Raw genomic sequence first — 57671 nt, forward strand, 5'->3', positions numbered from 1 at the left:
TTATTCCTCATCTCAAACTGACCGGCTTAGCGCTTAATGCAGCTGAAAATGCGGAGTTAGTTGCAAAAAATGGACGAGAAATCACTTTACGTGTAGCCAAAGGGCACCAATCTCTCTTTACCCCGACGATACTCTCTCGTATTGAAGTGGCACTAGGTCAATATTACCAAAATCAAGTGAAAATTATTCTTAACAGTGATGAGTCAGTTCAATCCTCTCCTGCACAGCAAAAAGAGCAAGCAATGCAACAAAAACAACTTAAAGCAGAAGCTGCATTAAACAATGACCCCATGTTTCAGCAACTTCAACAAGAATTTTCAGCGGAATTGGTCAAAAATTCTATTGTCCCGCTGAAAGATGACTTATAATATATCGAATTTAAATCTAAACATATGAGGCCTTAATAATGGATATGAATCAAAATCTTGGCAACCTGATGAAAGAAGCGCAAAAAATGCAACAACGTATGCAAGAAGCGCAACAACAACTAAGCCAATTAGTTGTTACTGGTGAAGCAGGTGGTGGTATGGTAGTTATTAAAATGAATGGCCGACATGATGCCACTGAAGTGAAAATCAAACCTACAATGATGGAAGAAGATGTAGAAATGTTGGAAGATTTAGTTGCTGCAGCAATTAATGATGCAGTACGAAAAATTGAAAAAGCATCTAAAGAAAAAATCAGTCAATTAACAGCTGGCCTAAATATTCCAACTGATTTAATGGGCGGCGATAAGGGTGATAAGGAATAGTCCTAAAGATGGATATGTTAAATCGTTTGGTAGAAGCGCTCCGCTGTCTACCAGGCGTAGGTCCAAAATCAGCACAGCGTATGGTGTTCCATTTACTCCAGCATCAAAGGCAGAGAGGGTTACACCTTGCATCATGCCTGGAGCAAGCGATGAACAACATTCATCATTGTGAGCGTTGTGCTAACTATACAGAACAAAAAGTTTGTAGTCTCTGCCAAAATCCAAATCGGGATTCATCCTTGCTTTGCGTTGTAGAAAGCCCAGCTGATGTATCTGCCATAGAACAAAGCAATGCGTTTCAAGGGAAGTATTTTGTTCTCATGGGTAAAATATCTCCATTAGATGGCTTAGGACCAGAAGACATAGGATTACCGCGACTTAAAAATCTCATCATTCAAGAAGAAATTAAAGAAGTGATATTAGCATTAAGCCCTAGTGTAGAGGGACAAACAACCATTCATTTTATTCACCAGCTTTTGCGTGATTTGTCACTAAACATCACCCAATTAGCACATGGCATTCCTTCTGGAGGAGAGTTAGAATTTTTGGATGGCAATACTATAGGAAATGCCCTTCGCAATAGAGCAATAATTCATGTTTAAAACAGTATTCCGCAATAAATACATTTTCATAGTCATGCTTCTCGTTTCTGGACTAGCCAATGCATCTTTTTACAAAAATTTATGGCCCAAATGGGAAGTAAATAGCCCTTTATCAAAAGAAGTTATATCTCATAAACTTTGGCAAGATTTTCTAAATCGCCGCATTGTCACGAATGAAGAAAACATCAATCTGGTTGATTACACTCACATGACACAAACAGACCTGAATTTGCTTAAAGATTATTTAAAAAGCATGTCAGAAGTCAATATTAATAACTACAACCGCGATGAACAATTAGCTTACTGGATTAATGTATACAATGCTCTGACCGTACAAATTATAGCCAATTATTATCCGGTTACTTCAGTTCAAGAAATTAATATTTCACCAGGACTATTCAGTATAGGACCCTGGGGAGCGAACCTCATCACCATTAAAAATACTACTTTAACTTTAGATGACATCAATAATCGCATTATTCGAGCGATTTGGAATGATCCTCGCACCCATTATGCCGTAAACAATGGTACTATTGGCGCCCCAAATCTTAGTAGAAAAATCTATCAGGGTAAACTCATTGAAGAACAATTAAACCAGGCTGCCTCCACCTATATTAATTCGCTTAGAGGTGTAAATGTCATTGAAGGAAAGCTCATTATCTCTAAATTATACGACTGGTATGAAGAAGATTTTGGTGGAACCAAACACGATGTAATTTTTCATTTATTGCAATTTGCAAAAGAGCCTTTATTAAGCCAACTGAAACACATCAATAGCATCGACAGTTATATTTATAATTGGCATATAAATAGTCCTTCACACGAACAAGAATAAAAGAATAATTAAATCAGGGGCTGTTTACATTTCGCTAGCTTGAGTCAAAATGGTCTGATTAATGATGAAGGAGTTGAATATGAATCTGGGCGGTTTTTCTTGGAAAAGACTGATCGGCATCTCTGCCCTGAAAGCTAAAATTTCGCGAAAGATTGGCATTCCCCTAACTAAATCAGGTAGACAAAGAAAACTTGGTGCACTAATTATTAAATATTTGCATTTATTGTTCTTAGGAGGAAAGAAAAAAAAAGGCTAATCATGCAAAAACAAACACACTAATACTTATTTCCTAGAATCCTTACTAAATCGATTATTTTTACCTAAATTTGAGCATTTTTAGAAAACACTGATAAAATTATAACAAGAGGGTTCGTATTTACGAGAAATCTATGTTTGCTAAAGTTACTAGTCTATTTTCTACTCCAAAACCCAAATTACCGCCCAAAAAAGAGATGGGGCTGCTTAGGGATTTTGATCCAGGTGTATTACCCTCTAAGGATATGAAACGCTTTACCAAGGAAGTAAATGAGCTGATAAACCGATATAATAAAACAGATGATCCTCAAAAAATAGCGGTTTTAAAGGAAATAGAGGCAAAAATAAAGGAAGTTGAGTGCAGGTATCGACAACAGCACTATGCAAAGTCTCCAGGTTATCAACAAGCTCAGGCTTTTCTATTTAAAGAAATACAATATCAATATGCCAGTTTAGGGGTTACATCTTTAGCCCCTAAAAACTCATCTCCCCTTTCAGAGATAATTGCAAACATGTCCCCTGAAAAGGCGGATCAATTGCTTGGAATTTTAATAAATGCTACCGAAGGCACAAAAAAATCAGGAAAAAAATTAAACAATGAACTAAGTGATTTATATGAAAAAACAGATACAAGTCCAGAAGCAAATGCTTTTCGCAAATTTCTTAGCACACACGAAGTTTCCATTTTAAGTACTGGAAACTCTAAAAATTTTAAAGTAGTTAGAACAAAAGACGGGCATGAGGAAGTACTCAAGGTCGATTTCCGTTTAAGCATGCCTAAAAATGTTGAAGTTCATTTACGTGAGGAAATATCTGATTTATTTATGCCCGTATATGCCGAACGATCGGCAACATGCGTTGACTCCGAGGGAAATAAAATTTGCAGGGGTCTTGTTGTTACGGATTTTTGTAAGGGGGGTAGTGTAGTAGAGTATCGCTCAACAAATTTAGTAGAAATAGCGATACAAACAGGCTCAATTTTTCAACAAATGGCAGGTGCAATGTTAGACATTCAGGATGCTCATTGTTTGTTTCCTGATGCCAAAATTTCCAATTGGTTAGTCGATGAAGATGGTAACCTTCAGATTGGTGATACCAAAAGTTTTCTTTTTACAGATACGCAGGGTAAGTATAAGTCTGATGTTCCTGGAAATAAGTATTGTAGTTTTCTAAATACTAATGATTTTATCCCTCCAGAGTTTTATGATTCATCATTTAATGCAGATGCCGCACACGCATATATTCTTGGTAAGAATCTGTACTATTTTACTTCCGGTAAACTTGGGACGGTAGATGATGGTGCTAAATTTGATTTTGATAGAAACTTTTTTAAAATTCCAACAGTCGGACCGGCCTATAAGGAGTTAATTGAAGCTTTAGTTAAACCTGATCCTGCGAAACGTATGCCAGTGCGGGAGGCTTTAGATCAACTATTTATGATTAATAACCCTTCTTTCAGAGATGTTTTCACTGAACTTAAGGCCTTGAAATTTGGTGAAAATGATAAAATAATGAACCAATTCATTCGCGAGAAACAGCAATTAATTAATGCCACTACTAATAAAAAAGAGCTGGCGGAAATATTATATGATTTACGACAAACTGTAACTGCATTGAAATCCGATGAAGCGGCAAAAGAAGTAAAAAACATTATTAATGATTATAAATCCACTGCTGGCCTGTTTACAGTAGGAAAAAATGCTAAAGCAAGTAGAATTGAACAATCAATGAGTCAATTATCTATTGAAGAACGATGTCATTTTATGGATTCTCCAAAATCAAAAGAGGTAATGAAAGCAATTGCTTCTCATCGTCATTGGGGAAAAAGTGGTAAAGTATATCTTACTGAAACAGGTGAAATTGATACAGAAAAAGCTGCGAAACATTTTAAAGATTTTAAAGCGAAATTTAACGAACAATTTAAAAAAGAACCGAAAACAGAACAAATTGAAGAACAACCAACAAAGTCATTGGAACTCTAATGTGGGGGCACTAAAAAATGAATTTTGATGTATTATGCTTGGAGTTAGGAATCAGGGACGATCAACCTGTATCAAGAAGATTAGAATTGTTAAAAGATTGGTTTCAAAAAAATATATCTTCTGATTTGCAGTCTTCTGAAAATGAAGAAGAGCAATTCGAACAATACAAACAAATAACGGAAATGTATTTAGATGTTGTTCTTCCAGAAACTACTCAGGATATAACAAAAGCAAATCCAAAATTTAATGGGGACAATTTGGTTTCTTTTTTATCATTTATAGGATTCGATCGCGTTCTTGCTTCATTGAAGCCAGAAAAAACTTTATTAAATACTAAAGATTTGAATGGATTAACTCCATTACATCAGGCTGCCCTGGAAGGAAATATTAATACTGTATCTGTGCTGCTTTCCCTTGGTGCAGACCCAGGTGTTCTGAATAAACGGAAACAGTATCCTATATTTAGTGCATTAATTTTACCAGTACTGCATGAAGATGAATTAGAACAAAATAAAATAAAAATTTTTAATTTATTAAAAGAGAAAGCAAATCAATTTTCAAATCAAGATGATAATGGTGATACAATCCTACATCAAATGGCACTACATGGCTTTGATACATTAATTAGAGAAACTTTAGCAACACATCCTGAACTTGCTTCTATAAAAAATAAACATACTCATTATCCAATACATACGGCGATTCTAAACGATCAAATAAAGAGTGTTATTTCATTACTTCAAGTTAAGGATAGTAGTTCAGTAAAAGATTCCAAGGGCCGGATGGCCATACATTATGCAGCTCGTTCTGGCAGCAAAGAAATACTCGAAGAGTGTTGTAAGTTCAGTGCAAATAAAGATACCAAAGATATAATGGGAAAAACGCCTTTAATGCTTGCTGCTGAATTAGGGAGACTTTCTGCTGTAAGAACACTCATTGACTATGGAGCAAAAATAGATCTTACTGATTCTGCTGGTCTTAGTGTTCTTCACCATGCAGTAAAATCAGGGAATCTAAATCTAGTGCGTTGGCTAATAGAAAATACAAATTTAGATATAAATGCTAGGGATAATCAGAATAATACACCTCTGCACCTGAGCGAAACAAATGTAAGTGGAACTGATAATAAAGAAAAAATAACTGCTTTTTTATTAGAGCATGGTGCACATTCAACACCACCAGTTCCCTACTGATAAGTATTTTCTAAAGGAGGGGCAGCATCTCTATTAAAACTCAATCGGTCTGCTCCATATGTTGAAATAACTGCTCAATAACATCTCCAGGAATTACGTGCGTACGTTTATAAATTTTAATGACTCTAAATACTGCATTACGATTTCGCTGATCTATTTCCAAGTCAGGTCTTATTAAATCATACTGATAAGGTTCAGTAAGCAGATGTCTCTTCCTTAATTCGATACGTAACGCTTCAATAACACAGCACATAGCATTAAATACCTCAATTACCGCTGTTTTTTCATCATTATTCAATAAAGACAACCATTCAAAAGTACCCCCTCTAGCGATATTAAAAAACGCATAGAGCAAATTGTGTGTATCATTATTGGCAAAGTACCCATATAAATCCAGACAATCCGTAGTAGTCAGTTGACTGTATAAACCCACCAATTTTTCTTGGAGAATAATGGAGCTTCGCTCTTGTTCCAAGACCTCGGATAATAAATTTTGTTGCAACAGCATCGCTGCATCAATGAAACGATTTGGATTAAACCAAAATTTATAAGCCCGCCTAAGGTCATGTAAACCATCAATTGCTCGTTTTGTGTGAGTTAAATTCGAGTTTAGTTTTAATCCCTTAACAGCTGTTTGGATCATTTGTCTAAACTCTTCATTTTCTTCGATCATAATACCAGGGGGTAACTCTTCATCATGCAAAAAATAATCGACCCCTGGAGTTAATTCGTTTTGTAAAGCAACTTCATACAGTTGGCGCTGCAATAATTCGATATAGTAATGTAATAGTTCCAAACGTACCTGAATTGAAATTAACTTTTCAGGATGAATTACATCAGCAAATAATTGATCCGGATGCATCTTATAGAAGAATATTGCATTAACCAAACCAACGAATTTTGAATTAGAAAAATAATCTAATGCAGCATACAACTGTTCCATATTCCAGTTATGCACTACAGCTACCGATTCGGTGGGGGTCATATTACTTTTATTCAAAAAATTAACGAATCCCTCCAACCATACATTAAATTGTAACTTGGAAAATAATTGGTGTAATTGTTTTGAAGGTAGATGATCTTGATTCGTGGAAATTGAAAACTTTGCCCTGTTTTGCATCATCCTTTCTCCTAAACATCATCCTGAAAATATTTTATGATAGAACCTATATCCAGCAAGGATAGAAAATGGAGCCAATAACTCTTAGAATAATAGCGAAAATAATTGCAAGTCGATACTAATCTTGCCAAAATTACAACGAATACCGAGAAGCAAACTGGAATTAAATTAATGCCACTACCTAGTTATCTTTTATTTATTGATAACGATCCTGTGAGTGAGGATCTCAAGAAATATTTTGCACAATTTAACATAAACATCATACAACAAAATCAATTAATTCCCATTCGAAATGGTTTAGGGAAACCTATTGCTATTCTGATTAATTGGTCTATTTTAAAAAAAGACCCCCAAGCACTTCATCAATTCTATACAAACTATCCTGTACCTATATTAATTATAAATGATACTCCAAATGAAGAAGCCTGCATTAAAGTACTTGAAGCTGGAGCAGATGACTTCATTATAAAACCGTTATTGCCAAGAGAACTTCATGCACGAGTCAGCGCAATTAACCGACGTGTCTTACGGGCACAACAACAGTCTGAACATGAAAAAGAAATTCTTCTTTTTGCCAATTGGCGGCTTTATCCTGCATCGAGGCAAGTGTTTCGTGATAATACCAATGAAGAATTATCGCTAAGTGCTGGTGAGTATGACTTGCTCCTTACTTTTGTACAACAACCTCAACGAGTCCTGGATCGGGAGCTTCTATTGCACATTACTAAAAACAGTGATCTCAATCCTTTCGATCGAAGAATTGATGTACAAATAAGTCGGCTTCGCCAGAAAATAGAGGTTGATGCAAAAAAACCGGCATTAATTAAAACCATTCGCAATGGTGGTTATATGTTTACCGCGCAAGTAGTCACTTTGAAAGAAAGTGATACATAATCCTAGGAAAAGCAGTTTGAAGCCTGCTGTGCAAAACAAGTCTCAACTGCTAAGTTAATTGCATTATTTTTATTTACGCTTCTTACTTGTTTTAAACACTTTAATGCTTTTAATCGTATTGTCTCCGACTTTTAATATTTCCATGCGATAGTTTTCTATAGTTAAACATGACTCGGCAGGGGGGATGTATCCAAGATGTTCAACAATTAAACCACTTAACGTTTTGGGCCCTATCATAGGTAAGTTCCATCCCATTAATCGATTTAAATGGCGTAATGTTAAACCTGCATCAACAATAACTGAGCCATCACTTTGTGGGAGGATATCACGACTAAGCGCAGCGACATCCGTAGTGAACTCCCCTACAATTTCTTCAAGTATATCTTCCATGGTCACTAAACCCTGAATATTTCCATATTCATCTACCACAAAAGAACTGCGTCTTTTCATTTTTCTAAAATTTAAAATCTGAATGTTGAGGGAAGTAGCCTCGGGAATATAATAAGGTTCATCTGCAGCTTTTAATAAACTATTAAGATCCAACTCATTTTCTATAGCCAGATTTAACACATCGCGTACGTGGATCATTCCTACCAAGTCATCAATTGAATCGCGGTATAAAGGCAGACGAGTATGTTTTGCTGTTTCCAATTGATATAAGATTTCTGACCAGGGTTCTTCTATATCGATACCCACAATATCTGACTTAGGAATCATAATATCTTCTACAGTAGCTTGCTCCAAATCCAATAAGCTAATCAGCATACTTTTATGCTCAACTGGCAATAACCCTCCTGCCTCATGTACCACGGAGCGTAATTCTTCACCAGTCAATGATTCCTTTTGTATTTTATCAATTGAGACTCGAAATATACGTAATACCCCATTAGACATGGAAACACAGAGATACACTAAAGGTGCAAAAATCAATTGGAGTATTTGCAGGGGCAGGGACGTAGTAAATGCAACTTGCTGCGGATAAATCGCCGCAAATGTTTTGGGTATCATTTCAGCAAATACCAAAATGACCAACGTTAAAAGCGCTGTAGCTATAGCAATGCCAGCATCTCCATAAATATGCTGGCCGATCAGCGTTGCGATTGTTGAGGCAAGAATATTTGCCAAAGTATTGCCGATTAATACAACACTCAACAATCGATCGGGTCGAGAGAGTATCTGATTCACTCGTGTCGCTTGTTTATTCTCTTTCTTGACCAGATGTTTTAACTTATAACGATTAATCGACATCATACCGATTTCAGTGGCTGCAAAAAAAGCAGCTAAGAGAATTAAAAAAAGCAGTATGATAAACAATGTAGAAAGATGGTATGCCACCTAATTTCCTCAAGCTTTTATAACACAAAATAAAGTATCATATGGTTTCAAAGAAAGCGAGATGAAGCCCACTTTACAACCTTTTCAAAATGTAATTTGTTAAAGGCACGAGATACGCGGTTCATTCAAGTTGGGTTAAAGGCCGAATGCTTTTAACCCCAGGACATTAATTTTCTTCGTAATAGGCAAAAAATTACCTTTTCCTATTTTTGCTCGTTACTATTAAAACGAGCTACGCTGGACATAATCTCTTCAAACGCCGCATCAGGACCAACCCAACCATTTAGTTTAACCCATTTACCTTCTTCTAAGTCTTTATAATGACTGAAAAAGTGCTCTAAAGAGTTGAGAAGATGTTGTGGCATGTCTTCATGTGTCTTAATTGACTCATAAATTTTAGTTAACTTATTCGTAGGAACAGCTAGGATTTTAGCATCGACACCTGACTCATCAGTCATTTTTAACATACCCACTGGGCGGCATGGAATTACTGATCCGCCTACAAGCGGAACTGGAGTCACCACAAGAACATCAACAGGGTCTCCATCTTCTGACAAAGTGTGAGGGACATAACCGTAATTGACAGGGTAAAACATGGGAGTAGTTAAAAAACGATCAACAAATAATACACCAGATTCTTTATTGACTTCATATTTTACGGGTTCACTATGCATAGGGATTTCAATAATTACATTAATTTCTTTCGGCAAATCACGACCACTGCTAATTCTCATTAAACTCATTTATTCTTCTCCCCTCTAATCGAAATAAAAATATATAACGACATTTTAATTGTGCTAAAACTAAAGAGCAGGAAATCTGCCTTTTAGATTACTCAAATACGTGTTAGCACTATAAAAGTGCCAGGAATGATTCAAAAATAAAACAATTCTTCCCCTAATGAATTTACCTATTTATAAAAATCATTGCGCCGCCAATGTGAAATTGCAATGCAAAGCGGCTATTATGCGAAAAAACACATCAAAAGGCAAAGAGAAGCTGTCGCATTATAAGTAATGCAATGTATAATATCTCTTTTAATTAAAATGAGATTACTTATGAATTGCTTGTTTTGCAAAATTGCACAAAGTGCGATCCCTGCATCAGTAGTTTTTGAGGACGATGAGATAATGGCTTTTCGTGATCTCAACCCGCAAGCTCCTATGCATCTGCTGATTATTCCGAAGCAACATATTGCTACGCTGAATGATGCCAGCGATGAAAACCAGGCCCTGTTGGGAAAAATGATTTTAAGGGCAAAAAAAATTGCTCAAACTGAAGGAATAAGTGACGCAGGATATCGATTAGTTTTTAACATTAATCCCGATGGTGGCCAAACAGTATTTCACATTCATTTACATTTACTGGGCGGACGTCACATGACTTGGCCCCCGGGGTAGGAAGAAACTATGGAAAAACTCTATAAAGAACTGCTAACACAATTAGGCGAAGATGTAACTCGAGAAGGGTTAATGGACACTCCCGAACGCGCTGCCAATGCGATGCGTTATTTGACTAAAGGCTATAATGAGAGTCTAGAAGAGATTATCAATAATGCGCTATTTGATTCTGACATGAGCGAAATGGTCATCGTGAAGGACATTGAAATGTACTCCATGTGCGAACACCATTTGCTTCCTTTTCTTGGAAAATGTCATGTTGGATATATACCTAATGGAAAAGTAATAGGCTTATCAAAAATAGCACGTATCGTTGATTACTTCGCTCGACGCTTGCAAATTCAAGAGCGGTTAACAACGGAAATAGCGAGCTGCTTGGAATCTATTACTGGCGCACGTGGTGTGGCAGTAGTTATTGAAGCAAAACATCTGTGCATGATGATGCGTGGCGTTGAAAAGCAAAACTCGATAATGACCACTTCAGTTATGCTAGGAGAGATGCGCAATAATCCTACAAGCCGAGCTGAATTCTTAACCTTGACTCATAATAAGTAATCTTATGATGGGCAAATCATATTACAGGCAATAGCTTTCACAGTTTATGCGCCAACAGCGTCGAACTTTCGCTGCAGGCGCTCTCTTAACTACTGGGCTACACTGCGCGTTTCACCCAAGCTAAAATTATGCCCTTCTTCTATACCCTAAGGTACAGAAGAATGAGCGATCATCACTCTTCCTCTCCATCACGATTGCCCATATCTGCTGCTTCATGATGCTCTTCTTCATGATGTTTTTCTTCAGCAGGAGCAGCTGTTGTTTCTTCTGCTTGCGGTTTATCTTTCCACTCAAGTTTCACCCGACCTTGCTTATCGATACCAGCAACAAACACTTCAATCTCTTGACCTTCTTGCAATACAGATTCAACTTTTTGTGATCGATCACTGCAGATTTGAGAAATATGGAGTAACCCGTCTTTTCCAGGTAAAAGATTAATAAAAGCACCAAAATCAACAATCTTACTTACTTTGCCTTGATAAGTTTGGCCCACTTCAATTTCTGCAATTAATGCTTTAATTTGTTTTTGTGCTTCTTCCAATGCTTGCATATCTGGAGAAAATAATTGAATTACACCGGTATCATCTATATCTATAGACACACCTGTACTTTCAATTAACCCCTTAATCGTTGCTCCACCTTTACCGATAATAGTTCGTATTTTGTCTTCAGCAACCTTCATTGTAGTAATGCGTGGCGCATGCTGGGATAATTCTTCTCTATGCTCAGCTAAGGCATTATTCATAACACTAAGAATGTGTAAGCGTCCGGCCAAAGCTTGATCTAAAGCTTGCTCCATAATTTCATTGGTTATTCCGTGGATTTTGATATCCATTTGTAATGCGGTGATTCCATGTTCGGTACCAGCTACTTTGAAATCCATATCACCTAAATGATCCTCATCGCCTAATATATCAGTTAACACAGCATAACGATCACCTTCTTTAATCAAACCCATTGCGACTCCGGCAACAGGTGCTTTTAATGGAACACCTGCATCCATCAACGCAAGACTGGTTCCGCATACTGTAGCCATTGAGCTTGACCCATTCGATTCAGTGATTTCGGAAACAACTCGCAACACATAGGGGAATTCATTTGCTTCAGGTAACACAGCCATGATTGCTCGTTTTGCTAAACGGCCATGCCCAATTTCTCTACGTTTAGGGCTACCAACCATGCCAGTTTCTCCTACTGAATAAGGAGGGAAATTATAATGCAACATAAAGCGGTCTTTCGTTTCACCGGCTATATTGTCTAAAGTTTGCGCATCACGTTCATTACCTAAGGTAGCTACGACAATAGCCTGTGTTTCACCACGGGTAAACAAAACAGAACCATGTGTTCTTTCCAAAAGCTTTGTACGGATAGCAATAGGACGAACTGTTTTATGATCGCGTCCATCAATGCGTGGCTCGCCATCAAGAATTCGATTACGTACTGTAGCACGCTCTATTTCGACAAACATGTTACCAATAACATCCGCTTTTAACTCATCATTCTCAGCTTGTAATGCAGCGATTGCTTGTTCTTTTAATTCATCAAGGCGCTGATAACGCTCTTGCTTGTCTTTAATCAGATACGCAGATTCAACTTCTTGTTTCACCATGTCTGAAACTCGTTCTTGCAAATAAGAATCCACTTCAGGGGCAGCCCATTCCCAGCGTGCTTTACCTGCTTGTGCAGCGAGTTCTTCGATTGCTTTGATCACGCTTTTCATCATTTCATGGCCAAACATGATCGCACCACGCATAATATCTTCACTTAATTCTTTTGCTTCTGATTCAACCATCAAAATAGCATCTTTAGTACCTGCGACAACTAAGTCCAGCCTTGATTGCTCTAATTCTTTACGACTTGGATTTAATAAGTAAATACCCTCTTTATAGCCAACACGAGCAGCACCTATTGGTCCGTTAAAAGGAACACCAGAAAGTGCTAAAGCCGCAGAGGAGGCTACCATTGCCACAATATCAGGAGAAACTTCAGGGTTTAAAGACAAAACAGTGACAATGACTTGCACTTCATTACAAAAACCATCTGGAAACAAAGGACGAATAGGGCGATCAATAAGTCGTGAAGTTAATGTTTCATTATCTGATGGTCTACCTTCGCGTTTGTTAAATCCACCAGGTATTTTACCTACCGCATAAAACTTTTCCTGGTAATTTACTGTTAGTGGAAAAAATCCATTTTCTTCGCCACCTTCTTTTTTGCCAACTACAGTAGCTAATACTTGAGTACCATTCATACTGGCTAATACTGCTCCATCAGCTTGTCGTGCAATTTCGCCAGCCTCCAATATAAGAGTATGGTCACCAAATGCTATTTCTTTTGTAAACTTAGCCACGTAATCTTCCTCATCAAGTAATTATAACGAAAAAAAGGCGCAGAAAATTGCGCCTTTATTTAAAGTATTTTTTATAAAAAGTACATTTCTATTTCTAAAGAAATGTATTAGCTTATCAATCAATAGGAATCTCTAAGTTCCAGAGATTGGATCAACTGTTGATAACGAGCTTCATCGTTACGCTTTAAATATTTTAACAACTTACGACGCTTATTAACGAGTTCTTGCAGTCCACGTCGAGAATGAAAATCTTTTTTGTGTTCTTTAAAGTGCTCAGTTAAATATTTGATACGGCTTGTAATAATCGAAACCTGAACTTCAGGCGAACCTGTATCCGTATCAGAACGCTTATATTCTTTAACAATTGCTGCTTTATCCGCGCTGCTTAGCGACATCATACACTCCCGGAACTACTAAGTATTCATTTAAAGGCGAACATTCTACCAAGGCATGTCCAACGAAACAAGTACTGAAAATTACTTTTGTGCAAAAAATTTCATATTTAGTTAAAATCTCTCTTTTGCACTTCTAAAAAATTAAAAAGAAAGTAAACGTTTTGCTTTAATAGTACCTTGTGTGGTTTGCTCACCTAACCCAATAAATTGTGCTTTTTTATCATAAAGACGAACACAATCTGTTATTTCAACATCTACCTTATTTGTTACTACTCTGCCTTGGCGAATTGCGACTACTTCATCATCCGAAAGAGTCACTGACTCCAAATGGTCAACTGCTCTATCCATAGGAATTAAGCAAGCAATTCTCTCAGGCATTGACATGATCTCTAATTCGTCTAGTGAATACATAGGCATATTTTCTAAACCAGATGTATAAACTCGATGCAACTGAGTCACATGAGCCCCCACACCTAACGCATCGCCAATGTCTTCAACCAAATTGCGAATATAGGTTCCTTTGCTGCACGTTACAGTTAATGAAAACTGAATTCCATCAAATGCGTTAAGTTGTAAATTACTAATCTGGATCTCACGTGCTGTTCTTTCAATGTTGATTCCTTTTCTGGCCAAACGATAAAGAGGGACTCCATTGTGTTTTAACGCAGAAAACATTGAAGGAGTCTGCTTTATGTGACCTGTATGCTGCATCAATATGTGAAGCAAATTTTCCTCGGAAATAGTAAATGCTTCCGCACGAGCAATTACCTCACCTGTTGCATCCGCTGTATTGGTTTTGATGCCTAATAAGCCAGTAGTCTGATAGCATTTATCTGCATCAAGTAAAAACTGACATACTTTAGTCGCTTCACCAAAACAAAGAGGCAACATTCCAGTAGCGAGAGGATCTAGACTTCCGGTATGTCCTGCTTTTTGCGCTCCTAATAGTTTTTTTGCTTTCTGGAGTGCCGTATTTGAGGTCATTCCTTCCGACTTATTCAGCAAGAAAACTCCATCTATTGTTAAAGGGTTAATCGCTTTCATTGTCATCGGAGGTTGGCGGATTCACTTCATCGATGAGACGACTTAAGCGTTGTCCATATTCTATTGATTCATCATATACAAAATGAAGCTGAGGAACGGTCCGCAATGTAATACTTCGCGCCAAAGCACTACGTAAATAGCTCGCAGCAGCATTTAAAATAGCTACCGCTGTTTTTTTATCATCGTTAAGGACAGTAAAATATACTTTGGCATGTCCCAAATCAGCAGCAACTTTTACTGCTGATATGGTCACAAAACCTGTTAAGCGCGGATCTTTTACTTCTTTAGGTATTATTTGAGCTAGTTTTCGCTGAATCATCTCAGCGATACGATCTGTACGTTTAAAATTATGACCCATCTTTATAAATCACGCTTAATTTCTACTGTTTCATACACTTCAATGAGATCACCTGGTTTCACGTCATTGTAATTTTTGACTCCAATACCGCATTCGAACCCTTGGCGAACCTCTACCACATCATCCTTAAATCTTCGTAATGACTCCAAAGTTCCCTCATAAATAACCACGTTGGCACGTAGTACACGAATAGGATTATTTCGCTTAATAACACCTTCAACGACCATACAACCCGCAATTGCACCAATTTTAGGTGATTTGAACACATCACGGACTTCGGCAATACCAATAATTTCTTCTTTAAATTGCGGAGCAAGCATTCCAGTTAATGCCCCTTTAATCTGATCCACAATATCGTAAATGACACTGTAATAATGCAGTTGCACTGATTCATGCTCTGCTAGTTTCTTAGCACTGCTATCTGCTCTAACGTTAAAACCAACTAAAATTGCACTCGATGCTATAGCCAAATGAACATCAGATTCAGTGATACCACCAACACCACTTGAAATAACTTCAACCTTAACTTCATCTGTAGATAACTTCACTAAGGCATCTGAAATGGCTTCTAGAGAGCCCTGAACATCTGCCTTAAGCACAACGTTAAGCACTTTGGACTCACCAGCAGCCATATTTTCCATAATACCTTCAATAGTTGATTTCTGACGTCTGGCAAGTTTTACATCACGGAATTTACCTTGGCGGAACAAGGCAACTTCTCTTGCTTTTTTCTCATCAGGAACAACAACTGCTTCATCTCCAGCATGAGGAATTGCTGATAAACCAAGCACCTCGACTGGAATTGATGGACCAGCATAGTCAACCATATCCCCATTATCACCAACAAGAGCACGTACGCGACCATATTGGAAACCAGCAAGCAAAATGTCCCCTTTGTGTAACGTTCCACTCTGTACTAATACCGTTGCAACAGGGCCTCTACCTTTATCCAGACGTGATTCTATAACTACGCCTTTGGCAGCACCATCAGTAACCGCGGTCAGTTCTAAAACTTCAGATTGTAATAATATTGCATCGAGCAGATCATCAATACCCATACCTGACTTGGCAGAGATATTGATAAACATAGTATCACCACCCCATGCTTCTGGAATTACTTCATGTCCAGATAATTCATTCATGACACGGTCAGGATCTGCATCTGGCTTATCCATTTTGTTAATTGCAACGATAATCGGCACTTTTGCTGCTTTCGCATGTTGAATAGCTTCTATAGTTTGCGGCTTAACTCCATCATCTGCAGCAACAATCAAAATGACAATATCCGTGACCTGTGCACCTCGAGCTCTCATCGCTGTAAATGCAGCGTGACCTGGCGTATCTAAGAAAGTAATATTACCTTTTGGTGTACTCACGTGGTATGCACCAATATGTTGCGTAATACCACCTGCTTCACCAATAGCAACTTTGGTTCGACGAATGTAGTCAAGTAAAGAAGTCTTACCGTGATCCACGTGCCCCATAATTGTAACTACTGGTGCTCTCGATTCAGAATGACTACCCTTAGTAATTGATTCTCCTAGACCTAGTTCAATTGCATCTTCTTTAATGACTCGTGCCTTATGGCCCATCTCTTCTACTACGATAACCGCTGTTTCCTGATCAATAACCTGGTTTATGGTTGCCATTGCTCCGAGTGACATCATCACCTTGATGACTTCAGCAGCTTTTACGGACATTCTTTTTGCTAACTCGGCAACAGTAATGGTTTCAGGTACTAAAACTTCTCTTACTACAGGTGCGGTGGGTAATGCAAAACCATGTTTTAATGATTCTTCGGCTTCTCTTAATTTATCTGACTTCTCAACGCCCTTACGCTTTTTAAATTTACTACGTCCACCACGTCTATGTATTTCTTGATCTTCTTCATCCCGATCATAAGCGGATTGATATTTAGGTTTTTTCTTAACTTTTCTAAAGTCTGACGTATCAGATTCAACTGCTTGATCCACATGTCTCTTTTTAGATTGCTTTTCAAGTTTGTGATCCTCTTTTCTAGGAGGTTCTTCGTTGTTTTCAAGCGTGCTTTTATTTTCTAAAACTTCTTCACTATAGGATTCCAAGGGCTCTTCAGCCTCCTCGTTCCCTGGCTTATCTTCCGATTCGAGTTGTTCTTTTGTTGCAACGTGTTCAGTCACTTCAGCAGCATGTTCTTCTGTCTCAGAAAATGTTTCAGATACAGATGTAGTTTCAAGAACAACTTCAGCAGGATGCTGCTCAGGTACATTCTGATTTTCTTCAGGCACAATAAGAGGTTCTTCAACTTCAGGCTGCTCTACTACTGGAGCACGTTTTACAAATACCTTTTTCTTACGTACTTCAACACTCACAGTTTTACCACCATGGGAATCATGGCCAACAGTAACTTGTGATAAGCTTTTTCTTCTCAAAGTAATTCGTTCAGGCGAAACATTTACATCACGCAGAGAAGTTCTCTTCAAATGATTAAGTAGGATCCGTTTTTGCTCTTCATTCACAGTCTGTTGGTCATCAGAAAAAGACAAACCTGCTTCCTGTAACTGGTTCAATAAGCGTTCAACCGGAATACCAACGACTTGAGCTAATTGTTTAACCGTCACATCCGCCATATTTTAATCCCCTTTCAGCAGTTACATTCATTACTTAAGAACGAACTGCATAATTGCACTACATTAATTTATAATAAATCCATAGTCTTATAAAAACCATGGTTCTCTGGCCTTCATAATTAAAGCACCGGCCTTTTCTTCAGTTATTCCTTCGATTTCCAACAACTCATCGACAGATTGCTCAGCTAAATCTTCCATGGAAGTAATCCCCTTCGCAGCTAATTTGTTAGCCAACTCATTAGTCATGCCTTCCATTGAGAGGAGTGTTTCGTCAGGTGAACCAGATAGCTCCTTTCCTGAAGAAAGAGCCATAGTGAGTAATTTATCGTTTGCTCTATTTCTTAATTCTTCAACAATCTCTTCGTCAAATTCTTCTATAGCCAGTAATTCTTCCTTAGGCACGTAAGCAATTTCTTCAAGAGAAGAAAAACCATGCGCTACAAGTAATGTAGCAATTTCTTCATCGATTTCCAGTGCAGTAGTAAATAATTTAACAATTTTACTTGACTCTTCCAAATTCTTATTTTCAAACTCATCTGTAGTCATAACGTTCAAAGTCCAACCTGTTAATTGGCTTGCCAAACGAACATTTTGCCCATTTCGACCAATTGCCTGAGAAAGTTGATCTTTTTCTACAGCTAAGTCCATAGTATGTGTGTCTTCATCAACAACAATAGAAGAAATTTCTGCTGGAGCCATCGCATTAATCACTAATTGGGCCGGATTATCATCCCATAGAATTATATCTACCCTCTCTCCGCCAAGTTCACTGGAAACAGCTTGAACTCGAGCACCGCGCATACCGACACAAGCTCCGACAGGATCAATTCGTCCATCATTGGTTTTAACTGCAATTTTAGCTCTATTCCCTGGATCGCGCGCTGCGGCTTTAACTTCAATAACATTCTCGCCTATTTCAGGAACCTCAATGCGGAAAAGCTCAATAAGCATTTCATTACGTGTGCGACTTACAAACAACTGTGGTCCACGAGCTTGCGGTGTGATCTCATATAAATAAGCACGAACCCGATCATTTGGACGGAACATTTCATGCGGCAACATCTCGGTACGTGGTAAAAATGCTTCTGCTTTACCACCTAAGTCAATGATAATATTATCTCGAGTTACTTTCTTAACAGTTCCATAAATCAACTGTCCTAACTTGCTTCTGAATTGATCAATGACAAGCTCACGCTCCGCTTCTCTAACTTTTTGCATAATAACCTGGCGCGCAGTTTGGGCTTCAATTCTTCCAAATTCAATTGAAGGTATTGATTCTTCTATGCGGTCACCAAGTTTTGCAGTTGGATTGCGCTCTTTTGCTTGTTCAACAGTTAATTGGCGATCAGGATGCTCTAGCTCATCCTCATTCACTACATCCCAATACCTAAAGGTTTCATGCTCACCAGTACGAGGATCTAACTTAATTCTTACACCAATATCCAAACCAAAGATCTTGCGAGTTGCAGACTCCAATGCGGCCTGAATGGCAAGTATAATAACATCTTTACTTACACCTCTTTCGTTTGATAACGCCTCTGCAACCAGTAACAATTCTTTGCTCATTGTTCGCCTCTCTATACTGTCAAATTTGCTTTCACAATATTTGAAAAAAGTAACTCTTGATCTTCGTTATTTATGTTAAGTACTAAAGAACTCTCAGATGCTGAGACAATAGTACCTATTAATTTACGTTTACCATCTACCGGCTTAAAAGTTTTTATTTGTACTTCATGCCCTATATAACGTTGATATTGCCAACTTTTAAATAAAGGTCTTGGAATTCCGGGTGATGACACTTCCAAACTGTAATTTCCAGAAATAGGATCGTCTACATCAAGCAAAGCACTTACTTGATGACTTACTGCTTCACAGTCTTCAATCCCTATTCCATCAGCCTTATCAATATATATGCGCAATAAGGAATGCCTACCTTGTGAAAGATATTCACATCCCCAAAGCTCATAGCCCATATCTGTAATCGTAGGAGCTAATAAATGTTCCAATTCATCTTGTATCATAGTATTAACAAACTAAAAAGGGCACGCATGCCTAATACAAATACAATAGGGTAACCTGAGTTTGGAACAAGGATTAAACTCCGGAAGTGTTTTCTTTAAAGCAATTAGTTCCGAGCGTGACCTTGGCTTTTACTTGGCTACTACTATCATTCAGTGCAGTTACAAATTATACATAATAAAAAACCCCATAAATGGGGTTCTAAATAAGTGGTAGCGGGGGCAGGATTTGAACCTACGACCTTCGGGTTATGAGCCCGACGAGCTACCAGGCTGCTCCACCCCGCGTCAACTGATGGCAAGTATACTGAGAGTCCGTACTCTTAGCAAGTACTTTTCGCTTAAGATTATAAATAAATATGTATTCTGTATGGTTAAAAAGCAGAATTACTTTATTTTTAGCTACCAAAAGCGTTAATACACGCCACAATTAAGGCGCTAGGAAAAATGCCCAAATAAAGTAGCGATAAACAATTAAGGGAAAGTACTACAACATTTCCTTTATTCATAATTACTGGATCAACCTGTACGGGTTTATCGAAATACATTATTTTAACGACTCTTAAATAGTAATAAGCACCAATTACTGTAAAGAGTAAACCAAGCACAGCAACCCACGTCATTTGAGCATCAACTAAAGCTTTGAGTACAAGTAATTTAGTAAAGAAACCAACAGTGGGCGGAACACCTGCAAGTGAAAACATAATAATTAACATCAAAAATGCGAGCCAAGGGTTTCTCTTGTTAAGTCCTTTTAAATCCTCGATATTGTCAATTTCCATTCCTCGTGTAGACATTAAGACAATTAGCCCAAATGCAGCTGCAGAAGTTATCCCATAAACTAAAATATAGTAGAGCGCTGCTGAATAACCCGCGCTGGTGGCAGCTAAAATACCAAACAAAGCATATCCAATATGTGATATTGCTGAATAAGCAAGTAAGCGCTTAATACTGGTTTGTACCACGGCAAATAAATTACCCAAGCCTGTTGAAAGCAAGGTAATTACCAGCAAAATTTGTTGCCACTGCGCACTAATATCCACCAAACCGATGGTCAGCAATCTAAATGCCATCCCTAATGCGGCAATCTTTGGTGCAGCACTAAGAAATAAAGTAACGGAGCTTGGCGCTCCTTGATACACATCGGGCGCCCACATATGGAATGGAACTGCTGCCAACTTAAATGCAACCCCAGATAGGATAAAGACCAGGGCAAAAGTAAGTAATGTGTTTTGTTGTTGCCAATTCGCAGCAATTGCATTTGCAACTTCAAGTAAGTCCAGTTTGCCTGTTGCGCCATAAATTAGAGAAATACCGTATAAGAGCATCGCAGATGCAATTGAACCCATTACAAAGTACTTCATTGCTGCTTCAGAGGCATCACCATCTGTTCTACGAATGGCAGTCATGGCATATAAAGGCAATGACAATAATTCCAAACCTAGAAAAATAGTGAGTAACGAATGCGCTGAAACCAGCAACATCATTCCTAAGGTAGAAAACATTCCCAAAATATAGTAATCACCAGAAGGCATTTGACGTTCATCGACATAATCTTTTGAATAAATAAAGCTCAACAATACCGAAAGATATATAAAAAACTTCATGAGATTTGCAACGTCATCGCTGATAAATAGCCCATTAAGCGTAATGACCTTAAACGTACCAATATATAAGAAAGTAACAACAGCAGCTAAAACCAAACCGATACATGATATAAAATAGGCAATTGATTTACACCGATCCCGCAAAAATAAATCAGCAAGCAACGCAACGCACGCTGCGGTTAACAGGATTATTTCCGGAAGGGCTACGTGGATATTTTCAAGTAATGCTGTCATATTGATTAACCTTGATTACAATTTTGATTGACTTGCTAATGCCAGAGTATGACTTACTGTTTGATGTATGTACTCCAACATTGGCTTAGGATAAACGCCCATAGCGATAACCATCAAAGCAAGTAGAATATAAGCACTTAACTCATAGCCCGAAAGATCTTTTAAGGCTGCAACCTTTTCATTTGCTACAGGACCAAAAATAACGCGTTTGTACATCCAAAGATTGTATCCTGCTGCGGTAATGAGCGTGGTGGCGGCCCAAAATGTGACCCAGAACCCTGCTTTAAGTGAGCCTAGAATCACCATAAATTCACCAACAAACCCAGAAGTACCTGGTAACCCTGCATTCGCCATACAGAAAAGCATAAAGAACGATGCAAAGACTGGCATAGTATTTACTATCCCACCAAAATCAGCTAGGCGACGAGTATGCATGCGATCATAGATATAGCCTACACCAGCAAAAAGAGCACTTGAGACAAAGGCATGAGAAATCATGACTACAATTGCACCTTCCAATATTAGGCCAGCGGCACTCAATCCTGTTTGTTTGGCAATTTCAAAAATGGCAAAGGAACCCAATGTCACAAATCCCATATGTGAAATTGAAGAATATGCAATTAAACGTTTCATATCTTTTTGGATGATTGCAACCAGTGCAATATAAACGACTGCAATTAAAGACAAGGCGATCATTATACCCGCATAACGGCTACAGGCATCTGGGACAATGGGCAAAGAGAAACGGATAAATCCATAAGCACCGAGCTTTAATAAAATTGCTGCTAATACTATTGAGCCGCCTGCTGGAGCTTCAGTATGCGCATCAGGCAACCAGGTATGTACTGGAAACATGGGTATCTTGATTGCAAAACCGAGGAAAAATGCAATAAAAATCAATGTTTGCGCAGTCATTCCCAGCTTAATGGCATAAAATGCTTCTATATTAAATGTGCCTGCTATATAGCCCATGTATAAAAAGCTAGCCAGCATGAGCACTGAACCTAAAAAAGTATATAAGAAAAATTTAATTGCAGCATAGACGCGATTATCAGACCCCCAAATACCAATGATTAGGTACATTGGGATAAGCGTAGCTTCCCAGAATACATAAAATACGATTGCATCCAATGCGGAGAAAACACCAACCAATAATCCCTGCATAATTAAAAATGCGGCCAAGTATTGAGAAACTCTGTTGGTTATACTCTCCCAGGTTGCCAGTATCACAACCAAATTCGTAAAGACCGTAAGAACAATCAAAAGTAAAGACATCCCATCGATACCCAGGCTATAGCTAATTCCTAAAGCGGGCATCCATTGAAACTCCTCCAAATATTGCATTCCTAATACTTTAGGATCAAAACCTGCAACAAGCGGAATACAAAGTAGCAAACAAAGTATTATGGTAAATAAAGCCAAATAACGTGAAATATTCGGGCTTCGATCATCTCCAGCGAGAAGAACAAAAACACCGCCTATTACTGGCAACCAAATTAGTAAATTGAGCAAATAATGCATACCTTCACCCTATATTCAGCCGAGTATCAACCAGCATAAAAATCCAAGCAATCCAAAAACCATTACTGCTGCATAATGATACAGATAACCGCTCTGTATCGCACGACCTTTAGCCGAAAACCATCTAATAAGTCGACTGCTGCCATTAACAACCATACCATCAATCAGCTTTTGATCACCCACACTGTAAAAAACAGTTCCTATGCCCTTAGAACCTTTTACAAAAACTAAATTATTAAACGCATCAAATCCATATTTATTAATCAGTATTTTGTAAATGAGTGAAAAATAACGTGCCAAATGGCCTGGAATCGAAGGAACAGCGATATAACAAAGCCAAGCAATAAAAATCCCCGCTATAGTAATCCAAAAAGTAAGTGAAAATACTGAATGCAACATACTTTCAAACGGAGAAGTCACTTCATGCGCGAGTTCCGCCAAAACATTATGTTGAGGAAGAACAAACAAAGAGGAGCCTAAAATAGTTGGGTTATCAAAAAGCATTGGCATATACAATACATAACCCAGCATAATTGAAGGAATAGCAAGTAAAACAAGGGGTAGCCATACGACCCATGGGGACTCATGAACATGACTTAAGGTATGTTCATCCATACGTGGCTTACCATGAAACGTCATAAATAATGATCTAAAGGTATACAGTGCAGTAACGCCTGCACCAATAACTACACAAAAATAGGCATAACTACTGCCTGGGATTTGTGATAGCTGCGCCGCTTCGATAATAGTATCTTTCGAATAAAATCCCGCAAATGGAGGAACCGCACAAAGAGCCAGAGAACCAATTATGAACGTCACATACGTAATTGGCATTTTATTCCATAAACCACCCATTTTACGCATATCTTGTTCATGATGCATTCCAATAATTACTGAACCAGCACCAAGGAATAAGAGTGCTTTAAAACATGCATGTGTAAGCAGATGAAACATTCCTGCACTATAAGCAGAAGCGCCCATTCCAACCATCATATAACCAAGTTGCGATAATGTTGAATAGGCCACAACACGTTTAATATCATTCATTACCAGCGCTAAAATACCTGTAAAGAGTGCTCCGGTTGCACCAATAACTAGAACCACACTTAATGCCGTGGTGGAAAATTCAATTAGAGGTGAAATACGTGCAATCATAAATACCCCAGCGGTAACCATGGTTGCAGCATGAATCAGTGCGGAAATAGGTGTCGGACCTTCCATCGACTCAGGTAACCATACATGCAGTGGAACTTGCGCTGATTTACCCATAGCACCAACATATAAAGCCAAACAAGTCACTGTAACTAAAGACCAGGGATGCCCTTGAAATAATTCAATATTTTGACTTGCTAGGTAGCTTACGCTTTTGAAGACCGTTTCATAATCGATACTTCCGGTATATGCAAAAATCAGAGCAATACCTAATAGAAAACCAAAATCGCCCACTCGGTTCACGATAAACGCTTTAAGGCTCCCTTCAATCGCTGATTCTTTTTGGTACCAGAATCCGATAAGCAAATAAGAAACTAACCCTACACCTTCCCAGCCAAAGAACAATTGCAGAAAATTGTTTGCACTCACTAACATCAGCATCATGAAAGTAAATAAGGAAATATAGCTAAAAAAGCGTTGATAACCATCGTCATCTGCCATATATCCAATACTGTAAATATGTACCAGCAAAGAAACGAAATTTACAGTCACCAGCATAACGACGCTAAGAGGGTCGATCAAAAATCCTATATTGAACTCAAACGGAAGTATTAAACCACCGTTAGCCCAATGATAAAGCACCGTGCTTTCAGTTGAAATGGCTCCTGAGAACAGTTGCCAAGTAATAAACAGCGATGCTACAAAAGAAATTGTAACACCCAAAATGGTAGCTGTATGAGCTCCAACTCTTCCGATTTGATTACGGAAAAAACCGGCAATTATGGAACCTGCCAAGGGAGCTAAAACAATTATTAGACAAAGTTGTTGGATACTCACAATGTTAACCTTTTAAATGATTCATCTTGTCAACGTCAATGTTGCCTCTATTTCTAAAAAGCAACATCACTATGGCTAATCCTATTGCTGCTTCTGCAGCAGCAACTGTTAAAATAAAAAAGACAAAAACTTGACCACCAATTTCGTTATAATAATGGGAGAACGCTACGAAGTTAGTATTTACAGCAAGTAACATCAATTCGATACATACTAGCAATAAAATGATGTTTCTACGATTCATCATTATGCCGATAAGACCAAAACCGAATAAAATCGCGCCCAGAATCAAATAATTATTAACAGGTATCATATAGAATTCCCCAACCTTATTTCTCTGCTTTCATACTAATTAGTTCAACCCGCTCATTTCTGCGTGTCATAATTTGTTGTTTCACATCCTGCCTTTTCGATTTTCTTGGGCCTCTATGTACCAGGGTAATTGCAGAAATAATTGCAATTAGCAACAACGCAGCCGCAATTTCAAAAGCCAGGAAATAATCTGTATACAGGACCATGCCCAAGGCTTCAGTATTTGATACGGGCTGTGCTTCAGGATTGTTTTGGTCTGCATTAAGTAATTGCGTACTCATGGTTTCGTTGTTTCTTGTTTCAACATGAGCCTTAAATGTGCTTGCAGGAATAGACACCATTAGAAGCCCTGTTAATAAAGCGACCAGAATTAAGCCAAAAGGTAAGTAACGTCGGTAATGACTCTTAACTATTTCAACATCAATATTAAGCATCATCACAACAAACAGGAACAGTGTCATCACGGCACCTACGTACACCAATACTAAAATCAGTGCCAGAAATTCTGCTTGGGCAAGTATCCATAATGCCGCACTCGCAAAAAAGGTAACCACAAGAAATAAAACGCTGCGAACAGGGTTGTCTTGAATAATTACCATAAACGCAGCACCTACTGCTATAGCCGCAAAAACATAAAAAATAATTTCAATTAGTAATTCATGCATACGTTACCCCGTTATCGGTATTTTTCATCAGCAGCTCTATCTGCTGCAAGTTTCGGCTCTAGCAAATCACCAAGCGCAAGGAGCTTCTCTTTAGTCATAATATTTTGACCACGCTCGCTGACATGGTAGTGATGTATTGGCGTGACAACTATGGAATCTACAGGGCAAGACTCTTCACATAAACCGCAATTAATGCATTTAAATACATCAATATCATATCTCGTTGTACGACGCGATCCGTCTTCACGTTGTTCTGACTCTATGGTTATTGCGAGTGCTGGGCAAACTGCTTCACATAATTTGCACGCAATGCAACGTTCTTCGCCATTGGGATAACGACGTAAAGCAAGTGCTCCTCTAAAACGGGGAGAAATTGGGGTTTGCTCTTCTGGAAATTGTACCGTTATTTTTTTCTTGAAAAAGTATTTACCAGTTAGCTTTAAACCCTGCAATAATTCTATCAAAAGAAAACTGCGTACGTAGTATTTAATATATTGATATGCTTTTTTCATCGGCTTCTCTATTAATCATTAAAACCAAGGTTTAACATGTGTAACAACCATTAACGCAGTTACAATAATCCAAACAATGGTGACCGGAATAAGTACCTTCCAGCCTAAACGCATAAGCTGGTCATAACGATAACGAGGAAAAGTAGCTCTTATCCATAAATACACATACAGGAAAAAGCACACTTTTACGATTAACCAAACAAATCCGGGTACAACAAAAAATATGTTCTCTAAAAATGGCATCCCTTCAAATGGTGACATCCAACCACCCAAAAAAAGGATGCTGAGTAATACAGAAATAAGGATCATGCTCGCATATTCGGATAAGAAAAATAGTGCGAAACCTATTCCAGAATACTCCACATGGAACCCTGCAACAATTTCGGACTCCCCTTCCGCTAAATCGAAAGGTGCTCTATTTGTTTCAGCGATTCCTGCAATCCAAAACACGAAAAACAGTGGAAGCAGCGGAATAAACCACCAATGTAGAATCCCACCTTTTTGTGAATTAACAATATCTGTGAGATTCATGCTTCCTGCAGCCAGCAATACCCCCACTAGAGCAAAACCCATAGCAATCTCATAAGATACAGTTTGTGCAGTACTTCTTAAAGCACCAAACATTGCATATTTGGAGTTAGACGCCCATCCAGCAATTAAAACGCCGTAGACTCCGAGCGAACTCATTGCAAAAATATAAAGAACCCCTGCATTAATATTTGCTAAGACCATTCCTTCCTGAAAAGGAATAACAGCCCAACCTGCTAGGGCAGGGACCAAAGCAAACAGCGGTGCGGCTATAAAAAGATACTTATTAGAACGTGTAGGTATAATAATTTCTTTAGTAATTAGCTTTATCAAATCCGCAATGGGCTGGAGCAAACCACGTACGCCCACACGATTGGGTCCTATACGCGCTTGTATGTAGCCAATAACCTTACGCTCTGCGTAGATTAAATATGCGACACATAATAGTAATGGTACTACGATTACTAGTATTTTAATGATGATCCAAATTAATATGCCAATATCTTGCAGCATTTTCTTACCTGCCTAGCGCTTAATAGTTATTGCAGCAAATGAATGACCTAAATCAACTGTCTCAGGCATCGCGTTTGCTACCCATACAACATCTGCCGCAATGCGTTCATCACGTTTAAGCGGCAATGTTATCTCAATATCTCCCTGAGATACAGTAGCAATATCGTCTAATTTCAATCTATCTGCTGTTGTAGGATTGATACGTATGCATGCTGATTCAGCGGCAGCGCATAATTGCAGCTCTTTGGCGTTTCTAACAATTGCATCACTACGATAGAGTGGCCATTCACCGACTCGAATTAAGGATTGATTAATTAGAGGCAAGCTCTCAGGATAATAGGGTTTATATTCTTGCTCCATTGTGATTGCAACACTATTTTTAATTTCCGACAAGATATCTTCGGTTGACAGATAGTCAAAGCCGTCACAATGCATTAAGTTACCGAGTACTCTCAATATTTTCCATGCTGGTCGAGATTCACCATGAGGAGGCAACGCGCCTTTTACTGTTTGCCAGGTATTATCAATATTAATGTATGTCCCTGATGTTTCAGCATAGGGTGCCATAGGCAAAATAACATCTGCATAATCATGCATTGATTCATGATTATAAGCTGACATTAATACAACAAACTCCGCACCTAGCATTGACTGTCTTGCACCATATGGATTTGCAAAATCAAAACCAGGTTCTACTCCCATTAAAAAATAAGCTTTAAGTTTAGCATTTAGTGCCGCCTGTACATCCATACCTGGAGTAGAGTCTGCTTTGCCGGCCGTGGTTCGATGAGGAACCATACCCGCCATCCAAGCACCTGCTGTATTTGCACCATGAGTGAGCCTTAAAACTTTGGCTCCACTTAATTTTTCAATGTAGAAAACTAATGTACGCAATAAAGCAGCTTCAGGATGATTTTCGCAAAGGGCGCCAGTAATTAAGCATGCGTTTTCTTCTTTCAATGCTTTGGCTACTCGTTGAATTGCTTTGTCTGATTCAAGACCTATCAATAATTTTTGCACTTCTGTGGGTAATTTCTTTATATCACCGGCCAGTGCTAAAGCAAGCTTGGCAAGTTGCATGGGCATTTCTAAAGGTGAAATAATGAATCGGTCATTAAGATCAAAACGATACTCAAAATCTACTGGATTTATAGCGTAAATTTTAGCTCCATTGCGAGCAGCTTTACGCACTCTTACACCCGCCAGAGGTACTTCTCGATCAATGTTGCATCCCACGAGAACTATTGTATTTTGTAATTCGACTTCTTCATAAGGTAATGAATTTTTTGGTGTCGTAGCTTGATGTTCTTGATCTTTAAAATCTACTTGCTGCAATCTGTGATCGAGATTATGAACCCCGATGTCACGCATTAATTTTTGCAACAAATACATTTCTTCCAACGTTGCAGAACTCGAAGAAAAAGCAGCCACTTGCTCAGCACCATTTTGTTTTATAACACGAGCCAGTCCTTCTGCAGTAAATTTCAGAGCGGTTTCCCAATCGACAACTTCCCATTGACCATTACGTTTAATCTGGGGTTGACTGGCTCTTAACGGGCTATTTAATCCCAAATAACTAAATCGGTCTCGGTCAGCGAGCCACGTTTCGTTAATTGCCTCATTTTCTTTAGGAACAATACGCATTAACTTATTTCGACGTGTATGCAAGTAAATATTTGAACCGAGGCAATCATGTGGCGCTACTCCATCATGTTGGGTGAGTTCCCAAGCTCGCGCTGTAAAACGAAAAGGTTTTGAAGTTAACGCACCAACAGGGCATAAGTCGATAATATTTCCAGAAACCTCTGATTTCATGCTGTGTTGAACATAGGTCCCAATTTGCATATGTTCGCCACGGCCAGTTGCGCCTAACTCTCTTAATCCCGCGATTTCCTCACCGAATCGAACGCAGCGAGTACAATGGATACAGCGAGTCATTTCAGTTGAAATCAGCGCGCCTAAGTTATCATCATCTACCGAACGTTTGGTTTCTGTATATTGTGATTCATCCGCACCATATCCCATAGATATATCTTGAAGCTCACACTCTCCACCCTGATCGCAAATTGGACAATCTAGCGGATGGTTAATAAGAAGGAATTCCATGACTACTTTTTGTGAGTGCAGCGCTTCTTTCGATTTGGTAAAAACCTTCATCCCATCGGTAATTGGAGTTGCACATGCAGGAACTGGCTTGCGGCCATTTTCTACTTCAACTAAACACATGCGGCAATTTGCAGCCACAGATAATTTTTTATGATAACAAAAACGTGGGATATGAATACCCGCCTCATCGGCAACTTCGATAATCATTTTGCCGTTTTCTGCTTCAAATGTCTTACCGTCGATTTCAATAGTAGTAGTCATGGTCAAACCTTTTAATTATGCTGCGACGATCGAGCGTTTATGCTTAACGAAATATTCAAATTCATCGCGGAATTGCGTAACAAAACTTTGTACAGGCCAAGCTGCTGCCTCACCTAGTGCACAGATAGTGCGTCCTTCGATATTATTCGCAACATTGATTAGTTTTTCTACATCCCCAGGTTCCCCATGACCTTCTTTAATACGATGTAATAATCGGACTAACCAGCCTGTACCTTCACGACATGGAGTACATTGGCCGCAAGACTCATCCATATAAAATTCAGAAATACGGTATAATGCATCAACCATACAGGTTGTTTCATCCATAATAATTACCGCGCCAGAACCTAATCCTGAACCTGCTTTTTGGATGCTGTCATAATCCATATCAAGTTCCATCATTACATCGCCAGGTAATACACGCATGGACGAACCGCCAGGGATCACTGCCTTGATTTTCCGACCCTTAATCACTCCACCAGCTAACTCAAGGAGCGTTTTAAATGGTGTTCCTAAAGGAATTTCGTAATTTCCAGGCTTATTGACATGACCGCTGACACTAAAGCATTTAGTTCCACCATTATTGGGCTTGCCAATCTTTAAAAACCACTCACCGCCTTTTTCCATAATGACCGGAACAGAAGCAAAAGTTTCTGTATTATTTATGGTTGTAGGTTTTCCATATAAACCATAATTAGCAGGAAATGGAGGTTTAAACCTCGGCTGACCTTTTTTCCCTTCTAGGGAATTAAGCAATGCAGTCTCTTCACCACAAATGTAAGCGCCCGCACCCAAATGATTATACAAATCAAAATCAACACCGGAACCTAAAATATTCTTACCAAGCAAACCTGCTGCATAAGCTTCCTTCAGCGCAGCTTCTGTACGTTCATAAGGTAACCAAAATTCACCACGGATGTAGTTATATCCCACAGTTGAACCCATGGTATATCCGGCAATCGCCATTCCTTCAATAAGCTGATGTGGATTTAATGCAAGTATTTCACGGTCCTTACATGTACCTGGTTCACCTTCATCGGAATTACATACTACATACTTCTGTACCGGACTATTACGATTCATAAAACTCCATTTCAATCCGGTTGGGAATCCTGCTCCCCCTCTACCTCTCAAGGCAGATGTTTTTAATTCATCAATAATTAACTGTGGAGAAGTTTGCTCTTTTAGAATTTTTCTCCATGCACTGTATCCACCAACACTTTCATAAGCAGATAGTGTCCAAGGCTCTGGTAGATGAAATGTTCGATAACAAACTTGATTTAATTCAACCACGGTAACCACCTCTATCTTTTATTGGTATTCTTCCAACACTTTATCTATAGATTCAGGAGTCAGATTTTCATGATAATCCTTGTCCACCTGCATCATTGGTGCGTTAACGCAGGCACCTAAACACTCAACAGATCTTAAAGTAAAACGTCCATCATCTGTGGTTTCGCCTAGCTTTATGTCCAATTTTTTTTCTAAATAGTTAACAATTGCAGCTGAGTCACGCAGCATACAGGAGATATTAGTACATACGTTTATCGAATGTCTTCCAACCTGTTGGTGTTCGTACATAGTGTAAAAACTAGCCACCTCATATACAGCAATTCGAGGCATCTCGAGATAGTCAGCTACAGCATCCATTAATTCCGTCGTGAGATGACCATGCTCTTCTTGGACAATGCGCAAAGCACTCATTACGGCTGATTGTTTTTGATCTTTTGGATATTTTGCTATCCAATGATCAATGTCCTTTATTCTTTGAGTTGACACCAATTGATGTAATATTTTTGCTGAATTATCAGACATTTCTAAACCTTTATTAATTTAATTGCAATTTCCTGGAATGTCATTTTAGGAACTTTTGGCAATTCTACTATCTTGGCCATGGCGCGATTTTATGTACTCCGATACACACATACTTCACGTATACTGAATTTCGGTGCTCTAAAATCACGCCATTTTGGCCCAATCTAGCGAATTGTCAACAGACCTTCATAAAAACCTGACATACCAAAAATTAACGATCAATTTCACCAAATACTATATCCTGACTCGCTAGAATAGCGACTCCATCTGCGATCATATGTCCTCGAGTCATTGCATCGTAGCTGGACAGATGGGCAAACCCTGGGGCACGAATTTTCAGTCTATAGGGTTTATTGGCGCCATCTGAAACCATATAAATACCAAATTCACCTTTTGGTGCCTCAACCGCACTATATACTTCCCCACACGGGACACAAAAACCTTCAGTGAATAATTTAAAGTGATGGATTAATGACTCCATATCTTCTTTCATTTCTACACGACGTGGCGGTGTAACTTTGTGATCATCGATGCGAACAGGGCCGGGATTCGCTTTGAGCCACTCGATGCATTGTCTAATAATGCGATTTGATTGTCTTAGCTCTTCTACGCGAACCAAATAGCGGTCATAACAATCTCCCGTTTTACCTACTGGAATATCGAAATCCACGCGATCATATGCAGCATAACTTTGCTTTTTACGTAAGTCCCATGCAATACCAGAACCACGCAGCATTGGTCCTGTAAATCCCCATTGCAAAGCTTCTTCTGGTGAAACAACACCAATGTCTACAGTACGTTGCTTCCAAATTCTGTTATCAGTTAATAAGGTTTCATATTCATCGACACAACGAGTGAACCGTTCAGTAAATGCCCAGAGAAAATCAAGCAATGTACCGTTTCGCTCCTCATTAAGTTTTTCAACTTCTCGCTCATTATGCCATCTCGATGCTTTATACTTAGGCATCGTATCGGGTAAATCTCGGGCGACACCGCCTGGTCTATAATAGGTAGCATGCATTCGTGCTCCTGATACTGCTTCGTAGCAATCAAATAGATCTTCGCGCTCACGGAAGCAATATAAAAATACAGTCATCGCACCGATATCCAGGGCTATGGCACCTAACCATAACAAATGATTCAAAATACGAGTTACTTCATCAAACATGGTACGAATGTATTGAGCGCGAATTGGGGCTTCTATGCCTAAAAGTTTTTCTATCGCGCGCACATAAGCATGCTCATTACACATCATAGACACGTAATCGAGTCTATCCATATAACCGATAGATTGAATGTAAGGTTTTGTTTCTGCTAATTTTTCCGTAGCACGATGCAACAATCCTATATGGGGGTCTGCACGAACTATGGTTTCACCTTCCAGCTCAAGAACTAAACGCAAAACTCCATGTGCGGCAGGATGTTGTGGACCAAAGTTTAAGGTGTAATTCTTTAATTCAATCATTATTCGCCCCTTTTCTCACCAATATACCGGTTATCTTTACGAATAACCTTGGGCACTAAAACTCTGGGTTCAATATCTACTGGAGCGTATATGACTTTTTCAAATTTTGCGTCATAGCGCATTTCAACATGACCACTGAGTGGGAAATCTTTACGAAATGGATGTCCAATAAATCCATAATCTGTCAAAATACGTCTTAAATCAGGGTGTCCTTCAAATAAAATACCATATAAATCATAGGCTTCGCGTTCAAACCAATCGGCGCCTTTCCATAAATGATGTATTGACGGAACAATTAAATGAGACTCATCAACGAATACCTTGACACGTAACCGATGATTCATTTTCGTTGAAAGTAAATGATATACTACAGCAAACCGTGGTTTATTCAGGGCATAAACTTTAGTATCTTGACGTTCTACGCCTCGAGAAAACCCACTTTCAGTCGCTGAATCGGTTTCCCAATCATATTCACCATAAAGCAAATAATCCACGGCGCAAAGATCAATGAGCTGATCAAAACGAAATGCTTCTAGATCGCGCAGCTCCAACATTATTGCTTTTAAATTTGATGCATCACACTCAAGGGTAACCTCATCATACGCGACAGTAATATCTTTAATTTGAGTCGCTAGCTCCGTTTTGAGTTGTTCAACCAAATAATCATTTTTTGTCATCTATTTTGCACCTTTGATGAGCTTAAGCTTCTAAGATTTTTTTATGCCTGATTTTGTTCTGCAATTGAATAATGCCATACAGCAATGCTTCAGCAGTTGGAGGGCAACCTGGCACATATACATCGACTGGAACGATACGATCACATCCGCGAACTACGGAGTAAGAGTAATGATAATAACCACCTCCATTCGCACACGAGCCCATGGAAATAACCCATCGTGGTTCTGGCATTTGATCGTAAACTTTACGCAAAGCAGGAGCCATTTTATTGCATAAAGTACCAGCAACTATCATTACATCTGATTGCCGTGGACTGGGACGAAAAATAATTCCAAACCGGTCTAAGTCATAGCGTGCTGCACCAACGTGCATCATTTCTACCGCACAACATGCCAATCCAAAAGTCATAGGCCACATAGAACCACTACGTGCCCATCCGAGAAGTTTTTCGACTGAAGTCGTTACAAAGCCACTTTTTTGCAATTCTGCAACCGCCATAGCTAGCCTCTAAGCAGTTAAAATATTAATAAAAAAATACCCACTTCTGATTGATTTCTTCTTTATGAAGTTGCAATCAAAAGTGAATTTAGTGCCTGTTTACATTCGCTGGATTGAGCTGCAAGGCCTTGATTTTCGAACACCGAAGCGAAATATACGTTAGTATGTGACGCATCAGAGCACAGAAAATCGAGGCTTTACGGTCAAGACAGTAGAATTGTAAAACACGCTCTACTTCGCACGCTTAGATTATTCCCAATCTAGTGCGCCTCGTTTCCATTCATAAATAAAGCCAATCACCAATAATCCTAAAAATAACATCATTCCAGCAAAACCAAACCAACCAATTTTGCGTAAAACTAAAGCCCATGGAAAGAAAAATGCAGTTTCTAAGTCAAAAATAATAAATAATATTGCAACCAGATAAAAACGAACATCAAATGGAATATGGGAACTCTCAAATGCACCAAATCCACATTCGTAGGGCGCGTTCTTGGCACTATCAGGATTGTGCGTTGAAAGAAGAGAACCTGCCCCTAACATTGCTAAACCCAATGCCAATCCGATAATTATGAAAATAAGAACAGGTAAATATTGAGATAGCATTTTTTCACCTATTGTACGGATTAAAATGGTGCCGAAGGCCGGACTCGAACCGGCACGGCTTTCGCCACCGCCCCCTCAAGACGGCGTGTCTACCAATTCCACCACTTCGGCAATTCTTTTTTAGGATCTGTTTACATTTCTACTATCTTGACTAAAATTATTTGATTTTGACTCAAGTAGCGAAATGTAAACAGACCCTTATTAATAATTATTTATTAATGTCTAATCTTCTCTATATTCAAGTACAGAGAAAGATATCTTATTTATTTTTTCTTACCATTATCTACTGGTACTGGAATTGAATTCGCAGGTACACTATTTTGTTGAGGAATTATTTGCTGATCCGCCTTTTGATATTGAACGGACACCAAATAGGATAACAATAAACTGGTGACAAAAAAGGTCAGCGCCAAACCACCGGTTAATTTAAATAAAAAACCACCCGTCCCCTGGCTTCCAAATAAGGTATTCGAAGCTCCAGATCCAAAAGCCGCACCAATATCAGCACCTTTACCATGCTGAATAAGAACCAAGCCTATTAAGACTACAGCAACAATTACATGAATCATTAATATCAATTGATACATTTCACAATTTCCACAAACTGTTTCGCGTTCAACGATGCACCACCTACCAAACCACCATCTACATCAGGCATGGCAAACAACGCCCTGGCATTGTTTTCGCTTACACTTCCTCCATAAAGAAGTGATAAACGCTCAGCATCGCTATGATTTATCTCTGCAATCAGCTTTCTAATAAACTGATGTACTTCTTGTGCCTGATCTGGTGATGCAGTTTTTCCTGTACCTATTGCCCAGACGGGTTCGTAAGCGATAACACAATCACGAAAACAGTTTTTATCGTGTTCGCTTACCGCAAGCAACTGCTTAGCAATTACTTGTTCTGTTTGACCCTTTTCACGTTCAGCCAGTGTTTCACCGACACAAAGAATCGGTATCATACCATGTTCTTTCACATGGTGGAATTTTTGCGCTACAAAATTTTCATCTTCATGAAAACAATGTCTTCTCTCAGAGTGTCCCACCAAAATATAGCGACAGTTAAAATCCTTTAACATAGGTGCAGATATCTCACCAGTGTAGGCACCAAAATCCTTTGGATACACATTCTGGGCACCTATATTAATTGTACACTCAGCAAGAATATCTCTAACTTGCGGAATATAAATCGCAGGTGGCATTACGATCACGTGCACATTGCTAGTAGGATTAAGTAATTCTTTAAGTTCATTACTTAATTGAATGACCTGCTGCAGCTGCCCATTCATTTTCCAGTTGCCAGCAACTATCTTGTGTCTCATCAGGACGCCCCTTCATTTTCAACTGCGGACTATACCCAAACTAATTGCTGATGTGTAGTCCTATCGTGATTTTTTTATCAAATAGCTCAATGGATATATCTGATTCACCACTAAATGTTTAAATTCCTCTCAATCTGACTTATATCATCACATAACTTTTGCGCGTGTTGTTTCACTATAGACTCATCCAAACCTTCGACCATAACGCGTAATAAAGGTTCAGTTCCTGAAGGTCTGAGCAACACACGTCCTTCTCCATTTAGACTTGATTCTAAAGCCTTCACTACTTCAATTACTTGTGTGTGTTCTGCGAGTATGGTTGCGTAATTAGTTTTTAAATTCACTAAGCTTTGTGGTAATAGATTAATACCCTGAATTAATTGCTGTAACGTTTTACCCTGCTTAACCATAATTGATAATACTTGTAACGCAGCAACTATCCCGTCACCTGTAGTAGTTTTATCCAAGCAGACGATGTGCCCCGAAGTTTCTCCACCTATTTTCCAATCTTTTTCCCGCAAGGCTTCTAAAACATATCGATCACCTACACGTGTTCGGACAAAGGGAATACCTAAACTCTTAATAGCGATTTCCAGGCCATAATTGCTCATCTGCGTACCAACTACCCCACCGTTTAGTACACCGCGCTGATGCCTATCTTTGGCAATAATATATAGGATTTGATCTCCATCAATTAAACGACCATCCGAATCAATGAGTATGACACGATCGCCATCACCGTCTAGGCCAATACCAATATCTGCGCCAGTACTCATGACCTTTTGTCTTAGCAATTCGGGAGAGGTTGAGCCACAATCCTCGTTAATATTAAAACCATCAGGACGATTTCCAATGGAAATAACTTGGGCTCCGAGCTCAGAAAATACATTAGGGGCAATATGATAGGTCGCGCCATTCGCGCAATCAACTACAATTTTTAGCCCGGATAGCCGTGTTAATGACGGAATAGTGGATTTACAAAACTCGATATACCGTCCACTTGCATCATTAATTCGTGTTGCCTTCCCTAGATTCTGAGAAGGTACGGTTTGCATTTTCATTTCCAGTTCAGCTTCAATTGCGAGTTCAACACTATCAGGTAATTTACCTCCTTCAGAGGAAAAAAACTTGATTCCGTTATCTTCAAACAGATTATGTGATGCACTAATGACAATACCCGCATTTGCTCTTAGTGTTTGGGTTAGATAGGCTATAGCTGGTGTTGGCATAGGTCCAAGCAAAGCAACGTCAACCCCTGCAGCGGATAGCCCTGCTTCAAGAGCAGACTCCAACATATAACCAGATACCCTTGTATCTTTTCCAATCACTACTTTTTTGCGTTGACCATTAGCTAGCACTCGACCAACTGCCCAACCCAGTTTCAACACAAATTCAGGGTTAATATTTGATAAACCCACGTGTCCGCGTATACCATCCGTTCCAAAATATTTACGTTGACTCATCCTTAACCACCTCTTATCAAGAATTTTTAGCCCTTATGAGCTGATATGTAAGCGTTTACGCCCTATTCACCGAAAAGCTGTACTTGACGCATCTTGCGCGAAAATAATACTTTCACCAAGATTCATGCATGCCCCCTGAACGGATACACTGATATTCAGTCAGCCTGGTTAATCATGGTAATCATATGCAACGCTTGATTTGTTTCATCAACATCATGCGTTCTAATGATCCCCGCACCTTTCAGTGCAGCATAAACTGCGACCGCTATACTTCCTATTAAACGCTCATCCACCTCTTTAGCAAGTACTGCTCCGATAGTGCTTTTGCGTGATACCCCTAAAAGCAGAGGTATTTTAAATGTTGCAAAGCTATCAAGATTTTTGACTAAGAGCAAATTATCTTGTATTTGCTTCCCAAATCCAAAGCCCGGATCCAAAATTATATTGTTCCTTTGAATACCGACACGCTCACACTCCGTAATACGCTCTATAAAAAAACGCTTCACTTCGGTAAGCACACCTTCTGGATAATAAGGGTTTTGTTGCATATTTTGTGGCGTGCCTTGCATATGCATCAAACAAACAGGAACTGCTAGTTTTGCAGCCATTTCGAGCGCCCCTTCGGTACGTAGAGCGTATACATCATTAATTATGTTGGCCCCAGCACTCACAGCAGCGTCCATTACTTCGGGTTTATTTGTATCAATCGAGATACAAATATCTGAACTCCTACGAATTTGTTCAATGACAGGAATGACCCGTTTCAATTCTACATCAAGTGGGACATGCTCTGCACCTGGTCTGGTAGATTGCCCCCCAATATCGATTAAATCAGCTCCTTGGCTTATTAGGTAAAATGCCTGTTCATAGGCCCTATCCGAGGATAAAAATTTACCACCATCGGAAAAAGAATCCGGAGTGACATTCAAGATGCCCATAATTAATGGCTTTTCTGGTGGATTATCTAAGGAAGGTTGGCGTTGACGCTCAAGCCAACCTGAAAATTGCTTTGAATTCACCTGCTTCTCTCACTAATAATCTCAGTGCTCTTCAGCAGGGTTTACACTCACTTCATTCTCTGATGGTTTTTCTGATGAGTTGTTAATCACTTCAGCGCCATCAAGAGGCTTTGATGAACCCCAGTCCTCAGGTGGAGAAGGCTCCTTTCCAGACATAATCTCTTGTATTTGCTTGAAATCTATAGTTTCGTATTTAATTAAGCTTTCAGCCATTAAATGCAACTTATCCATATTGGAAACAAGGATTTCTTTAGCTCGCTGGTAGTTTCTGTCAATAATTGCACGCACTTCATCGTCAATTTGTTGTGCCGTTCTATCTGACATTTCTTTATGCTTATTCATTGAGCGGCCTAAGAATACTTCCTCTTCTTCTTCACCAAAGGTCAGTGGGCCCAAAGTCGACAGCCCCCAATTAGTAACCATTTTGCGCGCTATTTCAGTAGAACGCATAATGTCATTCGATGCGCCCGTGGTCACGCTTTCCGGGCCAAAGATAAGCTCTTCTGCAATGCGGCCACCGAATAGGCTGGATAATTGGCTTTCCAAACGTCGTTTGCTATGGCTGTACCTATCTTGCTCCGGTAGAAACATTGTCACACCCAGAGCGCGGCCCCGCGGAATAATAGAAACTTTATAAACAGGATCGTGCTCCGGTACAGATAAACCAACAATCGCATGACCCGCTTCATGATAAGCAGTCAATTTTTTCTCATTATCATCCATCACCATAGAACGACGTTCAGCGCCCATCATGATTTTATCTTTCGCTTTATCCAACTCGATCATGTTGACTTTACGTTTATTTGCACGTGCGGCAAATAAAGCGGCTTCGTTTACTAGATTAGCTAGATCCGCACCAGAAAACCCTGGAGTACCTCGGGCGATCGCCATAATGTCCACATTGTTCTCTACTGGAACTTTTTGCAAATGCACTCTTAATATTTGTTCGCGACCACGGATATCTGGTAAAGGAACTACAACCTGGCGATCGAAACGGCCGGGACGCAGTAGCGCAGGATCTAAAACGTCTGGACGGTTTGTTGCCGCAACAACAATAACGCCCTCACTTCCTTCAAAACCGTCCATTTCAACCAGTAATTGGTTTAACGTTTGTTCGCGCTCATCATGACCTCCGCCAAGACCAGCCCCACGATGACGACCTACCGCATCAATTTCATCAATGAAAATAATGCAAGGAGCATGTTTTTTTGCTTGCTCAAACATGTCGCGCACACGAGATGCGCCCACACCAACAAACATTTCAACAAAATCAGAACCTGAAATTGTGAAGAAAGGTACTTTAGCCTCACCAGCAACAGCTCGAGCTAAAAGGGTTTTACCTGTTCCCGGAGAACCAACCAATAATACGCCACGAGGAATACGTCCGCCCAGATTTTGGAATTTGGTAGGATCGCGTAAAAAGTCAACTAATTCCTTAACTTCCTCTTTAGCCTCATCTACGCCAGCAACATCCGCAAAAGTTACCTTAACTTGATCCTCACCCAGTAAGCGTGCTCGTGAACGACCAAACGACATAGCACCTCGGCCACCCCCGCCTTGCATCTGCCGCATAAAAAATACCCAAACACCAATTAAAAGCAGCATCGGGAACCAATTAATAAACAAATGGAGGAGGAAACTTTCTTGTTGTTTTTCTTGACCGCTTACATCAACTTTGCTTTTCAGTAATTCGCCTAACAAAGCATTATCTTGCATGGGCATGTAAGTAATAAAGCGCTTATTATTTTTAGTCATCCCTTTGATGATCTTATCATCCTCGATGGTGACTGAATTAACCATACCTTGATCGACTTCTTTCAAAAACTGGCTGTAAGAAAGTTTCTCAGCAACCGAGTTTCGAGGGCCGAAATTACTGAAAACTGAAACAAGCACGATCGCTATAATCAGCCATAAAAATAAATTCTTAACCATGTCGTTCAAAGTATTAACCTCGTTAGTGACGTGCAGCTATTATTTTATGATCAAAATTCTTAGATCATAAAGTTACTATAAATTGTATCCCTTTGCCAGCAAATAGGTTTCTTTTGAGCGAGCACGAGACGCTAAAGGCTTTCGAATCACCACTTTCTCAAAAGAAGATCTCGCCTGCTTTACTAATTCATCAAAACCAGACCCATGAAAAATTTTAACAAGCATAGAACCACCAGGTTTTAGCATTTTCTCCGCAAAATCAAAAGCCAACTCCACCAAATACATTGCTCGTGGAATATCAATTGCAGTGGTTCCACTCATATTTGGGGCCATATCTGATAATATCAAGTCGACGCTGTGTTCTGGGATTAAGTCCATGAGCTTTTGCAACACCTCATCTTCCCGGAAATCACCCAGTACAAAATCCACATCAGGTAAGGCATCCATAGGCAAAATATCCAGTGCGATTATACGTCCGCGACCTTGTAACCGTTCAGAAACATACTGAGTCCACCCCCCAGGCGCTGCACCCAGATCAACCACGGTCATCCCGGGTTTGAGCAATGACTCTTTCTCATCGACTTCTTTTAACTTGTATACCGCACGACTGCGATAGCCCTCTACTTGTGCTTTTTTTACATAAACATCATCAAAGTGCTCTTGCAACCATCGTTTGCTGCTTTTAGTACGCTTCATAAATTTATATAGAGTATCAATTTGATCTATGATACTGAATTTTACTACCTTTTCCCAGCAAAACGTGCAATAATTTACCATTTTATCGTTCAGTCTCCAAAATCAGTGCATTAGGGTCTGTTTATATTTAAGGAATATTACGTGGATACTTCATTCAAAAAATCTCTTAAAGCGCAAGCGCATCATTTGAAACCCGTTGTGCTTCTTGGAGCTAAAGGGTTAACTGAAGCCGTTATTGCGGAAACAGATATCGCATTGCTTGCCCATGAATTAATAAAAGTAAAAATAAATGGTGCAGAAAGAGAAGACCGACTTATTATGGCTGCTGAGTTATGTGAGCAACTCCATGCTGAACTCGTACAAATGATTGGTAATACAGTGATTATGTATCGTAAAAATGAAGACAAACATTAAGTGACAGAACTGCGAGTATTGTATACACTAGACTATATTGTTTAGCAAACATATTCCCTTCAAAAAGCCAATCCCTAAATTTAACATTTAAAAGGCACTGGGCAAAATAAGGGGTAATTAAATTAATTATCGTATGGCCTATGATATTAAAATACATTCCAAATGCTCTAACTTTATTGCGACTTCTATTAATCGCACCTTTTTTATTTTATTTATATCGTCATGAGTATGTTATTGCTTTTTATTTATTTATTTTCGCAGGATTGAGTGATGGGTTAGATGGCTTTTTAGCCCGAAGTTTTAACTGGCAAAGTTTTTTTGGCTCTTTTGTTGATCCGCTGGCGGATAAATTATTAATCGCTTCCAGCTTCATCTCTTTAGCCTTAATCGGTGTATTGCCTTGGTGGCTCGTAATTCTGGTATTCCTCAGAGATTTAACTATTTCCTTAGGGGTACTTGCCTGGTATCAATTTATTCGTCGTAAGTTGGACTTTCAACCCACGCTGCTCAGTAAAATTAATACAGCATTACAACTAACCCTAGTTACTTTTTGTTTATTTGAATTGGCTTATTTTGAATTTCCTCCCTATCTGCTTAATGTTCTGCTCATTTTAACGACGTTTACTACCGCAATTACTTATGTTGATTATATTTGGACCTGGGGCAGAAAAGCATGGCCCAAAAAAGAACCATCATAATGAACAAGCAGTTGGCATTAGCTATAAAATTAAATGATGAAGCGACCCTTGCTGATTTTAATTGGGGAAGTAATAAATTGCTGCAACAGCAATTACATAACATGCTCACAAATAGGGAAGACCGATTGCTTTACCTCTGGGGCAATACGGGTAGTGGTAAAACTCATTTATTACAAGCGTGTTGCCAAGCAGCCCATACTCATTCCGCAATTTATCTTCCGTTGACACTCCTCAAAGAATGGGGACCGCAAACTATAGAAGGTCTGGAAGAGCAAGAATTAATCTGTATTGACGATATTGATGTAATCGCAAAAGAGCCCTCCTGGGAAGAGGCTTTATTCCATTTATATAATAAAATAAAAGACATGGAAAAAAGTATTTTGATCATTTCAGGAAATCAATCACCAACTACAATCCCCATCCAACTGGCAGACTTGCGCTCTCGATTAAGTTGGGGATTAGTGATTCAGTTGATGGAATTAAATGATGCAGATAAAATTAATACTTTAAAACTCCATGCTTTAAAACGAGGATTTGACTTACCAGAAAGTGTAGGACAATTTCTACTGAATAGATGTTCGCGAAATATGCATGATTTACATAGTTTACTCAATCGACTGGATGATGCCTCTCTTGCAGCACAGCGAAAAATAACGATCCCTTTTGTAAAAGATACATTGAATATTTAACTTACACAGTTTATCAATTGAAAATGCAAAAAACCTATTCTAACCCGAACTATGGATTATAATTTTGCGAAATATCCGCGAGTACCTTGAGCTGTCACTGCTTTATCGTATCGAGTTAAAGCATGAATATAAGCCGCTTGGCGCATATCTATTTGATGTTTTTCCATCAACTCCCAAATAGCACTGAATTCACGGGACATAATAGCATGCAATTCTTTTTGAACTTTTTCCATGCTCCAATAATAACCTGATTTATTCTGCACCCACTCAAAATAACTGACGGTTACCCCACCTGCATTGGCTAATATATCGGGCACAATTAATACTTTCTTTTTTTCCAGTATTTTATCTGCTTCTACAGTTATTGGGCCATTAGCGATTTCAATGATGACGGGGGCTTTAATTTTTGATGCATTTTTTTTAGTAATTTGATTTTGTGCAGCAGCCGGGATAAGTAAATCGGCATCAAGTTCCAATAATTCTTCATTGGTGATTTTATCTTCCTTCACAAGATCAGAAATAGAGTCTTTGCAATAGAGAGACTCTTCTTTTTTGGAGCTGTTTATTAGTTCAATTATGTGCGGTATATCAAGGCCTTTATTTTTATAAACTCCTCCTTTTGAATCACTTATTGCAATGATTTTATAACCATCGTCATAAAGCAACTGAGCGATGCTCCGTCCAACATTACCAAATCCTTGTACAGCAACCTTCACCTTAGAAGGCTTCCATTTTTTCTTTTTTTCAAGAATTTTAATGCAATAATAAGCCCCAAGGCCAGTTGCTCCTTCACGCCCAAGACTTCCTCCCAAGGGAATAGGTTTACCGGTGATTACTGCTGGAACATTTTGGCGAGCAATGGTGGCATACTCATCCATCATCCAGCCCATAATCATCTCATTGGTATACATATCAGGAGCAGGAATATCTTTGTCTGGACCGATAAAGTCCGCTACTAACTCAATATAGCTTCGACTTAACCGTTCCAACTCCATGCGAGATAACTGTTTTGGATCAACGATTATTCCACCTTTCGCCCCCCCAAAGGGGATATCAACAACAGCGCATTTTATTGTCATCCACAACGCAAGTGTTTTCATCTCATCTAAATTCAATTTCGGATGAAAACGAATGCCGCCTTTCATAGGGCCACGACAGTCATTATGATGAACTCGATAGGCTGAAAAAATTTTTAACTCCCCGTTATCCATCCGAACGGGGAGGGATATTTCCAAGCAGAATTTAGGGTGTTTGAGTTTTTCTAAGGCTTCTGAGTCAATATGACAAAATGACGCAGCTTTATCAAGCCGTGAAAGTGCCTTTGAATACATATTCATATACTATTACCTATCCACCCTCAATTAATGAATTTGACGATGTCCTATAGTCTTAGCGAGCGACTATAGTACATTGGCATACTCCACCCTTCTGACCCGCATTTTGAAGTGGGTTCGCTGGATGAAAAAACACTTTGCAACTACCTGCTTGACGATAATCCGGATCGGTTAAAATAAAGCGTGGACAATTGTGTATTGCTTTTTGCCCTTTGATTTTAATTGTCCCTTTATTATATGAAGTATAGGTACAGCGAGTATGATCTTGATTATGCGAAGAAAGACGATACCCACCAATGGACGGACAATTTGCGGAAAATGCTGTACCACTTAATAATGCAATAGCTGTGCCTACAATAAACACCTTATTGAAGCAGTTCATATTGCGTTCTCCTTATGTAATGTATATTTCCTAAATTATTTATTGGTACTTCATCCATGAGTATAGATGAAAAAATCGCCATTGAAGCTTTAAAAAATTTGCATATATTTGTCAAAAAAATAAAATTTAATTTACCCGTGAATTGATATAAATGGAGAATTCATCGCCACAAGTCGATTTTCCCTGGACTGACCATTTCCATAGAAATGCCTTCTACTTATGCTTATTATTCATTGGACAGCTTTATAATCAGTGTCTAAGTTCTCGCTCGCAACTTCCAGTGCGAACGCAAATTAAAAATATATCGATTTCCTTATATAGAACAACAGGTGATAGTATCTAAATTTTCTTTCTCAATTGAAATTTCTGGTAATGGACTTAGGGGTTCCAGTGGTTTAAGAAAAGAATAATAATTAGTACTTGCTCTGGCACCAATTATAACGTGTCGATGCACTGATTCGTTATTTTCCTGCTCTTCGTGATCATCAATAAGTTGCACCGAATGCGTAACTTTTTTTGGCACTCTGGCAGCACTGATTACTTTCCCCTTCAAATTCCCTAATTTTTTTTCTTCTTTAATGATTAAATGCTCATCACATAATTTTTGTACCCTCTCTTCATTCAAACCAAACCAGCTGCTCACTAGCTTGTCTAGCACAGGGCGCTCTACATACCAATAAAGACTCAATGCAGCTAAAGCCACTATGACACTGAAAATAATTACCGGCCAAAAAGCAGGAATTGCTGCGTTAATGATAAGACCTGACATAAAAAGAGCTACTGATTGGCCTGTAAAAAAACCACCCCCAAAGAAAAGTAACGCAGAGACACCTGAAATCAGAGTTTTAACCGTTTGAATGCTTTCGCTATTTAGTGCCTTTTCAAATTGCTTACTGGCTTTAGTAAGTAATGCAAAGTGTTTCTGCAACATGGAAATTATAAGCTCCAATTGCTTCAAATCACTTGAAGACAAATCTGAAAGATAATAATCATCTATTTTCTTTCTTATGGATTTAATCATTTTCAATTGCAACAAGTATGCATCCAATAACTTATACGCATCACTAAGCTTAATCCCCAGAGCATCCGAAACTCTTACTAAATCGAAGCCACAAAAAACAATTACAGATAGAAATGAAAACGCAAACCCAATGCCAAGAATTATCGATGAAGGCAGGCTGAAAATACTCAACATAGTCACAATACCATCAAATCCCTGACATGCCGCCACCAAAATACCTGCCATGGTAAGTAATACGAATTTAGTTTTGTCTTTCGTATTCCTTTCAACTTCTTTAGGCAGATTGGTGTCATCTCCTTGCATTGAAAGGAAAAGATCGTGCAATAGCTCTGTGCGCAAGGAGACAAGAATAAATTCAATTTTTTGCTTTTTTTCCTTTGATGATTCCTCGGAATTTTTTATTTGCTCTTCATCGAGCCAAGACATCAAAGTGACAAAATCAGTAGGTAAAGAAAGAGAGGGGAGCTCACGAGGATGAACACCAGACGCTAATAAATAGTTTTTTATCAATTTTTGAGAACGCAGACTGATTTCAATATTCATTTTCTCATAACTGCTTACAACCGTACTTCATAAAATATGCACAATAGAACACATCGACCTGAACATGGTTTATCCAAGTTATATTAAAACAAACCTTAATTGATAAGCAATTACCAACTGAGCAATTGAAATATAAATAAATATTTTTTGCCTAAAATATGGCCATAGAGTATAATTAATGTGCGAACATTGACTAAGGAAAGCGATCATGAAAAAAATTATTATCGCAGTATTAGTGTTTGTACCTACACTTTTTTTAAGTGGTTGTTATGTGAGCACTGCTTCTACTAGCGGTTATTATTCCAGCTATTATCCTTACTCATATTATTCAAGTTACTCCTATTATCCTTACTCAACTTATTCCTATTATCCTCGTTACTGGGGTTATAGTGGCTTAGGTTATCGTGGCATAGGTTATTGGGGTGGCCGTGGTTGGTATGGGGGTTGGCGTGGTGTAGGCTGGGGAGGCGGTTGGCATGGTGGCAGTTGGCGCGGCCATTGGAGATAAAAAAGCCCAATTCAGTTAACCTAAATGATTCAGTTAACCTAAATTCGCCAGTTGAATTTAGGTTAACAAATTTCTGAGAAGTATCCGCAGTAACTGAGCGTAAAAGCTTTATTCACGTTTTGCTTTGTTCTAAGAAGCATTTGAACGATGTTCTAATCCAGTCTGGCTCATAAAGCATTTAGATACAGAATATTCTGCTTCTTGTGCTTCTTGGTGTAAATCTGCTTTTTTTGTTGCAATATAACGACTTAATCGCGGTGATAGTAGCCACATAAACAGCGCAATAATTAAAGTGACGATGCCAATACAGGCAAATACTTGAGTATAAATCATTAACGATCCGACTCCCGGTTTAATCTGCTCGGGAAGCGCGGTATATGAGGCAACAGTAGCACCAATAAACCCGGCTATAGCAGAAGTTAAAAACCACATTCCCATCACAAAACCTGCAATTTGCGCAGGGACTAATTCAGCAACCATCGCCACCCCAAGTGCTGATACCAATAATTCACCAAGGCTTTGAAATAAATAGCTCATAATTAACCACCAGGAGGAAACCATGCCCTGCTCTGTATAAAAATAGCGAGCAAAAAAGAGCATTAAAAAGCTCACGCCACACATGGTCATACCTAAAGAAAATTTATAAGGAATGGAAAACTCTATGCCTTTTCTGTGCAGGAAGTTATAAAAATAAGCCAAAACAGGGCTCATCAATACTATCCAGATAGGATTTAGCGCCTGGAAGCTTTGTGCATCAATCGTGATTCCAAAGAAAACCGGGATTACATTATGTACGGCAAATAAATTCAGTGAGGTCGGCATTTGTTGATATAAGGTAAAGAAAATAATTGCTTCCAACATCAATGCCAAGGCAACAAGCATGCGCATTCTGGATATTTTGCTTTCTTTACGCGTCATAAATATATAATAAATGATTACCGAAATGGTTATAAACCAAAATAGGTTTTTAGCCAGCATCACATGCTGTAATAAATACGCAGAACACTCAGTGAGAAAAAATATTCCAAACACGATTATCAACCACTGGGTGAGCGAGATTTTCCGTTTGTCAGCATCCGTATTAATGTGTGCGACAAATTGGTGTTGCAGCCAGTAATTGGCTAATCCGATGAGCAAGCCGATTGCGCTCATCATATAAGCATAAGAATAACCATATCGACTCGAAATCGCTGGACCGGCAAATAATGCAATCATACTGCCCAAATTGATCGCCATATAATACAAAGTAAAACCGCCATGCAACCGAGGATCATTTTTCTCGTAACACTTAGCGAGCAAATTCGATGGATTTGCCTTAAATAAACCATTACCGACACAAATTAAACCCAATGTAAAAAATACATGTTCTTTGTCTGTAATCGCTAAAGAAAAATAACCTGTTGCCAAAGTAATAAGACCAAGTACTATGGTACGTTTGGTACCTAGTATTCTATCCCCCAAATATCCGCCAACAACCACCATACCATAAACTAGAGCCGAATAAGCGCCAAATGTATAATAAGAAATTGTATCGCTGTAACCCAAATAACGAATAAAAAACAAAGTCAAAATCCCTTGAACTGTATAAAATCCAAACCGCTCCCATAATTCCAACATAAAAATCATGTGAAATGCCCTGGGTTGTTCGCGAAGTATATTCAGCATGAGTATTCTTCCTTTGAGGGGTAAATTTTTAAGTTAAAGGAGATTTCAATTTTTTGCAATGAGCTTTTGGATGAAAGAAATTAGAATCTGTTACCAATTTGTTAGATTGAGCCGAAATAGTAGAATTGTCATCAGCTATTTCAGTTTATGAAAGCCGTTTTCAGAGAATTAATTCACCGCAAATCAACTCTTTTTTATCTCTTCCTTTCAATTGGCTTCTCTCAGTTTGAAATAGTGGGGTTGTACTCGTTAATGATAAATCTTCATCTTTTAGGGGGATTTTTTTTAAAAATTCATTTGCATTTTTTTTACTGCCAAAAAAATGTTCTATCATCAAATCGGTTGAAGGTTCTTGGTTATGCTCGCACGTTTGCCTTGGATCATCTTTTGAGATGTTCTCACCAGATCGAGAGCTAAATTTGCTTGCAATCCATCCTCCAAGCTGTTGCAGCAACGGTACCGCCAATCGAATTATAAAGTACGCAAGCGAAATAACAGATACCGCGGTTAATATTCCTAAACCTGCCATTGGGAAATATACAGACACAATCAACCCGATCATACCCATTGTGCACAAACTTAAACCAACGCCTTTATCTATGACTTGAACAAATCCAGAATTTCTTATTTTCTTGCTTAACTTTAATTCTTTTGACTTCAGTTTAATTAAATATTCTTTTTGTGCATTAAAACGTTCTTGTAACGAGGCAATCTGCTCGTAGTGCAACAGAAGCTGCTGTTCTGTACTCACATCGTCTAAAGCAGTTCTTAATTCAGCCGCTTTGTTTTGACTCTCATCTATTTGAGATTCGGCACCGGCAATTAATTTTCTAATTGCTCTTCGTTCTTTACTTAAGTGATAAAATTCATACAGTGCCTGGCCTAATAAAAATAGACTCGCAACCAGTGAGATTGAAACTGTAGTAAAAGCCATTACTACTGCTATAGCAGGAACACATATTGAGGTTATGGTCAGTGCTAACATTATTGCAGAAAGAAACCACCTAGCATTATTACTCCGATTAATAGGAGCTTTTCCATCCAGTAGATACGCAGTAAGATAGACAAAAGGGATAAGCAAAAAATCTAACGCAGCAAAGGCGATTGTTCCAATATTCAATCCATGTGTTAGTGATTCCGTAGGTGTGAGATTATTGAAGGTTCTGATGGAAGAGCCAATCTGCATCATTGCCTTACCTGAGTCACCCGTAGTTTTGATAACTTTTGATAAAAACACTATTTTTTTTAAGAATTTCTTAGATTTTTTCCTCGGAAAGCGTTCTAAATCAGAATCGATTGGACGTTGTATTTCGTCAAGTATTTCAATTGCCTCGAATAGAGTATTTGCAAACTCAAATTCTCTCATATTGACCACCAATTGACCATTTTGCGTAAAAGAGCATAATATACCACTTTCTTTACACTTTTGGTGAAAATTTTTACAATACAACCGAGGACTTGCTAATTCAGCATAAACTCAACTATATTTCCACATAGATACTAAATAAATGCGATAAAAATAATCATTATGTCTAAAAAAGCCCTTTATTTGGCAGGTGGCGGCGCTCGAGGCGCCTACCAAGCTGGTGTTCTGAAAGCAATTGGTCATATTTTGCAAGTTAAAACCTTACCCTTTGAAATGGTCAGCGGGGTTAGTGTGGGAAGTATCAATGCAGCAGTCCTAGCAGAAAATGCAGATGATTTCCCGACAGCACTTGATAAACTGGAGACCATTTGGAGTGAAATTCATTGTCAACAAGTCTATAAGGCCAGTAACTTCGCATTAAGCAAATCTGTTATGCGTAATATGAGTACAATGATGCTCAAGCAGCGACAGGCAGCTCATCTACTTGATACCACCCCCTTGAAAGAAATGATCGAAAGTGGTCTTGATTTCACTAAAATTGCGCAAAACATAAGCAATGGATATCTGAGTACACTGGAAATAATCAGTAGTTGTTATGAAACGCGCCAGACTATTTCTTTTTACGAACACAACAACTCCGAATTCACAGACTGGAATTATCCACGACACGGCAGCAAACGCGTTCGCTTCGAAGCAGAACATATTTTAGCATCGAGTGCCTTACCTTTATTTTTTCCAACGGTTTTGCTCGATGGCTTTCATTATGGCGATGGCAGTGTAGGTCTTGCTGCTCCTCTACGTGGCTCCATTCGTTTTGAAGTAGATAAAATTCTAATTTTAGGAACTCGAGCACTACCTACATTTGTAGAGCAAGAAAATTTACGTAATCATGATGACATTCCCTTTTCTCATATTTTTGGGAATATGTTAAATGCTCTTTTTTTGGACAACCTTGACCGGGATATTGAAATGGTCAATCGAATGAATGAAATTGCTATGCTTCTGTCGATATGGAAAAAACGCCGTTCACCATGGCGCCCCATTACTACGTTACATTTACGTCCGAGTAAAGACTTAGCTCCATTGGCTCAAATACATTTTAAAGCGTTACCTACATTGCTTCGATACCTCCTCAATTTTTTGGGAGAAAAAAAGCATTCAGGCGATCTTTTAAGTTTTGTGCTTTTCGAACGTGACTATACTCGAGAATTACTTGAACTGGGTTTTCAAGATACGATTAATAATGCGAAGGAAGTTACGGCTTTTTTTGAGTAATTTTTCTTAGTCAGCGAATTATCGGACATTAGGGGCGCTGGGAACTGTTTATACCATAAATTTCATTATTAATGGCATAACGATAAGCCCTCCTTTTCATCTGACGCACAAATCAAGTTTTTAGGAAATTTTCTAGCTTCTCGGCTGTCATCGGTTCGTTAAAATAAAACCCTTGAATTTTATAGCAATTATGTGATTCTAAATACTTCAATTGATCGGAGGTTTCGACGCCCTCAGCAATTATATCCAAGTTTAAATTGCTCGCCATATCGATAATTGCTTGAAGAATCACTTCGTCTGAACGGTCAGAACTAATATTTTGTATAAATGATTGATCAATTTTTAATTGATCAATGGGGAGCTTATTCAGAAAATTAAATCCAGAATTACCTGCACCAAAATCATCAAGTACAATTTTGACACCGAGTTTCTTCAATTCATTAATTGAATCAATCACATTTACCGCATTGATAATGACATTTTCAGTGACTTCTACATTCAGATATTCAGGACTTAATTTACTCGTTTTTAATATATTTTTAATCATTGTAATGAAATTAGGCTGTATGAATTGCTTCGTTGTAACATTGACTGAAATAGGGAACGGTGGGAACCCTTTATCCTGCCAAGCCTTATTTTGATAGCACGCTGTCTTAATAACCCATTCACCAATGGGTACAATAAGACCCGTTTCTTCGGCAAGAGGTATAAAATCCATAGGCAATAAAGTGCCTTGTTTGGGATGTTGCCAACGAATTAAGGCTTCAACTCCAATTAATTTTTGATTCTGAATGTCATATTGGGGTTGATATTCTAAAAAAAACTCTTTTTCAATGAGTCCTCGACGAAGATCGGATTCTTTTTCCAAACGGACTATGCATTTTTCGTGCAATTCAGACGTATATAATTGAAATTGATTCCCGCCTAAAGCCTTCGCTCGATACATCGCCAGATCAGCATTATGCAAAAGCTCTTCAACAGTCGAACCATCTTGGGGATAAATACTGATCCCAAGGCTTGCAGAAATGATAATATCTCGCTGTCCAATATGTAGACTTTTATTGATTGCATCTAAAATTCTCTTTGCAATATATCCCACATGTTCAACTTTATGTAATTCTGATGAAACAGAAATGAAAATAAACTCATCGCCACTTAAACGTGCGATAATATCCTTGTTTCGTGTAACTTCAGACAGACGCTCGGCTATTCGTTTAAGTAAGATATCGCCTGACGCATGGTTAAAACTGTCATTGATGAGTTTAAATCGGTCCAGATCAATAAAAATCACCGCAAACATTGAATGATGTCTTTGAGCCCGAGAAATTTCCTTCCTCATCCTATCCGTCAGCCAAGTTCTATTGGGTAAATTGGTTAAGCTGTCATGGGTTGACTGATATTCAAGCACAGCTAACGTTTTTTGTAAGGAATCGGTGCGTTCTTCAACAGTTTTTTCCAAAATTTTCTCGCGATTTTTTGATTCTTGCATCAATCGCCATTTTTTGGTTAAGGAACAGGCTAATTGCCGTACAGAAATACTATCAAAGGGTTTTTTGAGAATTAATAAATTGTCACTTAGCCCTAATTCTTCTACAGTTTCTTCCCAAGTATAATCAGAATATGCAGTACAAATTACAACCTGTATTTCCTGATCTATAGCCCAGATGCGTTTAATGGTTTCAATTCCGTCTAATCCAGGAGGCATGCGAATATCAACAAAAGCCAAAGCATAAGGTTCTCTCCGCTCTACAGCGTGTTGAATGGATTGAATTCCTTCTTCTCCCTGAGAAACACAATCTATTTGAAAGGAAGGAAAATCAGCCTCTGATTCTGATTTTTCCAAATCCTCATCCAACTTATCTCCAAAGACCAGCCGATTTAGTTTACTAATTGTGGCAGTTGATTTTTTAGTTGTTAATATTTTTTGAAAATCAAGATGAATAGCAGGATTATCATCAATAATTAAGATTTTAAAATCGTTTTGTTTATTCATTGCCATACTCCTCTCTCTCCTTTTAGGAAACTTGCTTTGCGATTAGGTAAATAAATGGTAAAAGTAGAACCTTTTTCAGGACCTTCACTGTTAGCATGAATTTCTCCTCCCAATTCATTCATAGCAAGAGCAGAGGCATGGAGACCGAATCCATGACCCGATTTTTTAGTTGTAAAACCAAAAATAAAAATTTTATCTAAATTGGCTTTTGGAATGCCAATGCCATTTTCAGAAACCTGAATTTCAATTTTGTCTCGATTTACCAATCCGGTTTTAATAATGAGCGTTTTATTTGGGTTTGAAGATTCAAGTAACGCATCCTTTGCATTAGAAATGAGATTGCCTAAAACTTGAAATAATTTAATCTTATCAACCATAATGGACTTGATGTCCCCATATTCTTTCCTAATCTTAATTTCTTTTTTTAGATGAATGCCGGATAAGAGAAGGGTCTCATCAATCAGTTCATTAATAGAAATAATCTGTTCAAAATCATCTACTTTAATCACATCTTGTTGGGTAGATATGATTTTTTTGATAAGTTCCACATTTTTAGAAATTTCATTTAATTCGTTTTGCTCCAGTTCATGTTCTTTGCCCCAACACCGAGCTAATTCGTTAATATATGCTGTAACATGAATGCCATGTGGATCTTTGGTAAGAAATTGCGCTAAATCGTCTTTATGGGTATTCAATAGATCTGCTAATTTTTTTATGTCTTTTAAGGGTGAAGAATTATGGCTTGCAATTATTGTCTCGACTGAAATATTAACAGAATTGAGTACATTACCCACATTATGCAATACAGAGGCTGAAATTTCAGCCATTCCTAACTCACGTGCTTTTTCAAATTGATGTTGATTTTTAGCTTCTTTATATGAAGAAGCTAAAAAAGCAATGGCTAAGATCACCATCGTTACTCCAGCAATTATAATTGCCAGGAACGTTTGATTAATGCCTTGATAATTATTTATAGTGATGGGCGTACATAGGGGAGTAAACACTGATGCGGCCATGCCGGTATAGTGCATCCCACAAATTGCCAACCCCATAGTTATTGCTGATAAAATTTTAATCTGGTTTCTTAATTTTAAGATGACCGTATTGCTTTTTAAAGCAAACCAAATCGCGGCTTCCGAAGCAAGAATTGCTATGAGAATCGATAGTAAAAACAAGCTAGGCAGGTAAGCAATATTTAAGGAGATAAGCATTGCGGTCATGCCGGTATAATGCATGGAGGCAATTGCTAATCCTAAAATTAACCCACCCGCGATGAGATGAATTATATTAATTATTGATTTTTTTAATAAAAACAGGGCAAAACCAGAAGCTAAAATGGCAACAACAAGTGAAAGAATAGTCCAGAACAAATCATATTCTAAAACAAGGCCAGGAATTGTGAATGAGAGCATCCCTATAAAATGCATAGACCAAATTCCTGAACCCATCGCGATAGCACCGCCTAATAACCAAAGCCTGATATCTTTTTTTGTATTATTGTGATCTCTTAAGCGTCCCGTTAAATCAAGCGCGATATAAGAAGCCATCACAGCCACTAAAATAGAGAGCACAACTAATTTTGAATCATAGATCCCTATTAATTGACTCGTTGGCAAGGCATCCACTTGAAAGAAGCCAGTATACATTTCCCTTGATACTCTTTATATTTTGTTTAAGTGTAGCACGGGATTTTTATTAGATAGTGAATAAATTGACTAAAATTCTTACAATCATCTTTTTTTATTTAATTCTCATAACGAGTCTCATTATGTACGTTGTTTTGCATCGCAGTGCAGTTCAGCTCGAAAGTGGAGTTTATATCAATCAGTCTCAACCCATCACTCATTTTGAACTGATTGATCAGCATGGGAATTTATTTACAGAAACAAATTTAAAAGATCATTGGTCGTTACTATTTTTTGGCTTTAGTTCGTGTCCAATGATTTGTCCACTGACTATGCAAACGCTGAATCAAACTTATGAAACTCTGGTCAAAACAAAAAGACCCCACATTATTTTCATTTCAGTTGATCCTGAGCATGATTCCTTGCAGAGATTAAATCAATTTATTCATCAATTTAACCCGCATTTTATAGCGCTTAGAGGCGAAATGTCGGCAATAAATGCCTTACAAAAACAGCTGCATGTTTCAGTCTCAACCGCACCGATGAGTCATGGAACAGAAGTTTTGCTTATTAATCCAGAAGCAAAGGTACAGGCTTATTTTTACCATCCTATTCAAGTAAAAACTTTAGTCTTGGATTTGAATCACTTAATTAATTAATTCAGGGTCTGTTTACACAGCAAGCTACGCCGGTGCACGCAAAAATGTGAGTACCTCTTGAGTTTCGGGCATCATGCCATGCCAAATAAAAAAAGCCTCAGCAGCTTGTTCCACCAACATTCCTAAGCCATCTACTGCGTCACAATCTAATTCTCTAGCATATTGGACAAAAGCTGTTATGCCATTTTGCTTATAAGATAAATCATAACAAAATGGCTTTGCTGACATGCATGCTGCGGGTAACGCAACAAACTCCCCTGCCAAACTGGCAGAAGTTGCATTAATCACGATATCAAACTGTCCCTCAATCTCATTCAGACTTAAAAATCGAGTTTGCGGGAAAGCACGTTGAAACTCCTCCGCTTTGGCTAGAGTACGATTCGCTATAATCAGCTCTGCAGGATGATTTTCCAATAAGGGATAAACGATGCCGCGTGTGGCTCCCCCAGCACCTAAGATTAATACACGCTTTCCTTCTACTAAGGTATGTCGATGCAAATCACGAATTAACCCAACACCATCGGTATTGTCTGCATGCAATTGATTTGCTTGCATCCATAATGTATTCGCAGCCCCAGCTTTTTTGCAACGTAAACTATGTTGTTGCGCCATCGCAAAAGCTCGCTGCTTGAAAGGTAAAGTAACATTCAGTCCCTTACCATCTTCAGTAAAAAAATCAGATACTTGTTTCTCAAAGGATGGATCATCTGCCTTAATTTTTTCGTAAGTCAGTCGCACATTCATTTGTTTGGCAAAACACTGATGAATTATCGGCGATAAACTATGCGCAATAGGATTACCAATAACTGCAAAACGCTGAGACACCTTACCCTCCTACTCTGGTTAATTGGTTGCTTTGTTGCCAACGTTACTACAGCAAAAAGTCTGTCAATTAAAGCACAGCAAAATATCTTTTTATAGGAACAAATGCAAAAATTAATTCATCAATTCACTCAAGCGCATCAAACACAAATCCATGCTGCTACTGATGCAATAGGCGTAGGTATGCACTGTGATGCACAGGGACAATGCAGTGCTTACGGATAAAATTAAGGTGTAGTGACCGTCTTATCCATGGCCCACTTCCCGCTGGTTCCTGAGAGATCCTCACAAAATTTAACCAGGTAGAATGTTATGTGTTGCCTGTCATCCCTGCGTAGGCACACTACTGTCCGGTAAAAGCAAAAGGAATAGTTGCACGTCCTTGATAAAACACCAAGAATGGTGTCCTAAATCCCTATTTAGATCAAAGATGTACTGTGAAAGATAGCGTTTTTCAAGAACCATTAAAATCTAATTTTTTTGTAGACTACAAAAAAATTTAGGGACATTACCTATTGCAGGAGAGCAAAATTTTTACCGGACAGTAGTGTGCGCAGGCAGGGATCCATCCATCAAAATAGTCCATAGCTCAAATTAAACCACGGAGGTGTGTTCACTCAATTAAAGTTAATTTTCCATTGTCTTAATTTGTTTTTCCCGTGTACATTGTAAATGGATCCCTGCCTACGCAGGGATGACACTCTTTTAGGTATAACTGTAGAGTAAAATATGGATTCTTTGTTTGGATTTTGTGAGGTTCTCTCAGGACTGGTTCGCTGGATCCAGGATATGGGTGAACATGCATAAATGTCTGGTTTTAATCAGGGCGGTCATGGATTCTGCGAACAAGTCGCAGAACGTAGTCGGCTGGTTAATGGTCAACTTGACTTAAATTTTTCTTGAAAAAAACGCGTCTGTCTACAAATAATTAAAGTAATGGAGCTTTTTTGTTTTTCAATATTTCAATATTACTGGAATGCAAAAGAGCATAATAAGTTACTCTTATTTGAGTTAAGGGACAATTCAATGAGCGACTTTTCCGAAAATGAAAAAAATATCTTGAGAAGCAGCCCATTATTAAAGCATTTATCCGAAGAAAACTATCAAACATTCATAGCAATTTCATCGCGATCTACCTTCGTAAAAGGTGATATTTTGCTTAGGGAAGGGGAACTAAACGATGATTTTTTTATTATTGTCTCAGGAGCAGTTGGACTCTACAAAAAAGAAAATGAACAAG

54 protein-coding genes, 2 tRNA genes and 2 pseudogenes (2 of these 58 cut by a window edge) are annotated in these 57671 nt (G+C 38.6%); 17 read left to right on the forward strand and 41 right to left on the reverse strand.

Translation table 11 applies throughout. The annotated features are described in order from the left end of the window. The 7 genes from dnaX to Lani_RS05670 all read left to right on the forward strand — a co-directional run. Window positions 1-368 carry the end of a DNA polymerase III subunit gamma/tau gene (dnaX, locus tag Lani_RS05645; protein WP_040522194.1) on the forward strand. It extends 1273 nt beyond the left edge of the window, so 368 of the gene's 1641 nt are visible here — the last part of the coding sequence; its start codon lies off the left edge, out of view; the stop codon is at window positions 366-368. A gap of 38 nt (window positions 369-406) precedes the next feature. Next, window positions 407-751, forward strand: a complete 345-nt coding sequence (locus Lani_RS05650) for a YbaB/EbfC family nucleoid-associated protein (RefSeq protein WP_019232941.1) — start codon at window positions 407-409, stop codon at window positions 749-751. Window positions 752-759: 8 nt separating this feature from the next. Further along, entirely contained in the window at window positions 760-1353 is a 594-nt protein-coding gene (gene recR, locus Lani_RS05655) for a recombination mediator RecR (protein ID WP_019232940.1), read from the forward strand. A 34-nt stretch (window positions 1354-1387) separates the two neighbouring features. Next, window positions 1388-2188 carry a DUF547 domain-containing protein gene (locus Lani_RS05660; RefSeq protein WP_396426822.1) on the forward strand — a complete coding sequence of 267 codons (801 nt, stop codon included), beginning with the start codon at window positions 1388-1390 and terminating at the stop codon, window positions 2186-2188. 79 nt (window positions 2189-2267) lie between these two features. Then, the gene (locus Lani_RS20450) at window positions 2268-2444 is read left to right on the forward strand and encodes a hypothetical protein (RefSeq protein ID WP_167344751.1); all 177 of its coding nucleotides are present in this window, start codon (window positions 2268-2270) and stop codon (window positions 2442-2444) included. Between the two features lie 133 nt (window positions 2445-2577). Next, the gene (locus tag Lani_RS05665; RefSeq protein WP_058388453.1) at window positions 2578-4425 is read left to right on the forward strand and encodes a protein kinase family protein; all 1848 of its coding nucleotides are present in this window, start codon (window positions 2578-2580) and stop codon (window positions 4423-4425) included. A gap of 17 nt (window positions 4426-4442) precedes the next feature. After that, a complete protein-coding gene (locus Lani_RS05670; protein ID WP_019232936.1) occupies window positions 4443-5618 on the forward strand; it encodes an ankyrin repeat domain-containing protein in 1176 nt (391 codons plus the stop codon). A gap of 40 nt (window positions 5619-5658) precedes the next feature. Here the strand turns inward: Lani_RS05670 and Lani_RS05675 are convergent, their stop codons facing one another. Next, a complete protein-coding gene (locus Lani_RS05675; RefSeq protein WP_058388454.1) occupies window positions 5659-6741 on the reverse strand; it encodes a hypothetical protein in 1083 nt (360 codons plus the stop codon). A gap of 168 nt (window positions 6742-6909) precedes the next feature. Here Lani_RS05675 and Lani_RS05680 point away from each other — a divergent pair, with 168 nt between their 5' ends. Next, window positions 6910-7632, forward strand: coding sequence for a winged helix-turn-helix domain-containing protein (locus tag Lani_RS05680; protein ID WP_040522193.1), 723 nt, complete (start codon window positions 6910-6912; stop codon window positions 7630-7632). A 69-nt stretch (window positions 7633-7701) separates the two neighbouring features. On the opposite strand, the gene Lani_RS05685 is transcribed toward Lani_RS05680, so the two are convergent. Both Lani_RS05685 and ppa read right to left on the reverse strand, forming a co-directional pair. Next, window positions 7702-8967, reverse strand: coding sequence for an HlyC/CorC family transporter (locus tag Lani_RS05685; protein ID WP_019232933.1), 1266 nt, complete (start codon window positions 8965-8967; stop codon window positions 7702-7704). Between the two features lie 203 nt (window positions 8968-9170). After that, window positions 9171-9710: an inorganic diphosphatase gene (gene ppa, locus Lani_RS05690; protein ID WP_040522142.1), complete on the reverse strand. Its 540-nt coding sequence runs from the start codon at window positions 9708-9710 to the stop codon at window positions 9171-9173. 315 nt (window positions 9711-10025) lie between these two features. On the opposite strand from ppa, the gene Lani_RS05695 reads away from it, so the two are divergent. Beyond that, window positions 10026-10367, forward strand: coding sequence for a histidine triad nucleotide-binding protein (locus Lani_RS05695; RefSeq protein WP_019232931.1), 342 nt, complete (start codon window positions 10026-10028; stop codon window positions 10365-10367). A 9-nt stretch (window positions 10368-10376) separates the two neighbouring features. After that, the gene (folE, locus tag Lani_RS05700) at window positions 10377-10922 is read left to right on the forward strand and encodes a GTP cyclohydrolase I FolE (RefSeq protein ID WP_019232930.1); all 546 of its coding nucleotides are present in this window, start codon (window positions 10377-10379) and stop codon (window positions 10920-10922) included. 172 nt (window positions 10923-11094) lie between these two features. On the opposite strand, the gene pnp is transcribed toward folE, so the two are convergent. The 30 genes and pseudogenes from pnp to rlmE form a co-directional block, all read right to left on the reverse strand. Beyond that, entirely contained in the window at window positions 11095-13272 is a 2178-nt protein-coding gene (pnp, locus tag Lani_RS05705; protein WP_019232929.1) for a polyribonucleotide nucleotidyltransferase, read from the reverse strand. A gap of 119 nt (window positions 13273-13391) precedes the next feature. Further along, window positions 13392-13667 (reverse strand): 30S ribosomal protein S15, encoded by a 276-nt coding sequence (gene rpsO / locus Lani_RS05710; RefSeq protein ID WP_019232928.1) that lies wholly within the window; start codon window positions 13665-13667, stop codon window positions 13392-13394. 141 nt (window positions 13668-13808) lie between these two features. After that, window positions 13809-14711: a tRNA pseudouridine(55) synthase TruB gene (gene truB / locus Lani_RS05715; protein WP_019232927.1), complete on the reverse strand. Its 903-nt coding sequence runs from the start codon at window positions 14709-14711 to the stop codon at window positions 13809-13811. Next, on the reverse strand, window positions 14698-15069 hold the full coding sequence (rbfA, locus tag Lani_RS05720; protein ID WP_019232926.1) for a 30S ribosome-binding factor RbfA: 372 nt from the start codon (window positions 15067-15069) through the stop codon (window positions 14698-14700). Before rbfA ends, truB begins: the two co-directional genes overlap by 14 nt. Before the next feature lie 2 nt (window positions 15070-15071). Next, window positions 15072-17084: pseudogene (gene infB / locus Lani_RS05725) on the reverse strand (translation initiation factor IF-2); the annotation flags it as partial. Window positions 17085-17335: 251 nt separating this feature from the next. After that, window positions 17336-17678 (reverse strand): annotated as a pseudogene (locus tag Lani_RS21155) (translation initiation factor IF-2 associated domain-containing protein); the annotation flags it as partial. An 87-nt stretch (window positions 17679-17765) separates the two neighbouring features. Further along, the gene (nusA, locus tag Lani_RS05730; RefSeq protein ID WP_019232924.1) at window positions 17766-19244 is read right to left on the reverse strand and encodes a transcription termination factor NusA; all 1479 of its coding nucleotides are present in this window, start codon (window positions 19242-19244) and stop codon (window positions 17766-17768) included. 11 nt (window positions 19245-19255) lie between these two features. Then, window positions 19256-19699 carry a ribosome maturation factor RimP gene (rimP, locus tag Lani_RS05735; RefSeq protein WP_058388456.1) on the reverse strand — a complete coding sequence of 148 codons (444 nt, stop codon included), beginning with the start codon at window positions 19697-19699 and terminating at the stop codon, window positions 19256-19258. 208 nt (window positions 19700-19907) lie between these two features. Continuing rightward, window positions 19908-19984: transfer RNA gene (locus tag Lani_RS05740), tRNA-Met, on the reverse strand. A 110-nt stretch (window positions 19985-20094) separates the two neighbouring features. After that, window positions 20095-21537, reverse strand: coding sequence for an NADH-quinone oxidoreductase subunit NuoN (gene nuoN, locus Lani_RS05745; RefSeq protein WP_019232922.1), 1443 nt, complete (start codon window positions 21535-21537; stop codon window positions 20095-20097). 15 nt (window positions 21538-21552) lie between these two features. Next, window positions 21553-23058 (reverse strand): complex I subunit 4 family protein, encoded by a 1506-nt coding sequence (locus Lani_RS05750; RefSeq protein WP_019232921.1) that lies wholly within the window; start codon window positions 23056-23058, stop codon window positions 21553-21555. 15 nt (window positions 23059-23073) lie between these two features. Beyond that, the gene (gene nuoL / locus Lani_RS05755; RefSeq protein WP_019232920.1) at window positions 23074-25047 is read right to left on the reverse strand and encodes an NADH-quinone oxidoreductase subunit L; all 1974 of its coding nucleotides are present in this window, start codon (window positions 25045-25047) and stop codon (window positions 23074-23076) included. Window positions 25048-25051: 4 nt separating this feature from the next. Then, on the reverse strand, window positions 25052-25357 hold the full coding sequence (gene nuoK / locus Lani_RS05760) for an NADH-quinone oxidoreductase subunit NuoK (protein ID WP_019232919.1): 306 nt from the start codon (window positions 25355-25357) through the stop codon (window positions 25052-25054). A gap of 16 nt (window positions 25358-25373) precedes the next feature. Further along, on the reverse strand, window positions 25374-26021 hold the full coding sequence (locus tag Lani_RS05765; RefSeq protein ID WP_019232918.1) for an NADH-quinone oxidoreductase subunit J: 648 nt from the start codon (window positions 26019-26021) through the stop codon (window positions 25374-25376). Window positions 26022-26032: 11 nt separating this feature from the next. Beyond that, a complete protein-coding gene (gene nuoI / locus Lani_RS05770) occupies window positions 26033-26533 on the reverse strand; it encodes an NADH-quinone oxidoreductase subunit NuoI (RefSeq protein ID WP_058388457.1) in 501 nt (166 codons plus the stop codon). Window positions 26534-26551: 18 nt separating this feature from the next. Next, entirely contained in the window at window positions 26552-27574 is a 1023-nt protein-coding gene (gene nuoH / locus Lani_RS05775) for an NADH-quinone oxidoreductase subunit NuoH (protein WP_019232916.1), read from the reverse strand. Window positions 27575-27586: 12 nt separating this feature from the next. Further along, window positions 27587-29941 carry an NADH-quinone oxidoreductase subunit NuoG gene (nuoG, locus tag Lani_RS05780; RefSeq protein WP_019232915.1) on the reverse strand — a complete coding sequence of 785 codons (2355 nt, stop codon included), beginning with the start codon at window positions 29939-29941 and terminating at the stop codon, window positions 27587-27589. 15 nt (window positions 29942-29956) lie between these two features. Next, entirely contained in the window at window positions 29957-31234 is a 1278-nt protein-coding gene (gene nuoF, locus Lani_RS05785; RefSeq protein ID WP_019232914.1) for an NADH-quinone oxidoreductase subunit NuoF, read from the reverse strand. Window positions 31235-31252: 18 nt separating this feature from the next. Next, complete coding sequence (gene nuoE / locus Lani_RS05790) at window positions 31253-31756, reverse strand: NADH-quinone oxidoreductase subunit NuoE (RefSeq protein ID WP_019232913.1); 504 nt, start codon at window positions 31754-31756, stop codon at window positions 31253-31255. A 211-nt stretch (window positions 31757-31967) separates the two neighbouring features. Then, window positions 31968-33221 (reverse strand): NADH-quinone oxidoreductase subunit D, encoded by a 1254-nt coding sequence (locus Lani_RS05795; RefSeq protein ID WP_019232912.1) that lies wholly within the window; start codon window positions 33219-33221, stop codon window positions 31968-31970. Further along, the gene (locus Lani_RS05800; protein WP_019232911.1) at window positions 33221-33898 is read right to left on the reverse strand and encodes an NADH-quinone oxidoreductase subunit C; all 678 of its coding nucleotides are present in this window, start codon (window positions 33896-33898) and stop codon (window positions 33221-33223) included. The genes Lani_RS05795 and Lani_RS05800 overlap by 1 nt, the downstream gene beginning before the upstream one ends. 22 nt (window positions 33899-33920) lie before the next feature. Next, on the reverse strand, window positions 33921-34397 hold the full coding sequence (locus Lani_RS05805; RefSeq protein ID WP_019232910.1) for a NuoB/complex I 20 kDa subunit family protein: 477 nt from the start codon (window positions 34395-34397) through the stop codon (window positions 33921-33923). 249 nt (window positions 34398-34646) lie between these two features. Beyond that, the gene (locus tag Lani_RS05810) at window positions 34647-35003 is read right to left on the reverse strand and encodes an NADH-quinone oxidoreductase subunit A (RefSeq protein WP_019232909.1); all 357 of its coding nucleotides are present in this window, start codon (window positions 35001-35003) and stop codon (window positions 34647-34649) included. A 26-nt stretch (window positions 35004-35029) separates the two neighbouring features. Then, window positions 35030-35114: transfer RNA gene (locus Lani_RS05815), tRNA-Leu, on the reverse strand. A gap of 152 nt (window positions 35115-35266) precedes the next feature. Next, window positions 35267-35590 carry a preprotein translocase subunit SecG gene (gene secG / locus Lani_RS05820; protein WP_019232908.1) on the reverse strand — a complete coding sequence of 108 codons (324 nt, stop codon included), beginning with the start codon at window positions 35588-35590 and terminating at the stop codon, window positions 35267-35269. Further along, window positions 35578-36327, reverse strand: coding sequence for a triose-phosphate isomerase (tpiA, locus tag Lani_RS05825; RefSeq protein WP_019232907.1), 750 nt, complete (start codon window positions 36325-36327; stop codon window positions 35578-35580). Before tpiA ends, secG begins: the two co-directional genes overlap by 13 nt. A gap of 110 nt (window positions 36328-36437) precedes the next feature. Next, a complete protein-coding gene (gene glmM / locus Lani_RS05830; RefSeq protein ID WP_019232906.1) occupies window positions 36438-37790 on the reverse strand; it encodes a phosphoglucosamine mutase in 1353 nt (450 codons plus the stop codon). 155 nt (window positions 37791-37945) lie between these two features. Continuing rightward, window positions 37946-38809: a dihydropteroate synthase gene (folP, locus tag Lani_RS05835; protein ID WP_019232905.1), complete on the reverse strand. Its 864-nt coding sequence runs from the start codon at window positions 38807-38809 to the stop codon at window positions 37946-37948. Between the two features lie 21 nt (window positions 38810-38830). Further along, a complete protein-coding gene (gene ftsH, locus Lani_RS05840; RefSeq protein ID WP_019232904.1) occupies window positions 38831-40741 on the reverse strand; it encodes an ATP-dependent zinc metalloprotease FtsH in 1911 nt (636 codons plus the stop codon). A 75-nt stretch (window positions 40742-40816) separates the two neighbouring features. After that, window positions 40817-41437 carry a 23S rRNA (uridine(2552)-2'-O)-methyltransferase RlmE gene (rlmE, locus tag Lani_RS05845; RefSeq protein WP_040522191.1) on the reverse strand — a complete coding sequence of 207 codons (621 nt, stop codon included), beginning with the start codon at window positions 41435-41437 and terminating at the stop codon, window positions 40817-40819. 141 nt (window positions 41438-41578) lie between these two features. Between rlmE and yhbY the strand changes: the two genes are divergently transcribed. The 3 genes from yhbY (at window position 41579) to hda (ending at window position 43238) form a co-directional block, all read left to right on the forward strand. Continuing rightward, the gene (yhbY, locus tag Lani_RS05850) at window positions 41579-41851 is read left to right on the forward strand and encodes a ribosome assembly RNA-binding protein YhbY (RefSeq protein WP_019232902.1); all 273 of its coding nucleotides are present in this window, start codon (window positions 41579-41581) and stop codon (window positions 41849-41851) included. A gap of 140 nt (window positions 41852-41991) precedes the next feature. Beyond that, window positions 41992-42549, forward strand: a complete 558-nt coding sequence (locus Lani_RS05855; protein WP_019232901.1) for a CDP-alcohol phosphatidyltransferase family protein — start codon at window positions 41992-41994, stop codon at window positions 42547-42549. Then, window positions 42549-43238: a DnaA regulatory inactivator Hda gene (gene hda, locus Lani_RS05860; protein ID WP_040522139.1), complete on the forward strand. Its 690-nt coding sequence runs from the start codon at window positions 42549-42551 to the stop codon at window positions 43236-43238. Before Lani_RS05855 ends, hda begins: the two co-directional genes overlap by 1 nt. Before the next feature lie 56 nt (window positions 43239-43294). On the opposite strand, the gene Lani_RS05865 is transcribed toward hda, so the two are convergent. From Lani_RS05865 to Lani_RS05875, 3 genes are all read right to left on the reverse strand, one after another. Then, the gene (locus Lani_RS05865; RefSeq protein ID WP_103030601.1) at window positions 43295-44569 is read right to left on the reverse strand and encodes a Glu/Leu/Phe/Val family dehydrogenase; all 1275 of its coding nucleotides are present in this window, start codon (window positions 44567-44569) and stop codon (window positions 43295-43297) included. 58 nt (window positions 44570-44627) lie between these two features. Then, window positions 44628-44954: a hypothetical protein gene (locus Lani_RS05870; protein ID WP_019232898.1), complete on the reverse strand. Its 327-nt coding sequence runs from the start codon at window positions 44952-44954 to the stop codon at window positions 44628-44630. A gap of 313 nt (window positions 44955-45267) precedes the next feature. Further along, entirely contained in the window at window positions 45268-46518 is a 1251-nt protein-coding gene (locus tag Lani_RS05875; RefSeq protein ID WP_019232896.1) for a hypothetical protein, read from the reverse strand. Window positions 46519-46726: 208 nt separating this feature from the next. Between Lani_RS05875 and Lani_RS05880 the strand changes: the two genes are divergently transcribed. Further along, complete coding sequence (locus Lani_RS05880) at window positions 46727-47026, forward strand: hypothetical protein (RefSeq protein WP_019232895.1); 300 nt, start codon at window positions 46727-46729, stop codon at window positions 47024-47026. A gap of 129 nt (window positions 47027-47155) precedes the next feature. Here the strand turns inward: Lani_RS05880 and Lani_RS05885 are convergent, their stop codons facing one another. Both Lani_RS05885 and Lani_RS05890 read right to left on the reverse strand, forming a co-directional pair. After that, window positions 47156-48691: an oligopeptide:H+ symporter gene (locus Lani_RS05885; RefSeq protein ID WP_019232894.1), complete on the reverse strand. Its 1536-nt coding sequence runs from the start codon at window positions 48689-48691 to the stop codon at window positions 47156-47158. Between the two features lie 160 nt (window positions 48692-48851). Then, a complete protein-coding gene (locus Lani_RS05890; protein WP_237740861.1) occupies window positions 48852-50141 on the reverse strand; it encodes a hypothetical protein in 1290 nt (429 codons plus the stop codon). Window positions 50142-50219: 78 nt separating this feature from the next. Here Lani_RS05890 and Lani_RS05895 point away from each other — a divergent pair, with 78 nt between their 5' ends. Then, window positions 50220-51332, forward strand: a complete 1113-nt coding sequence (locus Lani_RS05895) for a patatin-like phospholipase family protein (RefSeq protein WP_019232892.1) — start codon at window positions 50220-50222, stop codon at window positions 51330-51332. A 112-nt stretch (window positions 51333-51444) separates the two neighbouring features. Here the strand turns inward: Lani_RS05895 and Lani_RS05900 are convergent, their stop codons facing one another. Both Lani_RS05900 and Lani_RS05905 read right to left on the reverse strand, forming a co-directional pair. After that, window positions 51445-53325 carry a two-component system response regulator gene (locus Lani_RS05900; protein ID WP_202803966.1) on the reverse strand — a complete coding sequence of 627 codons (1881 nt, stop codon included), beginning with the start codon at window positions 53323-53325 and terminating at the stop codon, window positions 51445-51447. Beyond that, window positions 53322-54971: an MHYT domain-containing protein gene (locus Lani_RS05905; RefSeq protein ID WP_058388458.1), complete on the reverse strand. Its 1650-nt coding sequence runs from the start codon at window positions 54969-54971 to the stop codon at window positions 53322-53324. Before Lani_RS05905 ends, Lani_RS05900 begins: the two co-directional genes overlap by 4 nt. Before the next feature lie 122 nt (window positions 54972-55093). Between Lani_RS05905 and Lani_RS05910 the strand changes: the two genes are divergently transcribed. Further along, window positions 55094-55609: an SCO family protein gene (locus tag Lani_RS05910; protein WP_019232887.1), complete on the forward strand. Its 516-nt coding sequence runs from the start codon at window positions 55094-55096 to the stop codon at window positions 55607-55609. A 24-nt stretch (window positions 55610-55633) separates the two neighbouring features. Here the strand turns inward: Lani_RS05910 and aroE are convergent, their stop codons facing one another. Then, entirely contained in the window at window positions 55634-56434 is an 801-nt protein-coding gene (aroE, locus tag Lani_RS05915) for a shikimate dehydrogenase (RefSeq protein ID WP_019232886.1), read from the reverse strand. A 1023-nt stretch (window positions 56435-57457) separates the two neighbouring features. Between aroE and Lani_RS05920 the strand changes: the two genes are divergently transcribed. Beyond that, window positions 57458-57671 carry the 5' end (the start) of a Crp/Fnr family transcriptional regulator gene (locus Lani_RS05920; RefSeq protein WP_019232884.1) on the forward strand. The gene runs 413 nt beyond the window's last position, so 214 of the gene's 627 nt are visible here — the first part of the coding sequence; it begins with the start codon at window positions 57458-57460; its stop codon lies off the right edge, out of view.

Source organism: Legionella anisa (assembly GCF_001467525.1).
GTDB lineage: Bacteria > Pseudomonadota > Gammaproteobacteria > Legionellales > Legionellaceae > Legionella > Legionella anisa.

Coding starts and splice junctions, on each gene's coding strand:
- Lani_RS05750 (WP_019232921.1), bottom strand. CDS start 23,058: ATGCATTATTTGCTCAATTTACTAATTTGGTTGCCAGTAATAGGCGGT.
- Lani_RS05895 (WP_019232892.1), top strand. CDS start 50,220: ATGTCTAAAAAAGCCCTTTATTTGGCAGGTGGCGGCGCTCGAGGCGCC.
- Lani_RS05765 (WP_019232918.1), bottom strand. CDS start 26,021: ATGCATGAATTACTAATTGAAATTATTTTTTATGTTTTTGCGGCTATA.
- nuoG (WP_019232915.1), bottom strand. CDS start 29,941: ATGACTACTACTATTGAAATCGACGGTAAGACATTTGAAGCAGAAAAC.
- glmM (WP_019232906.1), bottom strand. CDS start 37,790: ATGAGTCAACGTAAATATTTTGGAACGGATGGTATACGCGGACACGTG.
- Lani_RS05905 (WP_058388458.1), bottom strand. CDS start 54,971: ATGTATACTGGCTTCTTTCAAGTGGATGCCTTGCCAACGAGTCAATTA.
- recR (WP_019232940.1), top strand. CDS start 760: ATGGATATGTTAAATCGTTTGGTAGAAGCGCTCCGCTGTCTACCAGGC.
- Lani_RS05680 (WP_040522193.1), top strand. CDS start 6,910: ATGCCACTACCTAGTTATCTTTTATTTATTGATAACGATCCTGTGAGT.
- Lani_RS05650 (WP_019232941.1), top strand. CDS start 407: ATGGATATGAATCAAAATCTTGGCAACCTGATGAAAGAAGCGCAAAAA.
- Lani_RS05855 (WP_019232901.1), top strand. CDS start 41,992: ATGATATTAAAATACATTCCAAATGCTCTAACTTTATTGCGACTTCTA.
- nuoE (WP_019232913.1), bottom strand. CDS start 31,756: ATGTCTGATAATTCAGCAAAAATATTACATCAATTGGTGTCAACTCAA.
- truB (WP_019232927.1), bottom strand. CDS start 14,711: ATGAAAGCGATTAACCCTTTAACAATAGATGGAGTTTTCTTGCTGAAT.
- Lani_RS05695 (WP_019232931.1), top strand. CDS start 10,026: ATGAATTGCTTGTTTTGCAAAATTGCACAAAGTGCGATCCCTGCATCA.
- nuoH (WP_019232916.1), bottom strand. CDS start 27,574: ATGCTGCAAGATATTGGCATATTAATTTGGATCATCATTAAAATACTA.
- ftsH (WP_019232904.1), bottom strand. CDS start 40,741: ATGGTTAAGAATTTATTTTTATGGCTGATTATAGCGATCGTGCTTGTT.
- Lani_RS05900 (WP_202803966.1), bottom strand. CDS start 53,325: ATGAATAAACAAAACGATTTTAAAATCTTAATTATTGATGATAATCCT.
- Lani_RS05800 (WP_019232911.1), bottom strand. CDS start 33,898: ATGACAAAAAATGATTATTTGGTTGAACAACTCAAAACGGAGCTAGCG.
- nusA (WP_019232924.1), bottom strand. CDS start 19,244: ATGAGCAAAGAATTGTTACTGGTTGCAGAGGCGTTATCAAACGAAAGA.
- nuoI (WP_058388457.1), bottom strand. CDS start 26,533: ATGAAAAAAGCATATCAATATATTAAATACTACGTACGCAGTTTTCTT.
- Lani_RS05805 (WP_019232910.1), bottom strand. CDS start 34,397: ATGGCGGTTGCAGAATTGCAAAAAAGTGGCTTTGTAACGACTTCAGTC.
- Lani_RS05670 (WP_019232936.1), top strand. CDS start 4,443: ATGAATTTTGATGTATTATGCTTGGAGTTAGGAATCAGGGACGATCAA.
- Lani_RS05885 (WP_019232894.1), bottom strand. CDS start 48,691: ATGCTGAATATACTTCGCGAACAACCCAGGGCATTTCACATGATTTTT.
- Lani_RS05865 (WP_103030601.1), bottom strand. CDS start 44,569: ATGTATTCAAAGGCACTTTCACGGCTTGATAAAGCTGCGTCATTTTGT.
- Lani_RS05795 (WP_019232912.1), bottom strand. CDS start 33,221: ATGATTGAATTAAAGAATTACACCTTAAACTTTGGTCCACAACATCCT.
- rpsO (WP_019232928.1), bottom strand. CDS start 13,667: ATGTCGCTAAGCAGCGCGGATAAAGCAGCAATTGTTAAAGAATATAAG.
- Lani_RS05665 (WP_058388453.1), top strand. CDS start 2,578: ATGTTTGCTAAAGTTACTAGTCTATTTTCTACTCCAAAACCCAAATTA.
- hda (WP_040522139.1), top strand. CDS start 42,549: ATGAACAAGCAGTTGGCATTAGCTATAAAATTAAATGATGAAGCGACC.
- Lani_RS05675 (WP_058388454.1), bottom strand. CDS start 6,741: ATGATGCAAAACAGGGCAAAGTTTTCAATTTCCACGAATCAAGATCAT.
- tpiA (WP_019232907.1), bottom strand. CDS start 36,327: ATGAGACACAAGATAGTTGCTGGCAACTGGAAAATGAATGGGCAGCTG.
- rimP (WP_058388456.1), bottom strand. CDS start 19,699: ATGATACAAGATGAATTGGAACATTTATTAGCTCCTACGATTACAGAT.
- folE (WP_019232930.1), top strand. CDS start 10,377: ATGGAAAAACTCTATAAAGAACTGCTAACACAATTAGGCGAAGATGTA.
- Lani_RS20450 (WP_167344751.1), top strand. CDS start 2,268: ATGAATCTGGGCGGTTTTTCTTGGAAAAGACTGATCGGCATCTCTGCC.
- Lani_RS05875 (WP_019232896.1), bottom strand. CDS start 46,518: ATGAATATTGAAATCAGTCTGCGTTCTCAAAAATTGATAAAAAACTAT.
- Lani_RS05880 (WP_019232895.1), top strand. CDS start 46,727: ATGAAAAAAATTATTATCGCAGTATTAGTGTTTGTACCTACACTTTTT.
- nuoN (WP_019232922.1), bottom strand. CDS start 21,537: ATGACAGCATTACTTGAAAATATCCACGTAGCCCTTCCGGAAATAATC.
- rlmE (WP_040522191.1), bottom strand. CDS start 41,437: ATGAAGCGTACTAAAAGCAGCAAACGATGGTTGCAAGAGCACTTTGAT.
- nuoK (WP_019232919.1), bottom strand. CDS start 25,357: ATGATACCTGTTAATAATTATTTGATTCTGGGCGCGATTTTATTCGGT.
- Lani_RS05660 (WP_396426822.1), top strand. CDS start 1,388: ATGCTTCTCGTTTCTGGACTAGCCAATGCATCTTTTTACAAAAATTTA.
- Lani_RS05870 (WP_019232898.1), bottom strand. CDS start 44,954: ATGAACTGCTTCAATAAGGTGTTTATTGTAGGCACAGCTATTGCATTA.
- Lani_RS05810 (WP_019232909.1), bottom strand. CDS start 35,003: ATGCTATCTCAATATTTACCTGTTCTTATTTTCATAATTATCGGATTG.
- ppa (WP_040522142.1), bottom strand. CDS start 9,710: ATGAGTTTAATGAGAATTAGCAGTGGTCGTGATTTGCCGAAAGAAATT.
- rbfA (WP_019232926.1), bottom strand. CDS start 15,069: ATGGGTCATAATTTTAAACGTACAGATCGTATCGCTGAGATGATTCAG.
- secG (WP_019232908.1), bottom strand. CDS start 35,590: ATGTATCAATTGATATTAATGATTCATGTAATTGTTGCTGTAGTCTTA.
- Lani_RS05910 (WP_019232887.1), top strand. CDS start 55,094: ATGTACGTTGTTTTGCATCGCAGTGCAGTTCAGCTCGAAAGTGGAGTT.